Origin of the sequence: Streptomyces sp. NBC_01296 (assembly GCF_035984415.1) — a bacterium.
Taxonomy (GTDB): domain Bacteria; phylum Actinomycetota; class Actinomycetes; order Streptomycetales; family Streptomycetaceae; genus Streptomyces.
The window spans coordinates 3705145-3762815 of record NZ_CP130720.1 but is presented as its reverse complement, the minus strand read 5'-3'; the positions used below and the strand labels follow the sequence as shown (position 1 = coordinate 3762815).

49 protein-coding genes and 2 pseudogenes (2 of these 51 only partly in view) are annotated in these 57671 nt (G+C 72.2%); 31 read left to right on the top strand and 20 right to left on the bottom strand.

Annotated elements, in window-relative coordinates; genetic code table 11:
• The 3 genes from tsaD to OG299_RS16665 all read left to right on the top strand — a co-directional run.
• Window positions 1-492, top strand: partial view of a tRNA (adenosine(37)-N6)-threonylcarbamoyltransferase complex transferase subunit TsaD gene (tsaD, locus tag OG299_RS16675; RefSeq protein ID WP_327361894.1) — the 3' end only. The gene continues 627 nt to the left of window position 1, outside the view; the window shows 492 of its 1119 coding nt (coding positions 628-1119); the start codon falls outside the window, past its left edge; it ends in the stop codon at window positions 490-492.
• On the top strand, window positions 492-764 hold the full coding sequence (locus OG299_RS16670; protein ID WP_266626396.1) for a hypothetical protein: 273 nt from the start codon (window positions 492-494) through the stop codon (window positions 762-764). Before tsaD ends, OG299_RS16670 begins: the two co-directional genes overlap by 1 nt.
• Before the next feature lie 65 nt (window positions 765-829).
• Window positions 830-1462 (top strand): hypothetical protein, encoded by a 633-nt coding sequence (locus OG299_RS16665; protein WP_266626395.1) that lies wholly within the window; start codon window positions 830-832, stop codon window positions 1460-1462.
• Here OG299_RS16665 and OG299_RS16660 read toward each other — a convergent pair.
• Window positions 1446-2627: a THUMP-like domain-containing protein gene (locus OG299_RS16660; RefSeq protein ID WP_327361893.1), complete on the bottom strand. Its 1182-nt coding sequence runs from the start codon at window positions 2625-2627 to the stop codon at window positions 1446-1448. The genes OG299_RS16665 and OG299_RS16660 overlap by 17 nt on opposite strands.
• A 100-nt stretch (window positions 2628-2727) precedes the next feature.
• On the opposite strand from OG299_RS16660, the gene OG299_RS16655 reads away from it, so the two are divergent.
• The 3 genes and pseudogenes from OG299_RS16655 to OG299_RS16645 form a co-directional block, all read left to right on the top strand.
• Window positions 2728-3678 (top strand): polysaccharide deacetylase family protein, encoded by a 951-nt coding sequence (locus OG299_RS16655; RefSeq protein ID WP_389869225.1) that lies wholly within the window; start codon window positions 2728-2730, stop codon window positions 3676-3678.
• A gap of 14 nt (window positions 3679-3692) precedes the next feature.
• Window positions 3693-4544 carry a polysaccharide deacetylase family protein gene (locus tag OG299_RS16650; protein WP_266626392.1) on the top strand — a complete coding sequence of 284 codons (852 nt, stop codon included), beginning with the start codon at window positions 3693-3695 and terminating at the stop codon, window positions 4542-4544.
• An 18-nt stretch (window positions 4545-4562) separates the two neighbouring features.
• Window positions 4563-5304, top strand: a pseudogene (locus OG299_RS16645) (glycosyltransferase family 2 protein); the annotation flags it as partial.
• Between the two features lie 88 nt (window positions 5305-5392).
• On the opposite strand, the gene OG299_RS16640 reads toward OG299_RS16645, so the two are convergent.
• The 4 genes from OG299_RS16640 to OG299_RS16625 all read right to left on the bottom strand — a co-directional run bounded on the left by OG299_RS16640 (window position 5393) and on the right by OG299_RS16625 (window position 10348).
• The gene (locus tag OG299_RS16640) at window positions 5393-6826 is read right to left on the bottom strand and encodes an FtsW/RodA/SpoVE family cell cycle protein (protein ID WP_327361892.1); all 1434 of its coding nucleotides are present in this window, start codon (window positions 6824-6826) and stop codon (window positions 5393-5395) included.
• Window positions 6814-8037 carry an LCP family protein gene (locus OG299_RS16635; RefSeq protein WP_327361891.1) on the bottom strand — a complete coding sequence of 408 codons (1224 nt, stop codon included), beginning with the start codon at window positions 8035-8037 and terminating at the stop codon, window positions 6814-6816. Before OG299_RS16635 ends, OG299_RS16640 begins: the two co-directional genes overlap by 13 nt.
• A 75-nt stretch (window positions 8038-8112) precedes the next feature.
• On the bottom strand, window positions 8113-9522 hold the full coding sequence (locus OG299_RS16630) for a sensor histidine kinase (protein WP_327361890.1): 1410 nt from the start codon (window positions 9520-9522) through the stop codon (window positions 8113-8115).
• A 124-nt stretch (window positions 9523-9646) separates the two neighbouring features.
• On the bottom strand, window positions 9647-10348 hold the full coding sequence (locus OG299_RS16625) for a response regulator transcription factor (protein WP_327361889.1): 702 nt from the start codon (window positions 10346-10348) through the stop codon (window positions 9647-9649).
• Between the two features lie 271 nt (window positions 10349-10619).
• Here OG299_RS16625 and groES point away from each other — a divergent pair, with 271 nt between their 5' ends.
• Complete coding sequence (gene groES, locus OG299_RS16620; protein WP_030154760.1) at window positions 10620-10928, top strand: co-chaperone GroES; 309 nt, start codon at window positions 10620-10622, stop codon at window positions 10926-10928.
• 109 nt (window positions 10929-11037) lie between these two features.
• Window positions 11038-12666, top strand: coding sequence for a chaperonin GroEL (groL, locus tag OG299_RS16615; protein ID WP_266626385.1), 1629 nt, complete (start codon window positions 11038-11040; stop codon window positions 12664-12666).
• Between the two features lie 90 nt (window positions 12667-12756).
• Here the strand turns inward: groL and OG299_RS16610 are convergent, their stop codons facing one another.
• The 3 genes from OG299_RS16610 to OG299_RS16600 all read right to left on the bottom strand — a co-directional run bounded on the left by OG299_RS16610 (window position 12757) and on the right by OG299_RS16600 (window position 15199).
• The gene (locus OG299_RS16610; RefSeq protein WP_327361888.1) at window positions 12757-13446 is read right to left on the bottom strand and encodes an ester cyclase; all 690 of its coding nucleotides are present in this window, start codon (window positions 13444-13446) and stop codon (window positions 12757-12759) included.
• Between the two features lie 105 nt (window positions 13447-13551).
• The gene (locus OG299_RS16605) at window positions 13552-14325 is read right to left on the bottom strand and encodes an SDR family NAD(P)-dependent oxidoreductase (protein WP_327361887.1); all 774 of its coding nucleotides are present in this window, start codon (window positions 14323-14325) and stop codon (window positions 13552-13554) included.
• 115 nt (window positions 14326-14440) lie between these two features.
• Window positions 14441-15199 carry an MOSC domain-containing protein gene (locus tag OG299_RS16600; RefSeq protein ID WP_327364539.1) on the bottom strand — a complete coding sequence of 253 codons (759 nt, stop codon included), beginning with the start codon at window positions 15197-15199 and terminating at the stop codon, window positions 14441-14443.
• A 107-nt stretch (window positions 15200-15306) separates the two neighbouring features.
• On the opposite strand from OG299_RS16600, the gene OG299_RS16595 reads away from it, so the two are divergent.
• Window positions 15307-16206: a LysR family transcriptional regulator gene (locus OG299_RS16595; RefSeq protein ID WP_266626380.1), complete on the top strand. Its 900-nt coding sequence runs from the start codon at window positions 15307-15309 to the stop codon at window positions 16204-16206.
• Window positions 16207-16310: 104 nt separating this feature from the next.
• On the opposite strand, the gene OG299_RS16590 is transcribed toward OG299_RS16595, so the two are convergent.
• Window positions 16311-16637 carry a WhiB family transcriptional regulator gene (locus OG299_RS16590; RefSeq protein ID WP_053786417.1) on the bottom strand — a complete coding sequence of 109 codons (327 nt, stop codon included), beginning with the start codon at window positions 16635-16637 and terminating at the stop codon, window positions 16311-16313.
• Between the two features lie 379 nt (window positions 16638-17016).
• Between OG299_RS16590 and OG299_RS16585 the strand changes: the two genes are divergently transcribed.
• The 4 genes from OG299_RS16585 to OG299_RS16570 all read left to right on the top strand — a co-directional run bounded on the left by OG299_RS16585 (window position 17017) and on the right by OG299_RS16570 (window position 21632).
• Window positions 17017-17628 (top strand): response regulator transcription factor, encoded by a 612-nt coding sequence (locus OG299_RS16585; protein WP_003948568.1) that lies wholly within the window; start codon window positions 17017-17019, stop codon window positions 17626-17628.
• Window positions 17629-18061: 433 nt separating this feature from the next.
• A complete protein-coding gene (locus tag OG299_RS16580; protein WP_266626378.1) occupies window positions 18062-18691 on the top strand; it encodes a sigma-70 family RNA polymerase sigma factor in 630 nt (209 codons plus the stop codon).
• Between the two features lie 165 nt (window positions 18692-18856).
• Window positions 18857-20371, top strand: a complete 1515-nt coding sequence (guaB, locus tag OG299_RS16575) for an IMP dehydrogenase (protein ID WP_266626376.1) — start codon at window positions 18857-18859, stop codon at window positions 20369-20371.
• 136 nt (window positions 20372-20507) lie between these two features.
• Window positions 20508-21632, top strand: a complete 1125-nt coding sequence (locus OG299_RS16570) for a GuaB3 family IMP dehydrogenase-related protein (protein WP_266626374.1) — start codon at window positions 20508-20510, stop codon at window positions 21630-21632.
• A gap of 66 nt (window positions 21633-21698) precedes the next feature.
• Here OG299_RS16570 and OG299_RS16565 read toward each other — a convergent pair whose 3' ends face one another.
• From OG299_RS16565 to OG299_RS16555, 3 genes are all read right to left on the bottom strand, one after another.
• Window positions 21699-23414: a M16 family metallopeptidase gene (locus tag OG299_RS16565; protein ID WP_327361886.1), complete on the bottom strand. Its 1716-nt coding sequence runs from the start codon at window positions 23412-23414 to the stop codon at window positions 21699-21701.
• 10 nt (window positions 23415-23424) lie between these two features.
• Window positions 23425-24393, bottom strand: coding sequence for a hypothetical protein (locus OG299_RS16560; RefSeq protein ID WP_327361885.1), 969 nt, complete (start codon window positions 24391-24393; stop codon window positions 23425-23427).
• 112 nt (window positions 24394-24505) lie between these two features.
• Complete coding sequence (locus OG299_RS16555; RefSeq protein ID WP_266626368.1) at window positions 24506-25735, bottom strand: nucleotide sugar dehydrogenase; 1230 nt, start codon at window positions 25733-25735, stop codon at window positions 24506-24508.
• A gap of 262 nt (window positions 25736-25997) precedes the next feature.
• On the opposite strand from OG299_RS16555, the gene OG299_RS16550 reads away from it, so the two are divergent.
• From OG299_RS16550 to OG299_RS16520, 7 genes are all read left to right on the top strand, one after another.
• Window positions 25998-27704: a glycerol-3-phosphate dehydrogenase/oxidase gene (locus tag OG299_RS16550; protein WP_327361884.1), complete on the top strand. Its 1707-nt coding sequence runs from the start codon at window positions 25998-26000 to the stop codon at window positions 27702-27704.
• A 176-nt stretch (window positions 27705-27880) separates the two neighbouring features.
• Entirely contained in the window at window positions 27881-30313 is a 2433-nt protein-coding gene (locus OG299_RS16545; RefSeq protein ID WP_327361883.1) for a serine/threonine-protein kinase, read from the top strand.
• Between the two features lie 257 nt (window positions 30314-30570).
• The gene (locus OG299_RS16540) at window positions 30571-33450 is read left to right on the top strand and encodes a serine/threonine kinase C-terminal domain-containing protein (protein ID WP_327361882.1); all 2880 of its coding nucleotides are present in this window, start codon (window positions 30571-30573) and stop codon (window positions 33448-33450) included.
• A gap of 124 nt (window positions 33451-33574) precedes the next feature.
• Window positions 33575-35248 carry a serine/threonine-protein kinase gene (locus OG299_RS16535; RefSeq protein ID WP_327361881.1) on the top strand — a complete coding sequence of 558 codons (1674 nt, stop codon included), beginning with the start codon at window positions 33575-33577 and terminating at the stop codon, window positions 35246-35248.
• 128 nt (window positions 35249-35376) lie between these two features.
• Window positions 35377-37005 carry a succinic semialdehyde dehydrogenase gene (locus OG299_RS16530; protein WP_266626358.1) on the top strand — a complete coding sequence of 543 codons (1629 nt, stop codon included), beginning with the start codon at window positions 35377-35379 and terminating at the stop codon, window positions 37003-37005.
• A 2-nt stretch (window positions 37006-37007) separates the two neighbouring features.
• Entirely contained in the window at window positions 37008-38831 is a 1824-nt protein-coding gene (locus OG299_RS16525) for a GMC oxidoreductase (RefSeq protein WP_406512577.1), read from the top strand.
• Between the two features lie 192 nt (window positions 38832-39023).
• Window positions 39024-40676, top strand: a complete 1653-nt coding sequence (locus OG299_RS16520; RefSeq protein WP_327361880.1) for a hypothetical protein — start codon at window positions 39024-39026, stop codon at window positions 40674-40676.
• Between the two features lie 316 nt (window positions 40677-40992).
• Here OG299_RS16520 and OG299_RS16515 read toward each other — a convergent pair.
• From OG299_RS16515 to OG299_RS16505, 3 genes and pseudogenes are all read right to left on the bottom strand, one after another.
• Window positions 40993-41289: pseudogene (locus OG299_RS16515) on the bottom strand (chorismate mutase); the annotation flags it as partial.
• Window positions 41290-41434: 145 nt separating this feature from the next.
• Window positions 41435-41698, bottom strand: coding sequence for a DUF7848 domain-containing protein (locus OG299_RS16510; RefSeq protein ID WP_442817592.1), 264 nt, complete (start codon window positions 41696-41698; stop codon window positions 41435-41437).
• Between the two features lie 8 nt (window positions 41699-41706).
• A complete protein-coding gene (locus OG299_RS16505) occupies window positions 41707-41901 on the bottom strand; it encodes a hypothetical protein (protein ID WP_327361878.1) in 195 nt (64 codons plus the stop codon).
• Window positions 41902-42070: 169 nt separating this feature from the next.
• On the opposite strand from OG299_RS16505, the gene OG299_RS16500 reads away from it, so the two are divergent.
• The 6 genes from OG299_RS16500 (at window position 42071) to OG299_RS16475 (ending at window position 48218) form a co-directional block, all read left to right on the top strand.
• Window positions 42071-42811: a DUF6879 family protein gene (locus OG299_RS16500; RefSeq protein ID WP_327361877.1), complete on the top strand. Its 741-nt coding sequence runs from the start codon at window positions 42071-42073 to the stop codon at window positions 42809-42811.
• 19 nt (window positions 42812-42830) lie between these two features.
• Window positions 42831-43673: a helix-turn-helix domain-containing protein gene (locus OG299_RS16495; RefSeq protein WP_327361876.1), complete on the top strand. Its 843-nt coding sequence runs from the start codon at window positions 42831-42833 to the stop codon at window positions 43671-43673.
• 116 nt (window positions 43674-43789) lie between these two features.
• Window positions 43790-45382 carry a glutamine-hydrolyzing GMP synthase gene (gene guaA / locus OG299_RS16490; RefSeq protein ID WP_266626347.1) on the top strand — a complete coding sequence of 531 codons (1593 nt, stop codon included), beginning with the start codon at window positions 43790-43792 and terminating at the stop codon, window positions 45380-45382.
• A gap of 141 nt (window positions 45383-45523) precedes the next feature.
• Complete coding sequence (locus OG299_RS16485) at window positions 45524-46291, top strand: class II aldolase/adducin family protein (RefSeq protein WP_266626345.1); 768 nt, start codon at window positions 45524-45526, stop codon at window positions 46289-46291.
• A 153-nt stretch (window positions 46292-46444) separates the two neighbouring features.
• Window positions 46445-47695, top strand: a complete 1251-nt coding sequence (locus OG299_RS16480) for a hypothetical protein (protein ID WP_389869175.1) — start codon at window positions 46445-46447, stop codon at window positions 47693-47695.
• A gap of 19 nt (window positions 47696-47714) precedes the next feature.
• Window positions 47715-48218: a DoxX family membrane protein gene (locus OG299_RS16475; RefSeq protein ID WP_266996619.1), complete on the top strand. Its 504-nt coding sequence runs from the start codon at window positions 47715-47717 to the stop codon at window positions 48216-48218.
• On the opposite strand, the gene OG299_RS16470 is transcribed toward OG299_RS16475, so the two are convergent.
• Both OG299_RS16470 and OG299_RS16465 read right to left on the bottom strand, forming a co-directional pair.
• Complete coding sequence (locus tag OG299_RS16470) at window positions 48164-48388, bottom strand: hypothetical protein (protein ID WP_266626340.1); 225 nt, start codon at window positions 48386-48388, stop codon at window positions 48164-48166. The two genes, OG299_RS16475 and OG299_RS16470, sit on opposite strands and share 55 nt — an antisense overlap.
• Window positions 48375-49733, bottom strand: coding sequence for a PspC domain-containing protein (locus OG299_RS16465; protein ID WP_327361875.1), 1359 nt, complete (start codon window positions 49731-49733; stop codon window positions 48375-48377). Before OG299_RS16465 ends, OG299_RS16470 begins: the two co-directional genes overlap by 14 nt.
• A gap of 131 nt (window positions 49734-49864) precedes the next feature.
• Here OG299_RS16465 and OG299_RS16460 point away from each other — a divergent pair, with 131 nt between their 5' ends.
• The 3 genes from OG299_RS16460 (at window position 49865) to OG299_RS16450 (ending at window position 53032) form a co-directional block, all read left to right on the top strand.
• Complete coding sequence (locus OG299_RS16460) at window positions 49865-51160, top strand: ATP-binding protein (RefSeq protein WP_266626336.1); 1296 nt, start codon at window positions 49865-49867, stop codon at window positions 51158-51160.
• Window positions 51157-51849, top strand: coding sequence for a LuxR C-terminal-related transcriptional regulator (locus OG299_RS16455; protein WP_266626334.1), 693 nt, complete (start codon window positions 51157-51159; stop codon window positions 51847-51849). The genes OG299_RS16460 and OG299_RS16455 overlap by 4 nt, the downstream gene beginning before the upstream one ends.
• A gap of 70 nt (window positions 51850-51919) precedes the next feature.
• Complete coding sequence (locus OG299_RS16450; protein WP_266626332.1) at window positions 51920-53032, top strand: alpha/beta hydrolase; 1113 nt, start codon at window positions 51920-51922, stop codon at window positions 53030-53032.
• Between the two features lie 6 nt (window positions 53033-53038).
• Here the strand turns inward: OG299_RS16450 and OG299_RS16445 are convergent, their stop codons facing one another.
• Entirely contained in the window at window positions 53039-54082 is a 1044-nt protein-coding gene (locus OG299_RS16445; RefSeq protein ID WP_266626330.1) for a C40 family peptidase, read from the bottom strand.
• Between the two features lie 137 nt (window positions 54083-54219).
• Window positions 54220-54573, bottom strand: a complete 354-nt coding sequence (locus OG299_RS16440) for a hypothetical protein (protein ID WP_266626328.1) — start codon at window positions 54571-54573, stop codon at window positions 54220-54222.
• An 89-nt stretch (window positions 54574-54662) separates the two neighbouring features.
• Between OG299_RS16440 and OG299_RS16435 the strand changes: the two genes are divergently transcribed.
• Window positions 54663-55010 carry an ArsR/SmtB family transcription factor gene (locus tag OG299_RS16435; RefSeq protein ID WP_327361874.1) on the top strand — a complete coding sequence of 116 codons (348 nt, stop codon included), beginning with the start codon at window positions 54663-54665 and terminating at the stop codon, window positions 55008-55010.
• Complete coding sequence (pcrA, locus tag OG299_RS16430; RefSeq protein WP_266626324.1) at window positions 54994-57492, top strand: DNA helicase PcrA; 2499 nt, start codon at window positions 54994-54996, stop codon at window positions 57490-57492. The genes OG299_RS16435 and pcrA overlap by 17 nt, the downstream gene beginning before the upstream one ends.
• A 44-nt stretch (window positions 57493-57536) precedes the next feature.
• Here the strand turns inward: pcrA and OG299_RS16425 are convergent, their stop codons facing one another.
• On the bottom strand, window positions 57537-57671 hold the 3' end of the coding sequence (locus OG299_RS16425; RefSeq protein WP_327361873.1) for a M23 family metallopeptidase. 1431 nt of this gene lie beyond the right edge of the window; 135 of the gene's 1566 nt are visible here — the last part of the coding sequence; its start codon lies off the right edge, out of view; it ends in the stop codon at window positions 57537-57539.

Below are 57671 nucleotides of genomic sequence, written 5' to 3'. Positions count from 1 at the left end.
GACGCGGCGTACGACTTCTCCTTCTCCGGTCTCAAGACGGCGGTCGCCCGCTGGATCGAGGCGAAGCGGAACGCGGGCGAGGAGGTGCCGGTGCGCGATGTGGCGGCGTCCTTCCAGGAGGCCGTGGTGGACGTGCTGACCCGCAAGGCGATCCGCGCGTGCAAGGACGAGGGCGTCGACCACCTGATGATCGGCGGCGGTGTGGCGGCCAATTCCCGGCTGCGGTCGCTGGCGCAGGAGCGCTGCGACGACGCGGGGATCATCCTGCGCGTGCCGCGGCCCAAGCTGTGCACGGACAACGGCGCGATGGTGGCGGCGCTGGGCGCGGAGATGGTCAAGCGGAACCGGCCGGCCTCGGACTGGGACCTGTCGGCGGACTCCTCGCTGCCGGTGACGGACCCGCACGTTCCGGGCACCGCTCACACGCACTCCCCCGCGCACGGCCATGACCACGACCACGTGCACGAGTTGAGCAAGGACAACCTGTACTGATGGGCACCGTCACGCTGATGTGGGAGGCCCGGGCCGCCGCCGGGCGGGGCAACGAGCTGCTGGAGTGGGCCCGTTCGCAGGTGCTGGCGCGCGAGCCGGTGCGCCGCGAGCTGCTGCGGGCCCCGCAGGACCGGGTGCTGGTCGTCACCTGGTGGGAAGCCGCCGAAGGTCTGGCGGCGGAACTGCCCGAACTCCCGGAGCCCGCCGCCGATCTCATCACCCGGCCGGTGCACCGCTGGCGGTTCGAGTCCGTGGAGACCACCGGCAGTTGACACGCCGGGCCCTCTCGAGCAGCTCCGGACCGGACTTGTGGCCGGATGCCGATATCGTCATGTGCATGCCTCGCCGTGACCTGCCGCCTCCGCCGCCTCCCGCCCACCTGCGCGCCTGGCTGGACGAGGGCACCGTACGGGCCGACCGGGCGCGGTTCCTGCAGGACCTGCGCCGGCGCAGCCTGGGCCTGGGGCGGTTGCTGCTGCTCTGGGCCGTCGCCGCGGTCTTCGCGCTCGGCTGGTCCTTCGTCGGGATGGCCCTGATGTCCTTCGAGGTGCCCGGCGACCCGTTCGCGTACGTTTTCGGCCTCATCTTCGCCCTGCTCGGCGCGGGCGTGCTGATCCCTGCCGGGTTCTGGTTCGCCTGGGGCGCCAAGCGGGACCGGCGCGTACGCCAGCTGCTGTGCGCCTGGGCGGAGTCGGACCGGGATCCGGCCGCCGACGCCCGGCTCCGCGCCCCCGGGCTGAGCCTGACCTGGCTGCTGGCCTCCTTCGCGCTGGGCGCGTTCGGGCTGTACGTGACCTTCGGGTCGGCCGCATCGGCCCGCCCGGGCGAGTCGACGTACGGCGAGGTCACGTACTTCATCGGCCTCGGCATGATCCTGTGGATCACGGGCCTGCTGGGTCTCGGCAAGGCGGGCGCGCACTACCGGTGGGCGGTGCGCGCCTTCCGCGGCAGCGCTACCGCGGCGCGCTGACCGGCGAGCCGATCAGCATCGAGGGGGCGCCCGCGACCCGGGTCAGGAAGACGGTCGCGGAGTGCGGCCCCTGCGGCTTGACCTTCTTGCGCAGCTCCTCGGGCTCGATCGCCGAACCGCGCTTCTTCACGGTCAGGATGCCCACCCCGCGCTCGCGCAGCAGCGCCTTGAGCCTCTTGAGGCCGAAGGGCAGCACGTCGGTGATCTCGTACGCGGTGGCGTACGGCGTCGCGCGCAGCTCGTCGGCGGTGACGTACGCGATGGTCGGGTCGATGAGCCGGCCGGCCAGCTGCTCGGCGACCTCGGCGACGAGGTGGGCGCGGATCACGGCGCCGTCGGGCTCGTAGAGGTAGCGGCCGACCGGCCCCGCCTCGGGGTCGGGCAGCGGATCGACGGTGTGCAGGGTGCGCGGGCCGGGCAGCAGGGTGGCGCGGACGGTGCCGGGGGCGGTCCCGAACCACAGCACGGCCTCCTTCACGTCCCCCTGGTCCGAGATCCACTCGGCCTCGGCCTCCTGCGGCACGGCCTCGTGCGGGATCCCGGGGGCGATCTTGATGGCGGCGTACTTGGCCGTACGGGCAGCCTCGACGGCCCACGACAGCGGCGGCGAGTAGCTCTCCGGGTCGAAGATCCGGCCGCGGCCCCCACGCCGGGCGGGGTCGAGGAAGACGGCGTCGTACCCGGAGGTGTCCACGTCGGTCACGTCCGCCTCGCGGACCTCGATGAGCTCCGCCAGCCCCAGGGCCTCGGCGTTGGCGCGGGCGACGGCGACGGTCAGCGGGTCGCGGTCCACGGCGAGCACGCGGATGCCGAGCCGGGCCAGCGCCAGGGCGTCCCCGCCGATGCCGCAGCACAGGTCGGCGACGCTGCGCACGCCGAGTTCCGCGAGCCGCCCGGCGCGGTACGAGGCCACCGAGGCGCGGGTGGCCATCTCGCCGCCGCCGGGCGTGAAGTACATGCGGAACGCGTCCTCGTCACCGAACTTCGCCACCGCGCGCTGCCGCAGCCGGGCCTGGCCGAGTGCGGCGGAGACCAGTGCGGCGGGGTGCTCGCGGCGCAGCCGGGTGGCGATGGCGAGTTCCTGGGACGGGTCGTGGTCGCGCAGCGAGTCGAGGAGGGCGCGGCCCTCGGGGGTGAGGAGCGCGGCGAAGTCTTCGGGGGTCACCGGTTCATTGTCGGTCAGTGTGGGCCACTCGATGGAAGGTCGTCTTCCGTTCGCGGTGTCGGCGGGGCGGCGTGCATGTCGGATGCCAGGATGCGCTGCTATGCAGCTAGTCAGACAAAAGGAACATAAGACGCTCCATGGTCACCGGTCCGCGGCGGGTCCGCGCGGCCGAGTCGGGGTGGCACTGGCCGCACTGCTGGTCGCCGCCCTCGGAACCGGCTGCGGCTCCTCCGCGGACTCCGAAACGCCCGCCAAGACCAAGGCCGGCAAGGGCGCCGAGGCGGCGGGTGCGGCGGGCGCGGTCGCGGGCTCGGCCGAGCAGCTGAAGGCCGCCCAGCAGGCCCGGATCGCCGCGGCGAAGAAGTGGAAGCTGGCGAAGCCGCCGCTGATGGCGCCGGCCGCCCCGCAGGCGAAGCCGGAGATCACCACCCGCGAGGGCTTCGAGGTCGAGGGCCAGGAAGACCTCCCGCCCGTCTTCACCACCGTCCCCACGGAGGACAAGGTCGTCTTCCTGACGATCGACGACGGCGCGGAGAAGGACCCCGAGTTCCTGAAGATGATGAAGGAGCTGAAGATCCCGTACACGGCGTTCCTCAGCGACTACCTCGTCCGCGACAACTACCCCTACTTCAAGGAGATGCAGGCCGCCGGCGTCACCCTGAACAACCACACGCTCAACCACCGCTACATGCCGGCCCTCTCGTACGAGGAGCAGCACGAGGAGATCTGCGGCCAGCAGGACACGATCCAGAAGCAGTTCGGCAAACGGCCGACGCTCTTCCGGCCGCCGTACGGCAACTACAACCAGGACACGCTGCGCGCGGCGAAGTCCTGCGGCATCAAGGCGGTCCCGCTGTGGAACGCCGAGGCCTTCCCGAACCGCATGGACTGGCGGGAGTGGGACCGCGACCTCCACCCCGGCGACATCATCCTGACTCATTTCCGAGGGCGGGAGGACTGGAAGGGGTCCATGCCTGACATGATCCGTCATGTCATGAAGACCGTCACGGACAAGGGGTATGCCGTGGCTCGCCTGGAGGACTACTTGTGAGGTACGCGCGCCGGTTGACAGCCGGAACGCTGGCGGCCGGCGCGCTCGCGCTGTCCCTGACGGGGTGCGGGAACAGCGTGGACCCGATCGAAAGACTGGGCCGCAAAACCACGGAGGCGCAGCAGTCGCCGACGGCGACGCCGTCGCAGTCGGCGGCCACTGCCACGCCCGGGGACGAGGCCTACAAGAAGTGGGGCCTGAAGGCCCCCCTGGAGTTCGCCCCGAAGCCGGCCCAGAAGCCCTCCCTCGCGCCGGCCGCCCCGGGCAAGGCCCAGGTGGTGGACCGAATACCCGTCCCGCCCACGGACAAGGTCGTCTTCCTGACCTTCGACGACGGCGCGGAGAAGGACCCTGAGTTCCTGAAGATGGCGGCGGACCTCAAGCTGCCGATCAGCATGTTCCTGACGGACAACATCGCCTCGTCGGACTACGGGTACTTCGAGAAGCTCCGCGACAACGGCTCCGGCAGCACGATCAACAACCACACCCTGACGCACCCGAACCTCCGGACCCTGCCCTTCGCGGCGCAGAAGAAGGAGATCTGCGGCCAGCAGGAACGCCTGGAGAAGCGCTTCGGCACCAAGCCGGTCCGCTTCCGCCCGCCGTACGGCAACTACAACGACGACACCCTCAAGGCCGCCGCCGAATGCGGCATCTCGCAGGTGGTCCTGTGGCGGGTGTCGATGCAGATCAACAACTTCCAGTACGCCGAGGGCTCCGCCCTCAAACCGGGCGACATCATCCTGGCGCACTTCCGCGGCCCGTCGGAACTCAAGGGCTCGACGGAGATCCAGATGACGACCCGCATGCTCCAGCGCATCCAGGACCAGGGCTACCGCATAGGCCGCCTGGAGGACTACCTCTGACGGCGCCGATGGACCGAGCTGCTCGCCCTGCTCGACTCCGTACGCGCTCAGAACGGAGAGCCGGTCCGGATCGTCGTGGTGGGCAACGGGTGCCACCTCACCGGCCTCGGGCCTGATGTCGAGACGGCGGAACTACAGGAGAACCTCGGGGTGTCCGGCGGGCGGAACATCGCGCCCGAGCCCGACACCTTCGCCCGGCTGCGCAAGGCCATGACCGCCCCGGACGTCGGCATCGTGAGCTTCCGGATCGCGGACGAGACCGGCTTCACACAGCGGCGGCACGTTCCCCGGCTCCGGGCCTCGGATCCGATGCTGGCGGGTGAGGTCACCACGTTCCTGGGCGGCGGCCATGCCATCCGGGCGGAGGTCTTCGAACAAGTCGGGGCGTGGCCGACGGAGTTCTTCTTCGCGCACGAGGAGACCGATCTCGCCTGGCGCGCCATCGATGCCGGGTGGCGGGTCCGGTACGAGCCGGAGCTGCTGCTCCAGCACCCGCGGACGAGTCCGGCCCGCCACGAGGTCTACTTCCGGATGAACGCCCGCAACCGCGTGTGGCTGGCCAAGCGGCATCTGCCGGCCCTTCTGGTCCCGGTCTACCTCGTCGTCTGGACGGTGCTGATGCTCGTGCGCCGACCTCCGCTCGCCGGTCTGAAGGCGTGGCTCACCCGGCTTCGCGGAAGGCGTCCGCACCCCGTGCGGTCGGCGCAAGCCGATGCGCTGGCGCACGGTGGTCCGCCTGGCGCGCCTCGGGCAGCCCCCGGCGCCTCTCCCGACGCCGGTTCACTGCACCCCCGCCCTTGGTCGGCGGTATCCCGCCCCCTGCCGGAGTCGGCAGGGGAGGCGGACGGTCAACCGCGCTCAGGCCCGGCTCCGCTCGGGGGTGAAGCAGCAGCCGCCACCACCGGCGTGATCGTCGTTTCCGCCGGGCCCTGGGCGTCCGCCTCGCGTTGGCGTTCCGCGCTGTCGCTGATGCGGATGAGCAGGGCGATCATGATCCAGTTGGCCAGGAGGGACGAGCCGCCCTTCGCCAGGAACGGCAGCGCCTTGCCGGTCAGCGGGATCAGGCCCGTCACGCCGCCCGCCACCACGAAGACCTGCAGCGCCAACGCCGCCGACAGGCCCACCGCCAGCAGCTTCCCGAACGGGTCGCGGGCGCCCAGCGCCATCCGCAGCCCCCGCTGGACCAGCAGTGCGTACAGGATCAGCACCGCCATGACCCCGGCCAGCCCGAGCTCCTCGCCCACCGTGGTCAGGATGAAGTCGCTGCGCCCCGCGAAGCCGATCAGCTCCGGGTGGCCCTTCCCCAGCCCCGTGCCCGACATGCCGCCGGTCCCGAAGCTGAACAGCGCCTGCGCGGACTGGTCCGAGATGACCCCCGGCGGCCGCTCCTTCCAGTAGTACGACAGCGGCTCCAGCCAGGCGGCCACGCGCCCCTTGACGTGCGGTTCCGTCGAACCCACCACGAAGGCCCCGACGCCCGCCATCAACAGCCCCGTCACGATCCAGCTGGTGCGCTCGGTGGCGACGTACAGCATCACCACGAACACACCGAAGAAGATCAGCGACGTACCCAGGTCGCGCTCGAAGACCAGCACCAGCAGCGACACGATCCACACCGTGATGATCGGCCCGAGCTGCCGCATCGGGGGCAGCCGCATGCCCAGGAACTTCCGCCCCGTCAGGGCCAGCGAATCGCGGTGGATGACGAGATACCCCGCGAAGAAGACCGAGATCATGATCTTCACGAACTCGCCGGGCTGGAGCGAGAACCCGAACAGGATGATCCAGCGCTTCGCCCCGTACGTGTCCGCGCCGAAGAACGCCGGCGCGATCAGCAGCACCAGTGCGACCACCATCGTGATGTAGATGAACCGCTGCAGCAGCCGGTGGTCCCGCAGCAGCGCCACCACCGCCAGGCACGCGGCCACGCCGATGACCGTCCACTGCAACTGCCCCGGCGCGTTCGCCTCGCCGCCGTACCGCGCGATGTACGACTGGTCGAGCCGGTGCAGCAGCACCAGCCCCAGCCCCGACAGCAGCATCGCGAGCGGGAAGATCAGCGGGTCCGCGTACGCCGCGAACCGGCGCACGCCCAGGTGCCCCACCAGCGCCAGCAGGCTCATGCTGATCGTGAAACCGGTGAGGTTGGCGGGCAGCTCGCCGTTCATCGCCAGGCCGGCGCTCGCATGCCCGAAGACGGTGAGGGCAACGACGAAGACGAGGAGCAGCGCCTCGGTACGGCGGCGCGCGCCCGCCGTCGTGAGGGGTCTCAGTCCACGCACGGTATTCCGCCACCGTCGATGGCGGGACCGCCGCTCGCGGGCGGAGCCGGGGCGGCGCCGCCCGGTCCCGGAGGCGCCCCCGGTGCGTCGCTCGGGCTCGGAGCGGCCGCAGAGGCGGAAGCCTCCGGTCCGATCTGCTCGGCAATGAGGCGCTTTATCTTCATATCGTCTACGACGTTTATGTCCTCGCCATGGTTCCTTCCGAACCGCTCGACGGGCAGTGTCGTGAACGCCACTTTCCCGCCGGACAGGTTCTTCGCCTGCTTCACGAACGACAGCAGGTCCCAGCCCTCGTCCGTCACCACGTCCTGTTTCGCGGCGTCGATCAGCTTCATCAGCTTGACCGGATCGGTGAAGGTCCCGGCCGAGTTCAGCTTCTGCGTGGCGCCCGCCAGGAAGGCCTGCTGCCGCTTCGTCCGGTCCAGATCGCCCATGTCCAGGCCGTGCCGCTGGCGTACGAAGGCCAGGGACTGCTGACCGTTCAGGGTCTGGCGGCCGGCCGGGAAGTCGGCGCCCGAGTACTTGTCCTGCACCGGCTTCTTCAGGCACACCGGTACGCCGCCCAGCGCGTCCGCGAGGTGGTAGAAACCGGCCAGGTTCAGTTCGGCGAAGTGATCGATCGGGACGCCCAGGAAGTTCCGTACCGTCTCGATCTGAGCCTTGCGCCCGGCCTCCCGCCCCTTGCGCTCCAGTTGGCGCCGGTCCTTGACCCCCTGGCCCGAGAGCCGCTCCTCCTCCTTCGCCTTCGCCAGCCCGTACGCCTTCTTGATCTTGTCCTTGCCTTGCCCCGCCACGTCGACGAAGTCGTCGCGCGGGACCGAGAAGGCCTTCGCCCGGCTGCCGTCACCGGGCACGTGGAGCAGGATCAGGGTGTTCGCGTTGTAGCCGCCGATGTCGGAGCTGCCGGCGTGCAGTTTGTCGAGGACCTCCTCGGGGAGCTCCTCGCCGTTCTGGTCGCGACGGCTGTCGAGGCCCATCAGCAGGATGTTGGTGTCGCCGTACTTCGACTTCTCGGCGCCCTGGAGCGCCTTGGAACTGCCGATGCTGCCGACGAGGTCCCGGTACACGTACCAGGCGCCGGCGGCGGCCGTGACGGCCAGCGCGCAGGCGGTGACGAGCAGGGTGCGGGCGATGCGGCGGGGGCGGCGTCGTGCCGGTTGCCGACGGGGCCGGCGGGCGGGGTGGCTGGTCTTCCTCCGGTGCGCGCTCATGGCAGTCGATGGTGGGGGAGGGGCGCTGAAGGATTCCTGAGAGTCCTGAAGGGACGTTCAGGACGCTCGGCACTCTCAGGACCGGGACCGGGACCGGGACCGCGTCGCCGATCCGGGCCCGCCCGCCGGCAGGCGCAGGACCAGGCGGATGCCGGGGCCGCCCGCGCGCGACGGCAGGGCGTGCGCCACGCCGCCGTGGGCGCGGGCGATCTCGCGGACGATGGACAGGCCGAGGCCCGTACCGCCGCCGGCCCGGCCGCGGTCCGCGTCGAGCCGTACGAACCGCTCGAAGACCCGGTCCCGGTCCGCCTCCGGGATGCCCGGGCCGTCGTCCTCGACCTCCAGCACCGTCCAGCCGGCGCCGCCCGGGGACTCCGCGGACTCGGCGGCCTCGGCGGACTCGGTGGCCGCCCGTACGACGACCCCCGTACGGGCATGCCGCAGCGCGTTGTCCACCAGGTTGGCCAGCGCACGCTCGAGGCGCGCCGGGTCCCCGGCCGCCGGTACGGGCGCCGGCGCGTCCAGCCGGAGCGGAACCCGCGGGGACGGGCGGCGGGCCAGGTCCTCCGCGGCCAGCAGAGCCAGGTCCACCGGCTCGGTCCGAGGCGCCGGCACCGGGCCGCCGTCCAGGCGGGCCAGCAGCAACAGGTCCGAGGCGATGCGCTGGAGCCGCTCGGTATCGGCCAGTGCGGCCGCGACCGACTCCCGGTCGGGCCGGTCCAGCGCCACCTCCAGCCGGGACCGGACCGCGGCCAGCGGATTGCGCAGCTCGTGTGAGGCGTCGGCGGTGAACTGCCGCTGCCGGGCGTCGGACCGCTCCAGCCGATCGAGCGTGTCGTTGACGGTCCGGGCCAGCTGGGCGATCTCGTCCGCCCCGCCTGGATCCGGAACCCTTCGGCCCAGCTCGCTGGCGGTGACCGCCGCCAGCCCGGTCCGGATCGCGGTGACCGGCCGCAGCGCATGGCCCGTCACCCACCAGGCCAGGGCCGCCGCGAAGCCGATCAGCGGGGGCGCGCCGGCCAGCAGGCCGAGGGCGATGGCCCGGGTCGCGTCGTCCACGTCGCCGAGCACGGTGACGGCGTACACCTCGTGCGCGCCCGGCGCATCCACCACGACCACCGCGCGCCGTTCCGCGCCGGGGCGCGCGGGCGGGAGCACGGCCGACCGGGAGTCCTCGCCGGATGCACCGGACGCACCGGATGCGGGCGGGCGCAGGCCGCCGAGGTCGGGGGTGTCCCCGAGGTCCCCGGTGGAGGCGACGGTCCGCCCTTGCGCGTCCCGTACGAGGACCAGGTCCACCCCGCTCTCCGGCGCGGGCAGCCGGCCGCCGGGCGGGAGGGCGCGGCCGTCGAGCTGGGCGGCGACCTTGCGGGCGGCCAGCTCGGTGCGGTTGGTGGTGTTGTCGAGGAGGTTGGTCCGCAGCAGCGTGTACAGCCACAGCCCGCCGACGCCGAGGACCGCCGCCATGGCGAGGGCGGCGGCCACGGCGGCGCGCCGCCGGAGCGGCCCGGGGCCGGACGTGCGGACGAGGCCGGACCGGCGGCCGCTGCACGGCCCCTCTCCTCGGCCTTGCGACCGGACGGATCCAGCCGTTTTCGAACGGCCGGTCCTAGCCACCGTCCGCGGCCATCCGGTAGCCGGTGCCGTGGACGGTGCGGATCGAGCGGCGGCCGAAGGGGGCGTCGATCTTCTTGCGCAGCGAGGAGACGTACACCTCGACGATGTTCGGGTCGATGGTGTGCGGGGTGTCCCAGACCTGGTCCAGGATGTCCTGCTTGGCGACGGCCAGGCCGGGCTGCTCCATCAGGCAGGCGAGCACGCCGAGCTCGCGGGCGGTGAGCTCGATGTCCTGCGTACCGCGTCGGCAGCGGCGGCCGGCGGGGTCGAGGACGAGGTCGCCGGCCTGGAGCGTGCCGGCGCCTCCGGCGGTCGTGGCGGCGGCTGTTGCCGCGCCCGCGCGGCGGGCGAGGGCGCGGAGGCGGGCGGCCAGGACCACGAAGGAGAACGGCTTGGTGAGGTAGTCGTCGGCGCCGCAGTCGAGGCCTTCGGCCTCGTCGTACTCGCCGTCCTTGGCGGTCAGCATGAGCACGGGCGTGGGGTCGCCGTCGGCCCGGATGCGGGAGCAGATTTCGTAGCCGCTGAGGCCGGGCAGCATCAGGTCGAGCAGGACGGCGTCGTACGAGCCCGTGCGGGCGAGCTCCAGACCGCGGTGGCCGTCGTGGGCGACGTCGACCCAGTGGCCGTCGGCGCAGAGGCCGCGCCGCAGGGACTCGGCGAGGCCTTCTTCGTCTTCGACCACGAGAATCCGCACGCCCCAAGCGTCACATACCGCCCACCCCTCGGGGGGCCGGCCCCCGGGCCCCGGCGGGGCCCGGGGACCCCCCGGATCCGCATCGCCCGGCGGAGCGTGTTGGCACTCCGCTTGACCGAGTGCTAATCGCCGGAATAGTCTCGCACCTGGCACTCGCCACCGGTGAGTGCCAACACAGCGACGGGCAGGTCCGGCACCCGCGACGACGGATCCACCTGGTCGCCACCTAGACAGTTAGCCCCGTGAGATCTCCGAAGGGGGAGGTCGGATCGTGACGACCACCAGCTCCAAGGTTGCCATCAAGCCGCTCGAGGACCGCATCGTGGTCCAGCCGCTCGACGCCGAGCAGACCACGGCTTCCGGCCTGGTCATCCCGGACACCGCGAAGGAGAAGCCCCAGGAGGGCGTCGTCCTCGCCGTGGGCCCGGGTCGCTTCGAGGACGGCCAGCGTCTCCCGCTGGACGTCAGCGTCGGCGACATCGTGCTGTACAGCAAGTACGGCGGCACCGAAGTGAAGTACAGCGGCGAGGAGTACCTCGTCCTCTCGGCTCGCGACGTGCTCGCGATCATCGAGAAGTAATTCACCGAAGCATTGCTTTGAGCTGCGCCCCTGGTCACCCCGCTGATTGCCGGGCGGCAAGGGGCGTAGTTCGTTAAACCCGAGTTTTCGAGAGGGCTGAACCGCTCCCATGGCGAAGATCCTGAAGTTCGACGAGGACGCCCGTCGCGCCCTCGAGCGCGGCGTCAACAAGCTTGCCGACACGGTCAAGGTGACGATCGGCCCCAAGGGCCGCAACGTCGTCATCGACAAGAAGTTCGGCGCCCCCACCATCACCAACGACGGTGTCACCATCGCCCGCGAGGTCGAGCTGGACGACCCGTACGAGAACCTGGGCGCGCAGCTCGTGAAGGAGGTGGCGACCAAGACCAACGACATCGCGGGTGACGGCACCACCACCGCCACCGTGCTGGCCCAGGCGCTGGTCCGCGAGGGTCTGCGCAACGTCGCCGCGGGCGCTTCCCCGGCCGCCCTGAAGAAGGGCATCGACGCCGCGGTCAAGGCCGTGTCCGAGGAGCTCCTCGCGACTGCCCGCCCGATCGAGGACAAGTCCGACATCGCTGCCGTGGCCGCGCTCTCCGCGCAGGACCAGCAGGTCGGCGAGCTCATCGCCGAGGCGATGGACAAGGTCGGCAAGGACGGTGTCATCACCGTCGAGGAGTCCAACGCCTTCGGCCTGGAGCTGGAGTTCACCGAGGGCATGGCCTTCGACAAGGGCTACCTCTCGCCGTACATGGTCACCGACCAGGAGCGTATGGAGGCCGTCCTCGACGACCCGTACATCCTGATCAACCAGGGCAAGGTCTCGTCCATCCAGGACCTCCTGCCCCTGCTCGAGAAGGTCATCCAGGCCGGCGGCTCCCGCCCGCTGCTGATCATCGCCGAGGACGTCGAGGGCGAGGCGCTCTCCACCCTCGTCGTCAACAAGATCCGCGGCACCTTCAACGCGGTCGCCGTCAAGGCCCCCGGCTTCGGTGACCGCCGCAAGGCGATGCTCCAGGACATGGCCACCCTCACCGGTGCCACCGTCATCGCCGAGGAGGTCGGCCTCAAGCTCGACCAGGCCGGTCTGGACGTCCTCGGTTCCGCGCGCCGCGTGACCATCTCCAAGGACGACACCACCATCGTCGACGGTGGCGGCAGCCACGAAGAGGTCGTCGGCCGCGTCAACCAGATCAAGGCCGAGATCGAGTCCACCGACTCGGACTGGGACCGCGAGAAGCTGCAGGAGCGCCTGGCGAAGCTCGCCGGCGGCGTCTGCGTCATCAAGGTCGGCGCCGCCACCGAGGTGGAGCTCAAGGAGAAGAAGCACCGCCTCGAGGACGCCATCTCGGCGACCCGCGCCGCGGTCGAGGAGGGCATCGTCTCCGGCGGTGGCTCCGCGCTCGTCCACGCCGTCAAGGTCCTCGAGGGCAACCTCGGCCTGACCGGCGACGAGGGCACGGGTGTCGCGGTCGTCCGCCGCGCCGCCGTCGAGCCGCTGCGCTGGATCGCCGAGAACGCCGGCCTCGAGGGCTACGTCATCACCTCGAAGGTCGCCGAGCTCGACAAGGGCCAGGGCTTCAACGCCGCCACCGGCGAGTACGGCGACCTGGTCAAGGCCGGCGTCATCGACCCGGTCAAGGTCACCCGCTCCGCGCTGGAGAACGCCGCTTCCATCGCCTCCCTGCTGCTCACGACCGAGACCCTGGTCGTCGAGAAGCCGGCCGATGACGAGGGCGACGCCGGTCACGGGCACGGCCACGGCCACAGCCACTGACCCGTCAGTAGCTGAACGGGCCCCGGTCGCCACCGTCAACGCGGTGGTGACCGGGGCCTTTTCCGTGGGCGGGGCGTGCGAGAGGGGCGACTACATCGCGCCGAGTTCCTTCATCAGGCGCATGGCGTCGTAGTGCCACCAGCCTTCCTTGATCTTTCCGCCCTCGCAGCGGAAGACCGTCGTGCCGGTCATCGTGCAGGTCTTGCCGGTCGGGGCGATCCCCATGAACTCGCCCTTGTGCTCGCCGGTCCAGGTCCACAGGGTGGTGATGTAGTCCTCCTGCGCCATCTGGGCGTCCCGCGTGAAGGTGAAGTCGAAGGCGCTGCGCCACATCTGCACGTCCTCGCGCATGCCCTCGGGGCCCATCTGGTCCTTGGAGTTGCCGATGTCGTGGTCGCGGTAGTCCGACGCGAAGATCTCGTCGGCGGTGGACATGTCGCCCTTCATCGCGAGCTCGTCGAACATCCGGTTCGCGAGCAGCGTGTTGAGGTGCTCGTCGCGGATGACGTCCAGGTTGGTGAACCGGGGCATCCCGTCGCAGAGGGCCACCATCTCCTGGAACATCTTGTCCGTCTCCGCGAGATGAGAGTTCTTCATGGCGTCTTCGTACGACGGGAATTCGACGACGTCGACGAAGTGCGTGTCGGATTCGCGGTCCCTGCCCACCATGGTGTGGGACACGGTGCGCTTGCCCTGCGTCTGCGCCAGGTACCGGTCGAAGACCTCGTTGACGGCCTCGGGCCTGCTGGTCTCGTAATCGACTATTTGTACGAATGTCATGGCGTCTCCCGGGCTGGATCGGACACGTCCAGTTTAGGGAGATTTCACCCGGTCGGCCGGTTTTCGGGACCGGCCTACCCGTAGGTCACTTGGCGGTCACTCGGACTACTGGGGGCCGTACTTGCGGCCCGTACGCGAGGACACCCCGCCCAGCAGCCCGCGCGGCGTCAGCTTCACCACGCCCATCAGCGCCTTGTACCGCGGATCCGGGATCGAGACCGTCTTGCCGCGCGCCAGGTCGTCCAGGGCCGCGGCCACCAGTTTGTCCGCGTCCAGCCACATCCAGTTGGGGATGTTGTCGGTGCCCATGCCGGCGCGCTCGTGGAACTCCGTCCGTACGAAGCCGGGGCACAGCGCCATCAGCCGTACGCCGGATCCCGCCAGGTCCTTCGCCGCGCCCTGGGTGAACTGCACGACCCAGGCCTTGCTCGCCCCGTACGTGCCGCGCGGCAGGAAGGCCGCCACCGAGGCCACGTTGACGACGCCGCCGCGGCCGCGCGAGCGCATCGATGCGGTGGCCGCCGAGGTCAGCCGCAGGACGGCCTCGATGTGCACCTTCAGCATGGTCAGCTCGTCGGCCATGGAGACCTCGAGGTAGCGGCCCTTGTTGCCGAAGCCCGCGTTGTTGACCAGCAGGTCCACCGGGTGCGTACGGTCGCCGAGGCGCTGCTCGACCGCCGCGATGCCCTCGTCGGTGGACAGGTCGGCGGTCAGCACCTCGGCCTCGATGCCGTGCCGGTCGTGCAGCTCGGTGGCCTGCTCGCCGAGCCGCTTCGTGTCGCGGGCCACCAGTACGAGGTTGTGGCCCTGGGCGGCGAGCCGCCGGGCGAATGCGGCGCCGATGCCCGCCGTGGATCCCGTAATCAACGCAGTCGTCATAGGCGCAACCTAGCCGTCCTGGGTGACAGCTCAAGGGGAGCCCGCCGGGCGGTACCCCTTCGTGACGGTTCCTGCCGCCCGCCGTCGCTTCCCGCTGCGGAACCGCTACTTCCGGCTACATTCGCCCTGCTCGCGAGCCACTTGCGGGTCGCTCCCGCGTCGCTCCCGCATCGCTCCCGCGTCGCGCGCCGGGCTGCTTTCCGTACTGCGTCCCGTACTTCTCCATGTGCGCGCGGACCGTGTCGTGCGCCTGCGGCTCCATCGCCCCGCCCGCCGCCAGCGTGCGCGGGAGCAGCGACCGGTCCGTGGTGAAGGCCCGGAACCAGAGCTCCACCGTCACGTCGTGGTCCGGACGGTGGACGACCTCGATGGCGTCGCCGGGGGCGACCGTGCCCTCCTGGATCACGCGCAGGTACGCACCCGGCCGCGCGGCCTGCGTGTACCGCTTGACCCAGGCCGTCTCGTCGAGGGCGCCCTGGAAGGTCCGGCACGGGATGCGGGCCGAAGCCACCTCGAGGACGAGGCCCGCGCCGATCCGCCAGCGCTCCCCGAGCAGCGCTCCGGTCACGTCGATGCCGCGGGTGGTGAGGTTCTCGCCGAAGCGCCCGGCGGGCAGCTCGCGGTCCAGCTCGCCCTCCCACCAGTCCAGGTCCTCGCGCGCGTAGGCGTAGACGGCCTGGTGGTCCCCGCCGTGGTGGCGCAGGTCGCAGACGGCGTCGCCCTCGAGGCCGCTGCCGCCGGTGCCCTTGGGCCCGGGGGCGGACACCCGGACCGGGCCGGGGGCGGGGCGCTTGCCGATGCCGGTGACTCCGGCCGCCGCGTCGGTGTAGTCGACGGCCGTCGCGCGGCCGAGGTTCACGGAGAGGACGCGCAGGGGGGCAAGGGGGGTGGTGGAGTCCATGGGAACCACGGTAGACCAGCTTCCTCAAAGGGGCGCGGGAGTATTCGCGCCGCGCTCAAAGCTGGGCTTATGCTCGGAGGATGATCGAGGCACGTCATCTCCGGGTGCTGCGCGCCGTGGCCGGCACCGGGTCCTTCTCCGCCGCCGCCCGCGAGCTCGGGTGCACCCAGCCCGCCGTCTCCCAGCAGATGAAGGCGCTGGAACAGTCGGCCGGCACCCCGCTGCTCATCCGGGCCGGCCGCGAGATGCGGCTGACCCAGGCCGGTACGGCCCTGGTGCGGCACGCCGCCGGGATCCTCGCCGGGCTGACCGCCGCCGAGGAGGAGGTCGCGGCGATCGCGGGGCTGCGCGCGGGCCGGGTCCGGCTCGTGTCCTTCCCCAGCGGGAGCTCCACGCTGGTGCCGACCGCGCTGGCCGCGATGCGCGCCGAGCATCCCGGTACGCGGATCTCGCTGGTCGAGGCGGAGCCGCCGCGGTCGGTGGAGATGCTCCGCGAGGGCGACTGCGACCTGGCACTGGCCTTCCGGTACGGCGGGGCCGCCGGATCGGCGGCCGAGTGGGAGGACCTCGTGGTGCGGCCGCTGCTGACGGACCGGCTCGTCGGGCTGGTGCCGGACGGGCACCGGCTGGCCGGGGCGGAGCGGGTGGGCATGGCGGAACTCGCCGACGAGCCCTGGATCGCGGGCTGTCCGCGCTGCCGCCGCCACCTGGTGGAGGTGTGCGAGGCGGTGGGCTTCACCCCGCGCATCGACTTCGCGACCGACGACTACCCGGCCGTGGTCGGCCTGGTCGGCGCCGGACTGGGCGTCGCGGTGCTGCCGGAGCTCGCGGTGGAGTCCGTACGGGCCAAGGGCGTGAGCACGGTGGCCGTGGAACCCGCCGTGGAGCGGGAGGTCGTGGCGCTGACCCTGCCCGACCTGGCGCGGGTGCCTGCCGTGGCGGCGACCCTGGCCGAACTGGAGCGGGCCGCCACGCGCTGACCGTGACCGTACGGCGGTACGGCGATACGGCCGAACGCGTGGCGTTCCGGTCCGCGTACGGGTCGAAGAAACGTTCCTTCGTACGTTTCGGCGAAACTTGTGGATCAGTGCGGGGGGATGGGGCCGATCGTGCTCGACGCGGGGATCAGGCGATGGCGTGCGCGCCCCATGAGCTCTTCGCGTTCGTCTTCGGTGAGCCCGCCCCACACCCCGTAGGGCTCGCGGACGGCCAGTGCGTGCGCGGCGCATTCCGAGCGCACCGGGCATCTCATGCAGACCTCTTTAGCCGAGGCCTCGCGCGCGCTCCTCGCCGCGCCCCGCTCGCCTTCCGGGTGGAAGAAGAGGGAGCTGTCGACCCCTCGGCAGGCGGCCAGCAGCTGCCAGTCCCAGAGGTCGGCGTTCGGTCCGGGGAGGCGGGAGAAATCTGCCATGGGTAGTCCTCTTGGTGCCGGTACTGAGACGGATACGGTCCAAGTCTCCACACCTACTGTCGGAGTAGATGTAAATATGACTCATTGGGAATCTAGCCTCAGACACGTGCCAAACGGAAGAAAAGCCGCCAAATAGGGCATAGCTCCAGATGGAGGACGCGCGGAGAGTGGCACCCGCGTCGTGATCGCTTCCTCACGTAGAGTGCCGAAGGTGTCCGTCCGACCCGTAACTCTTTCGAGTGACCATCGTTGAGAGTGCGAAGGCGGTTGAACCAAGAAGTTCCCGGACAGGTGTCCGAGGGCATCGACCGCACAGGTGACGATACGTACCAGCCTGGAGGCTCAAGGTGACGCGCATCAGCAGCTGCGGAGGGCGGTCATGACTTCCGTCCTCGTCTGCGACGACTCCCCGCTTGCCCGAGAGGCGCTCCGTCGCGCGGTTGCCACCGTGCCCGGCGTCGAGCGTGTGACGACGGCTGCCAACGGCGAGGAAGTCCTCCGCCGCTGGGGTGCCGACCGCTCCGACCTGATTCTGATGGATGTACGGATGCCCGGGCTCGGCGGTGTGGAGACGGTGCGCCGGCTGCTCTCGGCCGATCCGGGCGCCCGGATCATCATGCTGACGGTCGCCGAGGACCTGGACGGCGTGGCCCTCGCGGTCGCCGCCGGCGCCCGGGGCTATCTGCACAAGGACGCCTCGCGCGCCGAACTGCGGGCCACGGTCACCCAGGCACTCGCCGACCCGACCTGGCGACTGGCCCCGCGCCGGCTCCGCTCGGCCGAGATGGGCGCCGCGCCCACGCTCACCGCGCGCGAGATCCAGGTCCTGGAGGGCATGAGCCACGGCCGGTCCAACGCGGAGATCGGGCGCGAGCTCTTCCTCTCCGAGGACACGGTCAAGACGCACGCCCGCCGGCTCTTCAAGAAGCTGGGCGCCTCGGACCGGGCGCACGCCGTGGCGCTCGGGTTCCGCTGGGGCCTGGTCCGCTGACCGCGAGCCCGCAGGCCGGACGCTGAGAGCAGTCCCGTCCGCCACCGGCGGGCGGGGCGGCGCGCCGCGTACCGCCGATCGGGGGCGTGCCCGCCGATCGGCCCGACCCGCGGCCGGTCTCGTCCGGTCCGGTCCTGTCCGGTCCCGTGTCCCGTACGGTCCGTCCGGAGGGCCGTCCCGCCTGTTTCCGTCCCGTCGCACCCGGTGCGCACCCGGGTATCGGCGGGGCACAATCCGGGGGACGTGTCGCTTCGCGCGCGATGCCGCATGCTTGAGGTGTGGCGCATTTTCTGGGATGGGGCCTCGGGGACTACTCGGTCGAGCGGGAGGGGAGGGCGCAGTGATGGGTTCAGGCGCACCCGCTCATAACGCTTCGACGCACAACACGGGCCGTGGCGGCGCGAATGCTCCGGCGCCAAGGCACCATGGATTGATGCGCGACGACGAGGTCCCGGGGTCACCCGCGGCCACAGGCTCCACCGGCGCCGCCAAGGGCGGCAGCGTCGGGGCTGTCAGCGCGCTCGTACGCCGTGCGGTGGAGGGTGACGAGCAGGCGACGCACGACCTGCTCGCCTTCGTGCACCCGCTGGCCATCCGCTACTGCCGGGCCCGGCTCTCGCGCCTTCCCGGCGATGCCCGCCACTTCGTGGAGGACCTGGCGCAGGAGGTGTGCGTCGCCGTCCTGATGGCGCTCCCGCGGTACCGGGACACCGGCCGCCCCTTCGAGGCCTTCGTCTTCGCCATCGCCGCGCACAAGGTCGCCGACCTGCAGCGGGCCGCCATGCGGCACCCGGGCAGCACGGCCGTGCCCTCCGACGAGATGCCCGAGCGGCCGGACGACTCGCTGGGCCCGGAGGAGCGGGCGCTGCTGAGCAGCGACGCCGCCTGGGCCAAGAAACTGCTGGCCAACCTTCCGGAGAACCAGCGCGAGCTCCTCGTACTGCGGGTGGCGGTCGGGCTGACGGCCGAGGAGACCGGGCAGATGCTCGGGATGTCCCCGGGTGCGGTGCGGGTGGCCCAGCACCGTGCGCTCAGCCGGCTGCGCGCACTCGCCGAGCAGTAGGCGGGCGACCGCCGGACGGCGGCCGAATCCTGTCGACGGTCGATACGTCGTCGATCAATAGGAGGAAGCCACGAAACTTGGGCTTGACCCCGCTCGTGGAATGAGACGCGTCGCGATCCCGTTAGCATGGAGATCCGCGCTGAGCAAGACCATTGGGAAGGTGTCATGACTGTGAACGGCAGTGACGCGTCTGGAGCGCCCGACAAATTCGCCACACTCGGCCTCACGTATGACGACGTCCTGCTGCTGCCGGGCGCGTCCGACATGGCGCCGGACGAGATCGACACCTCTTCCCTGATCTCCCGGAACGTGCGCGTCAACGTTCCGCTGCTGTCCGCCGCCATGGACAAGGTCACCGAGGCCCGCATGGCCATCGCGATGGCCCGTCAGGGCGGCGTCGGCGTACTGCACCGCAACCTGTCGATCGCCGACCAGGCGAACCAGGTGGACCTGGTCAAGCGCTCCGAGTCCGGCATGGTCACCGACCCGATCACGGTGCACCCGGACGCGACGCTGCGCGAGGCCGACGAGCTCTGCGCGAAGTTCCGCATCTCCGGTGTCCCGGTCACCGACCCGGCGGGCAAGCTGCTCGGCATCGTCACCAACCGCGACATGGCCTTCGAGTCGGACCGCAGCCGCCAGGTGCGCGAGGTCATGACCCCGATGCCGCTGGTCACGGGCAAGGTCGGCATCTCCGGCGTCGACGCCATGGAGCTGCTGCGCCGCCACAAGATCGAGAAGCTTCCGCTGGTCGACGAGGCGGGCATCCTCAAGGGCCTCATCACGGTCAAGGACTTCGTCAAGGCCGAGAAGTACCCGAACGCCGCCAAGGACAAGGGCGGCCGCCTCCTGGTCGGCGCCGCGGTCGGCGTCGCCGGCGACGCGTACGAGCGCGCCCAGGCCCTGATCGAGGCGGGCGCCGACTTCATCGTCGTCGACACCGCCCACGGCCACTCCCGCCTGGTCGGCGACATGGTCTCCAAGATCAAGTCGAACTCCTCGGTCGACGTCATCGGCGGCAACATCGCCACCCGTGACGGCGCCCAGGCGCTGATCGACGCCGGCTGCGACGGCATCAAGGTCGGCGTCGGCCCCGGCTCCATCTGCACCACCCGCGTCGTCGCCGGCATCGGCGTCCCGCAGGTCACCGCCATCTACGAGGCCTCGCTCGCCGCCAAGGCGGCCGGTGTCCCGGTCATCGGCGACGGCGGCCTGCAGTACTCCGGCGACATCGCCAAGGCGCTCGTCGCCGGCGCCGACACGGTGATGCTCGGCTCGCTGCTCGCGGGCTGCGAGGAGTCCCCGGGCGAGCTGCTCTTCATCAACGGCAAGCAGTTCAAGTCGTACCGCGGCATGGGCTCGCTCGGCGCGATGCAGTCCCGCGGCGACCAGCGCTCCTTCTCCAAGGACCGCTACTTCCAGGAGGGCGTGGGCGGCGACGACAAGCTCATCCCCGAGGGCATCGAGGGCCAGGTCCCGTACCGCGGCCCGCTCTCCGCGGTCGTGCACCAGCTCGTCGGCGGCCTGCGCCAGTCGATGTTCTACGTCGGCGGCCGTACGGTGCCGGAGCTGCAGGACCGCGGCCGCTTCGTCCGCATCACCTCGGCGGGCCTCAAGGAGAGCCACCCGCACGACATCCAGATGACGGTCGAGGCACCGAACTACAGCCGCAAGGGCTGAACCGACAGCGCATGAAGGGGGCGGGTCCATCCGGACCCGCCCCCTTCGCCGTGCGTCCGTACAGCGGTCACCGGAACGCGGGGCGCCGGGGTTCGGGGATACTGGACGGGCAGACCCAGAGGAAAGGCCACCACACGTGACTGAGATCGAGATCGGGCGCGGCAAGCGCGGCCGCAGGGCGTACGCGTTCGACGACATCGCCATCGTCCCGAGCCGGCGTACGCGGGACCCGAAGGAGGTCTCGATCGCCTGGCAGATCGACGCCTACCGCTTCGAGCTCCCCTTCCTCGCAGCCCCCATGGACTCGGTCGTCTCCCCGCAGACCGCCATCCGCATCGGCGAGCTCGGCGGCCTCGGCGTGCTGAACCTCGAAGGCCTGTGGACCCGGTACGAGGACCCGCAGCCGCTGCTCGACGAGATCACGGAGCTGGACGAGGAGTCCGCCACCCGTCGTCTCCAGGAGATCTACTCCGCCCCGATCCAGGCGGACCTGATCCGGCAGCGCATCAAGGAGGTCCGCGACTCCGGTGTCGTCACCGCCGCCGCGCTCTCCCCGCAGCGCACCGCCGAGTTCTCCAAGGCCGTCGTCGACGCAGGCGTGGACATCTTCGTGATCCGCGGTACCACCGTGTCGGCGGAGCACGTCTCCGGCGCCGCCGAGCCGCTGAACCTCAAGCAGTTCATCTACGAGCTCGACGTCCCGGTCATCGTCGGCGGCTGCGCCACGTACACCGCGGCCCTGCACCTGATGCGCACCGGCGCCGCGGGCGTCCTGGTCGGCTTCGGCGGCGGCGCCGCGCACACCACGCGCAACGTGCTCGGCATCCAGGTCCCGATGGCCACCGCCGTCGCGGACGTGGCCGCGGCCCGCCGCGACTACATGGACGAGTCCGGCGGCCGCTACGTGCACGTCATCGCCGACGGCGGCGTGGGCTGGTCCGGCGACATCCCGAAGGCCGTCGCCTGCGGCGCCGACGCCGTGATGATGGGCTCCCCGCTGGCCCGTGCCACCGACGCGCCCGGCAAGGGCCACCACTGGGGCATGGAGGCCGTCCACGAGGACGTGCCGCGCGGCAAGAAGGTCGACCTGGGCACGGTCGGCACCACCGAGGAGATCCTCACCGGCCCGTCGCACATCTCGGACGGCTCGATGAACATCTTCGGTGCGCTGCGCCGCTCGATGGCCACCACCGGCTACAGCGAGCTCAAGGAGTTCCAGCGGGTCGAGGTCACGGTCGCGGACTCGCAGCACCGCCGCTGACCCCCGCGCACGCACGCGAAGGGCCGGCTCCCCGCAGGGGGAGCCGGCCCTTCGGCGTTCCGCCGGTCAGTTCTTGCCCTTGAGCCGGCGATCCAGGCAGACGCCCCACGGGATCAGGAAGACGCCCGCGAACATCAGCCACATGAGCAGGTCCTGCGCGGTGTCCTGGGGTATCCGGTCGTGATCGTCACCCAGGGCGAGGCCCAGCAGGAGCGCCGACCCCCCGATGAGCAGCCCGGGCACACCGAGCACCCACAGCAGCACGGTGAACCAGACGGAGCGTGCGGCGGGCGCGGGCGCCGGTCCGGGTCCGGCCGGCCGCGGGATCCGCGACGGGTGGCGGGGCGGCATCGCGACCACCGCCGAGGGCGGGACGGCCGCGTCGATCACCGCCAGTTCGGCAGGGGTGATCCGGTGGTGGAGGGTCGGCTCGACGGTGACGGTGAAGCCGTCGTGGCCGACCAGGTGGCGGGCGCCGTCCGGGTAGACCTGCATCAGGGAGCACGCGGCGTACCGGACGGTGACCCGCTGGCCCGGCGAGACCCGGCTGACGCCGTCGTCCGCCAGGCGCAGGAAGACGGCCGGGTCCGCCACTGCCGGGTGGTGGGTGCCGCTGACGATGTCCGGGGAGTCGGTGGGCGCGGCCGCCAGCCCCGCCCAGTCCACGCCCCGGCCCGGCACCTGCACCAGGGCGTCGTCCCACACGGCGCGGGCGACCCGGTGGAGGTCGGCGACGGTGACCGCCTCGATCTCGGCCTTCGCCTCGGCGACGGTGAGGTTGCGGTGGCCCAGCAGCAGGTTCATGGCATGCCCGGGGAGCAGGCGGCCGGAGAGCTCCGGAGTGTCGAACTGCGCCAGCGCGGATGCTCGTACGGAGTCCAGGTCGGCCTGTTCGATCCGGCCGGCCCGGAGCTTCGCGAAGACGTCGACGAAGGCGCCGACCAGGGCGTCCTGCTTCTGCGGGAGGGCGTCGGCGTACGCGGTGACGGTCGCGGAGTCGGCGTCGCGCGGGGAGTAGTCGCCGATCGCGGTGTACGAGTAGCCGCCCTTCTGGCGCAGCTCGCGGAACAGCTCCTTGCCCAGGACCTCGGCGAACAGGTCCGCTTCGGTGGAACGGGGCACGACCGCGGTCAGGACGACGCCGGGATCGTCGCCCGGGAAGTAGGCGGGGGTGGCGGGCAGCGCGGAAGTGGCCGCGGGGGCCGGGTGCCACTCGCCCCGCGGGAGCGTGAGGTCGAGGCCCTCGGGGACGCTGTCGCCGGTGATCCACAGGACGGCGTTCTCGGCGGTGAACCGGGTCTGCGCCCAGGCGCGGACGTCGTCCGCGGTCAGGCGGTACAGGCCCGTCTCGGCGTAGCCGGTGAGTCCGTACGAGCGGGAGCCGTAGCGCCACAGGGTGGCGGCGTGGGCCGGGCCGTGGCCCTTGCCGGCGGCCTCGGTGCGCAGGATCCCCTTCTCGGTCTCCAGCCGGTCCGTCGGGAGGTCGCGCAGCGCCGCGCACACGCCGTTGAGGTACTCGACCACGTCGGCGGGAGTGCCGGTGGCGTGGAAGTGGGTGTACGCGGCGGCGGTGGCGCCGTTGTGGTGCAGGTCGCCGAGGCCGTGCCGGTGCAGGGCCAGGTGCTCGACCAGATGGGTGATGCCGCTGGTGGCGAGGGTTTCGTCGGCGCGTCCGACGCGGAAGAGGAGCCCGGCGGTGAGGAGCCCCGAGCGGGGGGCGAGGACGGTGCGGATGCCGTCCACGGTGGTCGTGGTGATGCCGTCGGTCTCGGTCGTCTCCATGGTGTCCCCCTCAGCCCTTGGCCAGGGCGGTCTTGCGGTGGCGGGTGAACTCGGCCTCGTGGTCGGAGCCGCCGATGTAGCCCCACGGGAACTCGCTCGCGCGGTCGCCGAGGGCGCGGAAGTGCGCAGCCGCCTCGGCGTGCCGGCCGGCGGCGCAGTGTGCGGCGGCGAAGGCGCTGTGCGCGCCGACGAGCTGGTACGCCCCGGCGCGGGCCGCGGGGTGCAGGACCGACCGCGCGGCGGCGTCGAGGAGGGCCTGACGGGTGTCCGCGCCGCGCAGATACGTTTCTGCAGCCCGGTCGCCCGCCCGCTCCCGCAGCTCCAGGTACTGCTCCATCTGTGCGATCGCGACCAGGGCGCCGTTCGGGCTCCCGGGCGGCGCGGTCTTCGCGCACTCCTCGGCGAAGCCGTGGGCGGACTCCCACGTTCCGCCCCACTTGGGGCAGAGCTGCTGGAGCAGCTGCTGCTGGCCGGGGTAGTGGTGCGGGTGGTGCTCGGCGAGCCGGTCGTAGCGGCGGCGGGTCTCGCCCGGGCCGAGTTCGAGGCCGCGCGAGGTGATGACGCGCAGGTACCAGGCGAGCGCGTACTGCGGGTGCTCGGCGCAGACGTCGATGAGCAGCACCTCCGCGCGCCGCAGGTGGGCGTGGAACTCGTCGAACTGCTGCCGCGTCACGTGCTGGGCGCGGTACCCGGACCGGATGGCCCAGCCCGCCTGGATCAGCCGGTCGGCGAGGAGGGACCGGGCCAGCGGGCCTGGCGGATCACGGTCCACGGCCTGCCGCAGGAACCCGTCGTAGTCGGGGATCTCGGCGACGACCCGGCAGGCGAGGGCGCGGTCGTCCTCGTCGGGGTGCGCCTCGAAGGCGGCGGACACGGCGTCCCAGTCGTGGCGCAGGACGGCGTCGCGCAGGGCGCCGAGGGCGGGGACGCGGTCGGCGGGCTCGAAGACGGGCCGACCGGGCGGGGGGTGAGCAGGCACGCGCGGATCATATGGCCGCCGGACGGGCCGTCAACAGGGATTTCTGTCGAACGTGCCTGCTCAGAGCTGCCCTTGGGGCAGTCGCCGGTCTTCTTGGCGGGTCGCGGCGTGGTCAGAGCCGGTGCGCCGCGCCCGCCGGGCTGGCGCCGCGGGTGTCCAGCAGCAACTGCGCCTTCACCGCCAGACCTTGGAGGTCGTACGTGCGGTGGTGCTGGAGCAGGATCGTCAGATCGGCGTTCGCGGCGGCCTCGTACAGCGATTCGGCGCGGGGGACGGGCTGGTCCCTGACGCGCCATCCGGCGATGTACGGGTCGTGGTAGCTGATCAGCGCGCCGAGGTCGAGCAGGCGGCTGGCGATCTCGCGGGCCGGCGAGCCCTCCTGGTCGCCCAGGTCGGGCTTGTACGTGACGCCGAGCAGCAGGACCCGGGCCCCGCGGGCCGATTTCCCGTGCTCGTTCAGCAGGGTGGCGGAACGCTGGATGACGTACTGGGGCATCCGGCTGTTGATCTCCTGCGCCAGCCCGACCATGCGCAGGGGGTGGCCCGGGGTGCGGGTGGTGTGCGGGAGGTAGTTGGGGTCGAGGGCCACGCTGTGGCCGCCGACTCCCGGGCCGGGCCGGAAGGCCTGGAACCCGTACGGCTTGGTCTCGGCGCAGCGGATGACGTCCCACAGGTCGACGCCGAGGTCGTGGCAGAGCACCGCCATCTCGTTCATGAGGGCGATGTTGACGTGCCGGTAGTTGGTCTCCAGCAGCTGTACGGTCTCGGCCTCGCGCAGGCCGCGCGCTCGGACCACCTTCTCGGTGAGCCGGGCGTAGAAGGCGTGCGCGGACTCGGTGCAGGCGGGGGTGAGGCCGCCGATCACCTTGGGGGTGTTGGCCACTCCGTGGGTGCGGTTGCCCGGGTCGAGGCGGCTGGGGGAGTAGGCCAGGTGGAAGTCCCGGCCGGCGCGCAGTCCGGAGCCGGCCTCGAGGATCGGGCGCAGGTACTCCTCGGTGACGCCCGGGTGGGCGGCGGACTCGAGGATGACGGTCGTGTGCGGGCGCAGCCGGGCGGCGAGGGTGCGGCCCGCCTCGCCGACGGCGGAGAGGTCGAGCGCGCGGTCGGCGCCGAGCTGGGTGGGGGCGCAGATGACGGCGGTGCGGACCCTGCCGAGTTCGGCGGGGTTGGTGGTGACCCGGAAGCCGGCGGCCGACATGCGGCGGACCTCGGCGGCGGTGAGGGTGGAGTCCGTGACCGGACCGCTGTCGTAGCCGACCGTCTCGATTCCGGCGGCGACGGCCGCCTGGGCCAGCGGGAGGCCGAGGTGGCCGAGTCCGATGACGGCGAGATCTGCGGGCATGGGGTGCCGTCCCTTCCCTGGCATGCATGAGGGGGCTGGGTGCGCAAGCCCTGTGGACCGTGCGGGTCCAGGTGCGGAGCTGGCGCGATGTCAGACTAGGCGTATATATGACCGATGTGTCGTATTACGGGGTGATGGTCGCCGTTGTGTTGTCCACAGGCGGTGGCTGATGTGGGTGTGGCGGGTCAGAATCAAGGGCGGGGGATGTGAGCGGGATCACCCGCACCGAGCGGGGAACACCCGCACCGAACGGGAGGCAGCCGTGAGGACAGCGACACTGGGGCCGGTCCAGCGCGAAGAGGCGCTCGCCCGGATGGCCGAGCGGGAACTGGACGTGCTGGTGGTGGGCGCGGGCGTGGTGGGCGCCGGCACCGCCCTCGACGCCGCGACCAGAGGCCTCTCGACGGGGCTGGTGGAGGCCCGGGACTGGGCGTCCGGCACCTCCAGCCGGTCGAGCAAGCTGATCCACGGCGGTCTGCGGTACCTGGAGATGCTGGACTTCGGCCTCGTACGGGAGGCCCTGAAGGAGCGCGGGCTGCTGCTGGAGCGGCTGGCCCCGCACCTGGTGAAGCCCGTACCGTTCCTGTACCCGCTGCAGCACAAGGGCTGGGAGCGGTTCTACGCCGGATCGGGCGTCGCGCTGTACGACGCGATGTCGGTGTCCAGCGGGCACGGGCGGGGGCTGCCGGTGCACCGGCACCTGTCGCGCAGGCGCGCGCTGCGGGTCGCGCCGGCGCTGCGCAAGGACGCGCTGGTGGGGGCCCTGCAGTACTACGACGCCCAGATGGACGATGCGCGGTACGTGGCCACGCTGGTGCGGACGGCCGCGGCGTACGGGGCGCAGTGCGCCAACCGGGCGAGGGTGGTCGGCTTCCTGCGGGAGGGCGAGCGGGTCGTCGGGGCGCGGGTGCAGGACGTGGAGGGCGGCGGCGAGTACGAGATCCGCGCGCGGCAGATCGTGAACGCGACGGGGGTGTGGACGGACGACACGCAGGCGCTGATCGGGGAGCGGGGGCAGTTCCACGTCCGGGCGTCGAAGGGCATCCACCTGGTCGTCCCCAAGGACCGGATCCACTCCTCGACGGGCCTGATCCTGCGGACGGAGAAGTCCGTGCTCTTCGTGATCCCGTGGGGGCGGAGCTGGATCGTGGGGACGACGGACACGGACTGGGACCTGGACAAGGCCCATCCGGCGGCGTCCAGCGCGGACATCGACTACCTGCTGGAGCACGTGAACTCGGTGCTGGCGGTGCCGCTGACGCGGGACGACGTGCAGGGGGTGTACGCGGGCCTGCGGCCGCTGCTGGCCGGGGAGTCGGACGCGACGAGCAAGCTCTCGCGCGAGCACACGGTGGCGCATCCCGTGCCGGGGCTGGTGGTGGTCGCGGGCGGCAAGTACACGACGTACCGGGTCATGGCGAAGGACGCGGTCGACGAGGCGGTGCACGGGCTGGACCAGCGGGTCGCGGAGTGCGTGACGGAGGACGTCCCGCTGGTGGGGGCGGAGGGGTACCGGGCGCTGTGGAACGGGCGGGCCCGGATGGCGGCCCGGACGGGCCTCCATGTGGTGCGGGTGGAGCACCTGTTGAACCGGTACGGCTCGATGACGGACGAACTGCTGGACCTGATCGCGGCGGACCCCGGGCTGGGGCAGCCGCTGGGCGGGGCGGACGACTACCTGCGGGCGGAGGTGGTGTACGCGGCCTCGCACGAGGGGGCGCGGCACCTGGACGACGTGCTGACGCGGCGGACGCGGATCTCGATCGAGACGTTCGACCGGGGGGCGCGGTCGGCGAGGGAGTGCGCGGAGCTGATGGCTCCGGTCCTGGGGTGGGACAAGCAGCAGATCGAGAAGGAAGTGGAACACTACGAGAAGCGGGTACAGGCGGAACGGGAATCGCAACGTCAGCCGGACGACCAGACGGCGGATGCGGCGCGGTTGGGGGCTCCCGACATCGTTCCGTTGTAACTCCGGGATGCGGAGGGGGGAACCGCGGACCCGGGGCGCCCGTCCGTTGCGGAGTGAGGAACAATGAGGGTTCTGCCGGGGCGGGTTACCGCACGGGTTCTCCCGGTCCGGGCCACCGGGGACCCCGGAGGCTGCCGGAGCAGCCGGAGCAGGCGGCACGATCGCAGAGGGGACGCATGTCGAAGCCGGAGCACACCGAGTCGCCCGCCGAGTCGCCTGCGGCGAAGCAGGACCGGGCGAAGCCTGTGTCGGCGGAGCCGGAGTCGCCTACGGCGAACCAGGACGGCCCCCCGACCCCTGCCACGCCGCCTGCGGCGAAGCCTGACCTGGGCAAGCCTGCTGCGGTGTCTGCCGAGTCGGCGGAGCCGGAGGACAAGAAGCCCGCTGCGGCGAAGCCTGACCTGGGCAAGCCTGCGGCTGCCGCCGGGTCGGTGAAGGCTGCCGCCGAGGCCGGGAAGTCGGCCCCGGGCGGGGCCGAGGGCGCGAAGGCTGCCGACGCGCCTGCGGTGAAGGCCGACCTGAGCAAGCCCGCCGAGTCGGCGAAGGCGGCGGGCGCGGTGGCCGAGCCCGAGGACAGGAAGCCTGCCGCGGCGAAGCCCGTGGCCGCGGGGAATTCCGTCGTCGAGAAGGCCGATGCCGTCGCGGCCGCCGTCAAGGCGGCTGCCGCCAAGGCCGCCGAGGCCGCGGGAGCCGAGGGGCGGCTGCTCGCGCGGCGCTACCGGCTGCGCGAAGTCCTCGGCAAGGGCGGCATGGGCACCGTCTGGCGCGCCGAGGACGAGACCCTCGGCCGGACGGTCGCCGTCAAGGAACTCCGCTTCAGCACCGGCGTCGACGAGGACGAGAAGCGCCGCCTCATCACCCGCACCCTGCGCGAAGCCAAGGCGATTGCCCGGATCCGCAGCGGCGGCGCCGTCACCGTCTTCGACGTCGTCGACGAGGACGGCCGCCCGTGGATCGTCATGGAGCTCATCGAGGGCCCCTCGCTCGCCGAGTTCATCCGTGAACAGGGCCCCCTGACACCCCATCGCGCCGCCGAGGTCGGCCTCGCCGTGCTCGACGTGCTCCGCGCCGCGCACGGCCAGGGCATCCTGCACCGGGACGTGAAGCCGTCCAACGTGCTCATCGCCCGCACCGGCCGCGTCGTGCTGACCGACTTCGGCATCGCCCAGGTCGAGGGCGACCCCTCCGTCACCTCCACCGGCATGCTCGTCGGCGCCCCCTCGTACATCTCCCCCGAGCGCGCCCGCGGCCAGAAGCCCGGCCCGCCCGCCGACATGTGGTCCCTCGGCGGACTGCTCTACGCCGCCGTCGAGGGCGTGCCCCCGTACGACAAGGGGTCCGCGCTCGCCACCCTCACCGCCGTGATGACCGAGCCGGTGGATCCGCCCAAGAACGCGGGTCCGCTGACCGAGGTCATCTACGGCCTGCTCGCCAAGGACCCGGCCCACCGGCTCGACGAAGCCCGCACCCGGGCGATGCTCACCGCCGTCGTCAACGCGCCGGAGCCGGCCCCCGCACCGGTCCTCGCCCCGGCCGTCGAGGAGACCCGGCAGATCTCGCTGGCCGACGCCAAGGAGGCCGCGGCCAAGGCCACCGCCGAAAAGGCCGCCGAGAAGGCGGAGAAGAAGGAGCGCGAGCGGCTCGAGCGCGAGCAGCGCGAACGGGCCCGCGCTGCGCTGAAGGCGACCCGCAAGGCCGCGGCAGCCGCTGCGGCGACGACGGCGGCCTCGGCGGCCGAGCCCCCGGCGACGGGCAAGCGCTCGCCGGTCGCTGCGCCCCTCACCGACGTCATGTCCCGCCGTACCATCGCCCTCGCGATAGCGGGCGTGGTCGTCGCGCTCGCCGTCATCGGGTCCCTGATCGCGTACGCGTTCAGCGGTGACGATTCGTCCGGCAAGAAGGAAGAGGGCAAGGGCGGTCCGGGTCCGACGGCTTCCGGCACGCCGAACCCCGGCGCGTCCGCCAAGACCGGCGAGACCAACGCCACCGCAGGCAAGGGCGGCACCGCCGGCACCGGCACCGGCACGGGCGGCACCGAGCCCAGCCAGGGGCAGTCCCCGGGCGGGCAGCAGGGCCAGGGGCAGAGCCAGAGTCAGGGCCAGGGGCAGAGCCAGGGTCAGGGCGCCTCACCGGGCGGTCCCGGAGGCGGACTCCCCGAGGGCTACGCCAAGGTGACGGACCCCGGGTTCCACTTCTCCATGGTGATGCCGTCGGGCTTCAAGGTGTTCGGCATAGCCGGTGAGAACTCCGGCGCGATATACAGCCGCGACGGCGGCTTCCCGCGCATCCAGGTCGACTACACCGCCAGCCCCGGCAACGACGCCCGCGCCGCGTGGGCGGAAGCCGTCGCGGGAACGGCGAGCTCCAGCACGAACTACCGGACGATCCGGATCGACGCGACCGAGTACAACGGCTACCCGACCGTCGCCGACTGGGAGTTCGAGCGGGAGCAGAAGGGCATCAAGGTCCGGGTGCTCAACCGCGGTTTCAAGGTGGACGCGAAGCACGGCTACGCGATCATGATCAGCTGCGCGGCGGACCAGTGGGACGGCCCGGAGTGCACCACGATGCGCAACACGGCGTTCGCGACCTTCCAGCCTCTCGGCTAGGCCGTCTCTTCCGGATCTCGCTCCCCCAGCTACCGCTGGGAGGTGCCCCCAGACCCGCGCCGCCCGGCACCGTGCCTCTCCGCCTTGCGATGCACGGCACCGGACGACGCGGGCTTGACCGGCAAGATCCGAAAGAGACGACCTAGCAGCCCCTCGCCGACGAGCCTTCCCAGGCCCGGGACGCGGGCGCCCTGCGCGACGTATCGTGGCAGCGGGGCCATGGGACACGTGCGCCCCCAGCACTCGGGGGAGGCGAGGTGGAGGACTACGCGGGCCGGATCCTGGCCGACCGCTACCGTCTGCCGCTGCCGCCGTCGGACGAGTACGAACTGGTCGAGACCCGCGCCTTCGACACGCGCAGCGGGCAGGAAGTCCTGGTACGGCAGGTGCCGTTGCCGGAGCTCGTGGACGCCGAGCTGCTGGACGGGGACGCGGCGGCCGGGGCCGGGGCGCGGGCCCCGATGGCGCCCGGCCGCCGGGCGGCGGGGGATCTCCCGGCCGTGCGCAGGGCGATTGCCGCTGCGCAGGCGGCCGCGTCCGTGCCGGACCATCCGCGGCTGGACCAGGTCTTCGACGTGTTCGCCGAAGGCGGGTCGCTGTGGATAGTGAGCGAGTTGGTGCCGGCGCGTCCGCTGGCCGCGCTCATCGCCGATGAGCCGCTGAGCCCGTACCGGGCGGCGGAGGTCGCTGCGGACGTGCTGACTGCGCTGCGGGTGCTGCACGCGCATGGCTGGACGCACCGGAACATCACGGTCCGGACCGTGTTGATATGCGAGGACGGGAGGGTCGTGCTGACGGGGCTGGCGGCGGGCGCCGCCGAGGACGCCCTGTGCGGCTACGACCCGGTCCCGCCGAACCCCGGCGGATCCGACGGCTGGGCCCCGCCCGCCGCGACGCCGGCGCCCGCCCCGCCCCGGGGCTGGGCCAAGCCGCCCACGGCCTCCCCGAACCCCCCGGCCCAGGCCCGGAGTACACCGCCCCCGGCGCCGTCGGAGCCGGGTACGGACGCCTTAGCCGCCGGCCCGGGCCGGGCCGCGGCGCCGAACCCCGGCGGGGAGCAGGGCCGGGGGACGCCGCCGGGTGCGGGGCTCGCCGTACGGGGGTCCCGGGGCGGGGACCCGGACGGGTCGGCGGGCGGGGGCGGGCGGGATGCCGGTCCGGGCGCGGGCGGTTACGCGCCCCTCGTGGCGCCCGGGTACGACACCGGACCGCGGTACTCCGACCACATCACCCCCGGGGCGACCGAGGAGCGGCCCGACCTCAAGGCGGCCGCGCGCGCCGGGGCCATCGCCGCCTACCGGGCGGGGGCACAGGCCGCCGCCGCGCGGGTCACCGAGCAGCGCAGGGGCGGATCCGAGCCCGCGCCGGAGCCGAGGCCGCAGGGGTCGAACCTCCCGCAGGGGTACTCGTATCCGTACGGCGGCCCGGAGACCGGTACGGGCGCGCCGTGGCACGGGGCCACCCCGCGCCGGCAGGCCGCCCTTCCGCCCGTCGAGCAGCCCGAGCCGGAGCCCGGGCCCGAGTCGGCGCCCGAGCCCGAGCCGCAGCCCGAGCCTGAGTCGCCGCCCGAGCCCGAGCCGCAGCCCGACCCGGCACCGCCCCGTCCCGCGCTGCCCGCCCAACTCGCCCTGCCCCAGGGCTACCACCAGGCCGACCCCCCGCCCCCGGCCTCGCCGCAGGGCGCCGGGGGCCCGAACATGGCCTCGTACCTGCCCCCGGGCGAGCCCGACCCCGTTCGGCAGAACGGTTCCCAGGGCCCGGACACGGGCTCGTACGTGCTCCCGAGCCGGTCGGGCCGGCCGGCGGATCAGCCCGGCGAGGCCCCGCGGCAGGGGGCCGGAGGCCCGTATTCGGCCCCGTACGTGCTTCCCGGTGAGCCGGAGGCCGGCTCGTATCCGCACCCCGGCCGGTCGGCGGGCGGCGGGCTTCCGCCCGGCCACGGCGGGGGTTGGGGCGGCGGGGGGATTCGCAGTGGCCTGGATGCCGAGCGGGCGCGGCAGACGCGGATGGCCGTCGTCGGGGCCGTCACCGAGCGGTGGGCCCCCGAGCAGGCCGGGTCCGTCTCGGGGCCCTGGCAGCTGGCCGCCCCCGTCGGGCCCGCCACCGACCTCTGGGCGCTCGGCGCGCTGCTGTACCGCGCCGTCCAGGGCCACGCCCCGTACCCCGAGGACAGCGTCACCGAGCTCGTCGAGATGGTCTGCGCCGAGTCCCCCGCCTTCGCCGAGGAGTGCGGCCCGCTGCGCCCGGTCGTGGAGTCGCTGCTGCGCCAGGACCCCACCGAGCGCCCCGACTTCGAGGAGCTCCGCGGCTGGCTGCGCTCGCTCGTACGGTCCGCCCCCGAGCCGGACGGCGGCCTCGGCGCGCTCCCGATGCCGGAGCCGGATCCCGCGCGGCTGCCCGTCGTACGCCGGCGGGGCGACCTGCACGGCCGGCACCGCAATCCCGCCCCCTCCCGGGGGCCGCGCTCCCTCGGGCGGATCCTGCTGGTCGGCATCCTCGCCCTGCTCGCCGGGGCCGTGGCCTACGCCATGCTCTTCCTGCCCGGGGGCGGGGAGAGGGACCGGCGGGATGCCGACGACAAGACCCCGGTGGCGCAGCAGTCCCCGTCGCCGTCCCCCTCCGCTGCGCCCTCGGCGAAGCAAGGCCAGACGCCCCAGACCCCCCAGACCGCAGCCCCCGCCCCCGCGCCGCCCGGCTACACCACCCAGCAGGACCCGGAGCACTTCGAGATCGCCGTCCCGGCCGGCTGGGAGCGGCGCGGCATGAACGAGGCCGGGCAGGTCCGCTACACCGACGGGGAGTACGTCCTGACGGTCGTCCCCGGCCGGGACAAGGTCGACGGCAATCCGGACCCGGCGACGTACCAGAAGGACAAGGAGCCGGAGCTGGCCCCGTACCGGTCCTCCACCTGGGCCAGCGGGGGCGACGTCAAGACCACGAAGGTCGGCAACCAGCTGCGGGTCACCGGCCGGTACACCTGGATCGACGGCAACGGCCGCAGTGTCGTTGCCCGGAATTTCGTCGTGGCGCTCGGCGGCAGCTACCACGTCGTCATGGTCGCCGGTCCGCAGGACGGAGAGGGCAAGGTCACCGAGGTCTTCGAAAAGGCCACGGGGAGTTATAAATCGGGTGGCTGAGGCCGACTGACGGTGACTCAGTACGGCGATTGCGTCACAGTGCGGCCGGAACCGCGCCTTCACGGTTCCGGCAGCCCCGAGGGCTCCGTAATCTGGCCCGAAGTGCACAGAGTGGCGGGGTTTCGTGGAACAGCAGACAGGTGCGGGCGCGGTGCTCGCTGGCCGGTACCGGCTCGTGGAGCCCATCGGCAGCGGCGGCATGGGCAAGGTGTGGCGCGCGCATGACGAGCTGCTGCACAGGACCGTCGCCGTCAAGGAACTGACGGCGGGTCTGTACGTCGCCCAGGCCGACCGGGAGGTCCTGCACGCCCGGACGCAGAAGGAGGCCCGGGCCGCGGCCCGGATCCAGCACCCGGCGGTCGTCGTCGTCCACGACGTGCTGGAGCACGACGACCGGCCGTGGATCGTCATGGAGTACATCGACGGCCCCTCCCTCGCGGACGCGGCCAAGGCGGCCGGCCGGATCGAGCCCAACGAGGCGGCCCGGATCGGGCTGCACGTACTGGGTGCGCTGCGCGCCGCGCACGCGGTCGGCGTCCTGCACCGGGACGTGAAGCCCGGCAACGTGCTGCTCGCCAAGGACGGGCGGGTCCTGCTCACGGACTTCGGGATCGCCGCGATCGAGGGCGACTCCTCCATCACGCGGACCGGAGAGATCGTCGGCTCCATCGACTACCTGGCCCCGGAGCGGGTCACCGGCGGCACCCCCGGTACGGCCTCCGACCTGTGGTCGCTGGGCGCGACCCTGTACACGGCCGTCGAGGCCCGTTCGCCCTTCCGCCGCACCTCGCCCATCTCCAGCCTGCAGGCCGTGGTCAACGACGAGCCGCCGGCGCTGCGGCAGTCGGGGGCCCTGGGGCCGGTCATCACCGCCCTGCTGCGCAAGGATCCGGCCGAGCGGCCCTCGGCCCAGGAGACCGAGCGGATGCTGATCGAGGCGATGGAGGGCCGGGAGCCGAAGGCGGCGCACGCGTACGTGCCCACCCGCGCGGTGACTCCGGAGGAACTCACCGACGCCCAGGAGCCCGACAGCGGCACCGGAGCCGGCACCGGAGCCGGCACAGGTACCGGCACCGCGACCGAGCCCGTCCCGCCCGCCGGCCCGGCGCCCGATCAGGCGCGCACGGCGGCCCTGCCCGAACAGGCCGGACCCGCGCCCGCAGCGGGGAGCCCGGCCACGGGCCGGATCAAGCGGGCCGCGGCCGTCGCCCTGGTGGCGGCGTTGGTCGGCGGCGGCGCCGTGTTCGGCGTGCTGAGGTTCACCGGCGACACGGAGGCGGGCGGCGGCTCCGACAAGAACGCGAGCGCCCCCGACCAGCAGGACGGCGACGGCGAGGACGCCCCTCCGGCGGGCTTCAGCGAGGTCACCGACCCGACGGGCTTCACGCTGTTCGTGCCGGACGGCTGGAAGCGCCAGATGAACGGCGACCAGATCGACTACACCCCGGACAACGGAAAGCACTTCATCCGGATCGCCGCCGACCCCACGCCGGACTACGAGAACCCGTACGCGCACCTGCTCGACCTGGAGAAGCAGGTGCAGAAGCGGACGGACTACAAGAAGCAGAAGCTGAACCAGAACACCTTCCGGGACAGCACCCGGGCCGCGCTGTGGGACTTCGCGTGGACCGAAAAGGTGAGCTTCCCGGGCCCGCGTCGCGCCATCGAACAGATGTACATCGCTCCGGACGGCACCGAGTACGCGATCTACATGTCGAGTCCCATCGCCGACTGGGACACCATCCGCCAGCAGTTCGACGTCGTCCTCAGCGGCTGGGAGCCGCCCAAGAAGGGCTGAGCCCGGGCGGTCGCGGGAGGGTCATCCGGTCATCATCCGGTCACCGCGCCAGCAATCGCTGGCGGAAATGGCAAAATCCGGTTACCGACGGGTACCCAAAGCTGCGCAGGCGGAATACGCTCACCGCCATGACGGACTCGCAGGCCCCGGCCCCCCTCCGCAGCGCACCGCAGCCCACCAACCCGGTCGCCCCCGCCCCGGCCGGTGCCCGTACCGCCGCCGACGTGGTGACCCCCGACCTGGTCACCCGGCTCACCCGCGGAGTGATCGGTTCCGGCCGGACCGCCAACCACACCCCGTTCACCGGGGCCAAGCTGGCGGACCTGCCCGAGGCCACCCCCGAGGACGTGGCCGAGGCCTTCGACCGGGCCCGCGCCGCCCAGAGCGCCTGGGCCGCGGTCCCCGTACGCAAGCGGGCCGCCGTACTGCTGCGCTTCCACGACCTGGTCCTGGCCCGCCAGGCCGAGGTGCTCGACCTCATCCAGCTGGAGACCGGCAAGGCGCGCCTGCACGCCCACGAGGAGGTGCAGGCCGTCGCCATCGCCGCCCGGCACTACGGCCGCAAGGCCCCCGCGTACCTGCGCCCCAAGGGCCACACGGGCGCCATGCCGACCCTCACCAAGGTCACCGAGCTGCGCCAGCCGCGCGGGGTCGTCGGTCAGATCGCCCCCTGGAACTACCCCCTCGAACTGTCCGTCGGCGACGCGCTGCCCGCGTTCGTCTCCGGCAACGCCGTCGTCATGAAGCCCGACACCGAGACCGCGCTCACCGCGCTGTGGGCCCGTGACCTGCTGATCGAGGCCGGACTGCCCGCCGAGGTCTTCCAGATCGTCCTCGGGGACGGGCCCGTCGTCGGCCCCGAGGTGGTCCGCCACGCCGACTACGTCTCCTTCACCGGCTCCACCCGCACCGGCCGCGAGGTCGCCCAGGGCGCGGCCGCCCGCCTCGTCGGGGTCTCGCTCGAGCTCGGCGGCAAGAACGCCATGCTCGTGCTGCACGACGCCGACATCGAGAAGGCCGCCGCGGGCGCCGTCCGGGCCTGCTTCTCCTCCGCCGGCCAGCTCTGCATCTCCATCGAGCGGCTGTACGTCCACGCCTCGATCGCCGACGCGTTCGTCGAGCGCTTCGGCGCCCGTACGAAGGCCATGCGGCTCGGCGCCTCCCTCGCGTACGGCGCGGACATGGGCTCGCTGGTCGGCGAGCGCCAGCTGGAGACCGTGCAGCGGCACGTCGACGAGGCCGTCGCCAAGGGCGCCACCCTCGTCGCGGGCGGCACCGCCCGCCCCGACATCGGCCCGCTCTTCTACGAGCCCACCATCCTCGACGGCGTCGAGGCGCCGATGGCGGTCTGCGGCGAGGAGACGTTCGGCCCGGTCGTCTCGATCTACCGGTTCACCGACGAGGACGAGGCGGTCGCGCAGGCCAACTCCACCGCGTACGGGCTCAACTCCAGCGTCTGGACCAAGGACGCCCGCCGCGGCCACGCCGTCGCCGCCCGCCTGCGCACGGGCACGGTCAACATCAACGAGGGCTACGCCCCCGCCTACGGCAGCGCCCAGGCGCCCATGGGCGGCATGAAGGACTCCGGCCTCGGCCGCCGCCACGGATCCGAGGGCATCCTCAAGTACACCGAGGCCCAGACCGTCGCCCACCAGCGGCTGCTCCCGATGGCGCCCTCACTGGGCATGGACGACGAGAAGTACGCGGCGTTCATGACCCGCAGCCTCAAGGTCATGAAGGCTCTCCGTCTGCGCTAGGCATGCCAGGACCCAACCGGGAGGCACAAGCAGTGTCGTACGACCACGATTACGACTACGACGTCATCGTCATCGGATCGGGCTTCGGAGGGTCGGTCTCGGCGCTGCGGCTGACCGAGAAGGGCTACCGGGTCGGCGTCCTGGAGGCGGGACGCCGGTTCACCCGCGAGAGCCTGCCCCGCAACAGCTGGGACCTGCGGAACTACCTGTGGGCCCCGGCCCTCGGGCTGTACGGGATCCAGCGGATCCATCTGCTCGGCAACGTGATGGTGCTCGCGGGCGCCGGGGTGGGCGGCGGCTCGCTCAACTACGCCAACACCCTGTACGTGCCGCCGACCGCCTTCTTCGAGGACCGGCAGTGGGCGTCCATCACCGACTGGCGCGAGGAACTCGCCCCGTACTACGACCAGGCCAAGCGGATGCTGGGCGTACGCCTCAACCCGACGCTGACCCCCTCCGACGTCCACCTGAAGGCCGCCGCCGAGAAGATGGGCGTCGGGGACTCCTTCCACATGGCCCCGGTCGGCGTCTTCTTCGGCGACGGCGCGGACGCGGAGGGCGGCTCCGAGGCCCGCCCCGGCCAGGAGGTCCCCGATCCCTACTTCGGCGGCGCCGGCCCCGCCCGCAAGGCCTGCACCGAATGCGGTGAGTGCATGACCGGCTGCCGGCACGGCGCGAAGAACACCCTGAACGAGAACTACCTGCACCTCGCCGAGCGCGCCGGCGCCGTCATCCACCCGATGACCACCGTCACCGCGCTCGCCGAGCACCCCGACGGCGGCCACCGGATCCGCACCGTCCCCACCGACGCCCGCCGCCGGGGTATCGCCAAGGAGCTGCGCGCCCGGTACGTGGTCGTGGCGGCGGGCACGTACGGCACCCAGACCCTGCTGCACACCATGAAGGACAACGGGCTGCTCCCGCGGATCTCGGACCGGCTCGGCGAGCTGACCCGGACCAACTCGGAGGGCCTGGTCGGCGCGCAGACCGACGACCGCCGCTACCGCCGCCGGCGCGGCGCGGGCCCCGGCGAGGAGCAGCGCGCGGACTTCACCCGGGGCGTGGCGATCACCTCGTCCGTGCACCCCGACGCCGACACCCACATCGAGCCCGTCCGCTACGGCAAGGGCTCCAACGCCATGGGGTTCATGACCGTCCTGCAGGTGCCGTTCAGCAGGCACCGGGTCCGGGCCTGGTTCGCCCGGACCGCGAAGCACCCGGTGCAGCTGGCGCGCTCGCTGTCCAACCGGCGCTGGTCGGAGCGGACGATCATCGGGCTGGTCATGCAGTCGCTGGACAACTCGCTGACGACGTACCGCAAGCCCGGCGGCCTCGGGAAGGGCCTGCTCACCGCCCGCCAGGGGCACGGTGCGCCGAACCCGGTGCAGATCAAGGAGGCCACCGAGGCGGCCACCCTGCTGGCCGAGGAGATCAACGGTTTCCCGGGCAGCAACATCGGCGAGCTGATGGGCACCCCGCTGACGGCGCACTTCCTCGGCGGCTGCCCGATCGGCGCCAGTGCCGAGGAGGGCGTGGTGGACCCGTACCACCGGCTGTACGGGCACCCGGGCATCTCGGTGGTGGACGGCTCGGCGGTCTCGGCGAACCTCGGGGTCAACCCGTCGCTGACGATCACGGCGCAGGCGGAGCGGGCGATGTCGTACTGGCCGAACCACGGCGAGCAGGACCCGCGGCCGGAGCAGGGCGGGGCCTACACCCGGCTGGCGGCGGTGGAACCGGCCCGTCCGGCGGTCCCGGAGGAGGCGTTCGGCGCGTTGCGGCTGCCTTTGCTGCTGCCGGTGCCGGAGGTTCCGAAGAAGGCGTGACACGTGTAGCGGCGGCAGGGTCTGCGCTCCCCCTCCGAGCGCAGAACCCGCCGCCGCGTACATAAGTGACAGGTGATCAGTCCGGATGGTTGCATGTGATGCCCGTCACCCCGCAAAGTGTGCAACTGTGACCCGGCCTCGGCGGTCTCGGTCTTCATGGACAAGCGCATCTCCCTATTGGCAGCTACGGGGTTGGCGACGCTGAGCCTCGGCGTGGCCGCCCCCGCGCTCGCCGCGGAACCCGCCTTCCCGCTCGGCGGCCCCTCCGCCCAGGTGCTCCAGCCGTACCCGGACTCGGGCACCTCGAAGGAGCGGAGCCTTCGCTACCACCTCGACTACGTGGGCCCCGGCAACAGCTTCCCGGGCGAGTTCACCGTCACCGTCGACCTGACCAAGGTCGCCGGGATGGCGTCGGTCCGGCTCGACCCGGCCAAGCCCAGGGCGAACTGCACGACGAGCGCCACCAAGATCATCTGCACGCAGCAGGGCCTCTCGGTCGGGAACGCCGGGAACGCCGGGAACGGCAACAGCTTCGACCTGCTCGTCTCCGCCGCCAAGGACAGCAAGAACGGCGCGAGCGGTGAGATCACCGTCACCGGCAAGGTGACGGGCGCGAGCGTCACGCCGGTCACCACCAAGCTGACCGTCGGCGGCCCCGACCTGCACCTGGGCGAGCTGAAGCCCAAGGCCGAGGTGGTGGCCGGCGAGCAGCAGGACCTGCCGCTGGCCTTCGCGAACCGGGGCACGCTGCCCGCCGGGTCGGTGGCGCTGGAGCTGGACACCTCGGCCGGCCTGGAGCCGGCGGAGACGTACGACAACTGCCGGCGGCAGGACCACGGCGGTATGGGCGCCACCACGGTGTGCCTCGTCGAGGGCGAGTTCCTGCCCGGCGAGTCCTACGGGCTCGCCCCCGACTCCCCGCTGCACCTCAAGACGACCGAGCGCGCCTACCAGGACCGGCTGCGGTACGGGGTCGTCCCCGACCCGGCGCCGAGCAAGGACGCGCCCGAGGACAAGCCGGCCACCGGCAAGAAGCTGAAGCTGGTCAAGGCGTCGGCCGCGGTGCCGGTCACGAACTCCAACCTGGACCCGCGGGACGCCGGGCACGCCGAGAACACCGACCTCGACCCCGGTGACAACGAGCGCAGCTTCGAGTTCACCGCCAAGGGCGCCCGGGCCGACTTCGAGGCGGTCACCGCCTCGCCCTCCGGCAAGGTGGGCGACACGGTCGTGGCCGAGCTCGGCTTCCGCAACAAGGGCCCGGCCGTGATCAGCCTGCGCTCGGGCGAGAGCGTGGCCCGTACGGACATCGTGATGCCGGCCGGCGTGCAGGTCACGGACGTGCCCCGGAACTGCCGCGCGGTCAACGCCGACGGGAGCGACCGGGCGGAGCGGCTGGGCGCGCCGCGCTACTTCTGTGACGGCGGGTCGTTCGCGGACGTCCCCGGTACGTATGCCGACCGGTTCGCGATGAAGATCGAGAAGGCCGTGGCGAACGCCAAGGGCTACGTCACCGTCGGCGAGCCGGTCGCGGGCGGCACCAAGCCGCTCGCCTTCGACCCGGTCGCGGGCAATGCCCAGGCCGCGTTCGTGGTCGAGGTCAAGGGCGCCGCGAGCCCGAGCGCGAGCACCTCGGCCTCCGCCTCGCCGTCGCCGTCCGCGTCCGCCTCGGCGTCGGCCACGCCGACCGCTTCGTCCTCCACCACCGCTGCCGGCGGCACGGGCGGCAACCTGGCCTCGACCGGCAGCTCCGTCGGCCCGGTCGCGCTGGGCGCGCTGGCCGCCGTGGCCGTCGGCGGTGCGCTGTACGTGGGGGTGCGCCGCCGCTCCGGCGGGCACGCGTAGGCGCAGGAACGGAGAACGGCCGGCCCGGGGCGTCCCCTGGGCCGGCCGTCCCCTTTTGGGGTGACCGGGCTGCTGTCCCCTGCCGTCCGGTCATGCGAAGGAGCGAGGTCCCACGACGCACGTCCCCGACGGGCCGTGCGTCTCATCGCTCCGGCGGTGCCACGCGTGGTGCTCGGTCCCGCGCCTGGCTGACGCGGCCATCCACACCAACGAAGCCCGTCGGGGCCGGTCACGGTCCGGACGAGTGACGAACAGGCGTAAGGGGTACGCGGGGCGCACGGGGCGCGTGCGCGGGAGGCGGGGCGGGCGGGCGGCGTCAGACGCGGCCTCGGCACAGCTCCAGCAGGGTCATGGCGAGCGTGGTCCCGGGCTTCCCGAGGGCGTCGCGCCAGTGCTCGAGCACCTCCATCTCGCGCGAGAGGTTCACCCGGCGGCCGCCCGAGGAGATCCGGGCCTCCTGGATGACGGTCGAGACGGCCATCCGCTCCTGGATCAGGCCGATGATCCGGTCGTCGATGGCGTCGATGCGTCCGCGGGACTCGGCGATCAGCTGCGCGGGGGTGGTGGTCACGGTCATGTTCTTACTCCTGTGGGTAGTTCCGGCAGGAGCGGAAACGCCAGAGCGCCCCGGTCCTGTCGGACCGGGGCGCTCTGGGAAGTCAGCGGCTCAAGCGAGCATCACGAGGACCCATGGCGACCGGACCGGCCGGTGCCATAGGTAAAGAGGAAGCTCAGCTGCTTGCGCATGGAGTGGATTATTACCCTCCTCCCCCGTCCCGGCCAACCGGGTTCGGATCGTGAGACGGCTCGGCCGTCCGCGTGACCCGGGCGTGGTCGGTGAACACCCGGCGGAACAGGTCGTGGCCGGTCCGCCCGGTGTGCCGCAGGGCCCAGTCCTGCGCGGCCTCCTGCTCGTCCTGCGGGCCCGACTCCGCTCCGCACCGGTACGCGGCGCAGATGACCTCGTAGGTGATCCCGCCCTCCGGCGCGTGCCGGATGGTGTGCGCCACGTACCGGAACACGGCGCGGCTCAGCACCGACCCCGCTCGCGGTGCGCGACGATCTCGACGTTGCAGTCCGACACCGCCGAGCGGTCCCCCCGCCGGTACGCCTCCGACCGCTGCCCGGCCAGCGCCGCACACACGTCGCAGCCGACGGCCGGTCTCGGGGCGTCGGTGGGCAGGGAGAGGTGGACGGGCGGGCTCATGGTGGTCCGAGTTCCCATGAAATCAACGCTAGGCAAGGGGAGTTGAGGGCGCGAGGAGTCATTCGCGATTATTCGCGCACACTCGGAAGCTATATCCGGAAATTCTCGCGCAGTGTCCTTGAAGCCATGGCGGAAGCGGCGAGCCACCCCCGATGCTGGGCCGACCGGCTACGAGAGGGGCAATGCCATGGCGCGTCGACTGCGGTTCAACGGCACGGGCAGCGGGGTCAACGGGTGCCCGGCGGTCCACGAGGACCTGGACAGCGGTGAGGTCATCGTTCACGGACCGCCGCTCACCGACCCCGAGGACATCGCCCGGCTCCGGCACCTGTCGCCCGGAGAAGTGCCCGTCGTGGTTCCCCGTGAACTGCTGGTCGATTTCGGCCCGAAGGAGGCCAACCGCGTGCCGCACATCATCGACTTGGACGCGTTCGACCGGCTGTTCACGCGGTTCGAGCACGTGACGTGGCGCCTGGAGACCCGGCGCCGCTACGCGTCGGACGAGGCCACCGAGACCTACGCGCAGTTCACCCGGGGCGAGCCCGTGAACTGGGACGGGTCGAATCCGGAGTGGTGCGCCGAGCGCCGTGAACAAGTCGCCCTCGGCAAGCGGTTCGAGCGCGTGCGCATCGTCGACGCCCCGGCGACACCCGGGCAGCTCTACCTGCTCGACAACGCGCGCCGCAACAGCGCCCTCGGCGAGGACATCCGGATCCTGCGGCGCGGCGACGCCGAGCGGCTGGATCTTCCCGAGGAGGACTTCTGGATCCTCGACTCACGGACGGTCGCCCTGCTGAACTTCGACGAGGACGACAACTTCGTGGACGTCGAGCTCATCACGGAGCCGGCCGAGGTGCTCCGTTACGCCCAAGTGCGCGACGCGGCTTCGCACTACGCTGTCCCGTACGAGGTGTTCGAGGCCAAGTGACGGCAATGAGCGGGTACCGGTGAGCACGGACTATCAGCAGGCGCGGGAAGCGCTTGGCATACGGCTGCGCGAACTCCGTCTCGCGGCTGCTGGTGGCCGGCTCACCGGTGCGGCGCTGGCCCGGCGGCTCGGTTGGCCCCAGCCCAAGGTGAGCAAGCTGGAGAACGGCAGGCAGACCGCGACCCCCGAGGACCTGCGCGCCTGGTCCGACGGGACCGGTCAGCCGGAGGCGTACGACGAACTGCTGGCCCGGCTCCGGGGTTTCGAGAGCCACATCCGCTCATGGCGGCGCCAGTTGAGCTCGGGCCACAAACGCGTGCAGGACACGCACCTCGCCGCGCACGGCGACGCCACCGTGCTCCGGGGATGGGAGACGTCCATGGTCATGGGGATCTTGCAGACGCCCGACTATGCGCGGTCCGTCTTCACCCGCTACGCCGAGCTTCAGCAGTCTCCCCGGGACACGGAAGAGGCCGTCCGCTCGCGCATGCGCCGACAAGAGGCGCTGTACGACCCGACCAAGCGCTTCCACCTCCTGATGTGGGAGGCCGCGCTCCACGCCCGGATCTGCCCGCCCGCCGTGCTCGGCGCTCAGCTCGACCGTCTGCTGGGGGTGATCGGCCTCGACACCGTGGAGCTCGGGATCGTTCCCCTCGGTGCGGCGCTCCAGATCCCCCCGGCCACGGGGTTCTGGATGTACGACGACCGTCAGGTCATCGTCGAGACCTGGCACGCCGAGCTGTGGCTGGACGATGCCGACAGTGTCGCCACCCACCTCCGGGTCTGGAACACCCTGCGGGAATCCGCCGTCTACGGGGCCGACGCCCAGCGCGTGATCGGGGAGGCGCGGCGGGCGCTGTGACGGACGTGTCGCGGGACGTCACCGTGACGTGGGCCTCGGATGGTGCGACAAAGTGGCGGCCGGCGCCACCGGTAGAATCGACAAAACAGCCACCTCTTCCGCCGGAAGGCCGCCCCGTGCCAGAAGCACCCTCCGCCGCCCACGACAGCGCCCCGGACACGGTTCTCGTCGTCGACTTCGGCGCCCAGTACGCCCAGCTCATCGCCCGCCGCGTCCGCGAGGCTCGGGTCTACAGCGAGATCGTGCCCAGCACGATGCCCGTGGCCGAGATGCTCGCCAAGGACCCGAAGGCGATCATCCTCTCCGGCGGCCCGTCCTCCGTGTACGAGGAGGGCGCTCCGCGCCTGGACGACGCCGACGCCCTCTTCGGGGCCGGCGTTCCCGTCTTCGGCATGTGCTACGGCTTCCAGCTGATGGCGACCACCCTCGGCGGCACCGTCGACAACACCGGCGCGCGCGAGTACGGCCGCACCCCGCTGGCCGTCTCCAAGGCCGGCTCCACCCTCTTCGAGGGCACCCCCGAGAACCAGTCGGTGTGGATGTCCCACGGCGACGCCTGCTCCGCCGCCCCCGAGGGCTTCAGCGTCACCGCGTCGACGAACGTCGTCCCCGTCGCCGCCTTCGAGAACGACGAGAAGAAGCTGTACGGGGTCCAGTACCACCCCGAGGTCATGCACTCCACGCACGGCCAGCAGGTGCTGGAGCACTTCCTCTACCGCGGCGCCGGCCTCGAGCCCAGCTGGACCACCGGCAACATCGTCGAGGAGCAGATCGCGGCCATCCGCGAGCAGGTCGGCGACAAGCGCGCCATCTGCGGCCTCTCCGGCGGCGTGGACTCCGCGGTCGCCGCGGCCCTCGTCCAGAAGGCCATCGGCTCCCAGCTGACCTGCGTGTACGTCGACCACGGCCTGATGCGCAAGGGCGAGACCGAGCAGGTCGAGAAGGACTTCGTCGCCGCCACCGGCGTGCAGCTGAAGGTCGTCGACGCGCAGGAGCGCTTCCTGAGCGCGCTCGCCGGCGTCTCCGACCCGGAGACCAAGCGGAAGATCATCGGCCGCGAGTTCATCCGCGTCTTCGAGCAGGCCCAGCTGGAGATCCTCCAGGAGGACGGCCCCGCGGTCGCCTTCCTGGTCCAGGGCACCCTGTACCCGGACGTCGTCGAGTCCGGCGGCGGCACCGGCACCGCGAACATCAAGTCGCACCACAACGTGGGCGGCCTGCCCGACGACATCGAGTTCGAGCTCGTCGAGCCGCTGCGCCAGCTGTTCAAGGACGAGGTCCGGATGGTCGGCCAGGAGCTCGGCCTGCCCGACGAGATCGTCCAGCGCCAGCCCTTCCCGGGCCCCGGCCTCGGCATCCGCATCGTCGGCGAGGTCACCAAGGACCGTCTGGACCTGCTCCGCGAGGCCGACGCCATCGCCCGCCACGAGCTGACCGCGGCCGGCCTGGACCGCGAGATCTGGCAGTGCCCGGTCGTCCTGCTCGCGGACGTCCGCAGCGTCGGCGTCCAGGGCGACGGCCGCACGTACGGCCACCCGATCGTGCTGCGCCCCGTCTCCTCCGAGGACGCGATGACCGCGGACTGGACGCGCATGCCGTACGAGGTGCTCGCCCGGATCTCCACCCGCATCACCAACGAGGTGCCGGACGTGAACCGCGTGGTCCTCGACTGCACGAGCAAGCCCCCGGGCACCATCGAGTGGGAGTAGTCCCCACCCGCCGCCCGTGACGAAGCCGCCGTTCCCTCCGGGGAGCGGCGGCTTCGCCGTTGGTATGGCCTGTTGGGGGAGCCGCCGGTACCTTGCGCCGCGAGCCGAGCCGAGCCGAGCCGAGCCGTCGAAGGAGCGCCCATGGCCCAGGAGCCCGCACTCGCACCCCCACCCGTCCCCGTGGACCGGCTGCGGTTCTCGATGCCGCCCGTGCACACCGGGCCGGCCGAGGAGCGCGCGTACCGCAAGGAGCGGCTCGCCGGGGCGCTGCGGCTGTTCGGCCGGCTCGGGTACGAGGAAGGGGTCGCCGGCCATGCCAGCGCGCGGGACCCGGAGTTCCGGGACTGCTACTGGGTGAACCCCTTCGGGCAGGCCCTGTCCGCACTCACCGCCGACGACCTGCTCCTCGTCGACGGGGACGGGCGCGTACGACAGGGGGACCGGCGGGTCAACGAACTGGCCTTCGCCGTGCACGCGGCCGTGCACCGGGCCCGCCCCGAGGCGGTCGCCGTGGTGCACACGCACGCCCCGTACGGCAGGGCGCTGGCCGCGCTGGGGGAGCTGCTCGCCCCGATCAGCGAGGAGGCCTGCGCCTTCTACGAGGACCACGCACTCCTGGACGGGTTCGCCGGTCCGCAGGACGCGGGGAGGATCGCCCGCGCCCTGGGCCCGTACAAGGCGCTGGTCCTGCGCAACCGCGGGCTGCTGACGGTCGGCGACTCCGTGGACGCGGCGGCCTGGTGGTTCGTCGCGGCGGAGCGCGCGGCGCAGGTGCAGCTGATCGCGCGGGCCGCCGGGAAGCCGGCGGCGATCGACCACCGCGCCGCCCTCGCCGCGCGGGAGCGTTTCGGCTCGGATCTCGCCGCGTGGGTCAGCTACCAGCCGCTCCGGCAGACCGTCGCGCCTTGAAAACACTGGGCCGGGCGGGTGACGTCAACATCATGAACGGTTAATCACCTGCTCTGACATCGTGCGCAATCCGGAGCACTGCCGCAGTGGTGCACAATTCGCTGGCATTGCACCGTAGTTCAGAGAGGCGGCACGCACGTGGCTGTCCAAGAGATGTCCCGAAGCACCCACGGCGGCACCTGCACCTGCGACGACTGCCCGCACGGCGCGCAGGAGGGGCACCGGCGCGCGGTCGCCGCCTTCACGGAGAAGAGGGACGAGTTCGCCGCGGGCCAGGGACTGCCGGCGGCGGTGGCCCGCTCGGCCGGGGCCTCCCGGCAGTGGGTCTCCGACGAGCTGACCCTGTCGGCCCGTACGGTCGCCGACCGCGGGCGGGAGGCCGGCAACTCCTGGCTGTACCTGTTCTCGCGGCGGGCCGTGCTCGCCGTGTGGATCGCCGCCGGGGTGCTGCTGCTGGTGCAGGTCGGCACCGCGCTCGGCACCGGCTGGTCCACGGCTCGCACCGCGGGGCTGCTCGCGGCGGTGGTCCTGGCCGGGCTGCTCACGGTCGCCGCCCGCGCCCAGTCGCTGCGCGGCGGCCTGCTCGCCCCGCTGGTCGGCGAGGACAACCGGCTGTCCACCTCGAAGGCGGTGCCGAGCGCGTGGGTGGTGCTGACGGCGTTCGCCGCGCTGCTGCCCGCGCTGCGGCTGGCGGCCTCCTCGCCCGGGCCGGAGCGGCAGGCGCTGTACGCGGGCCTGGCGCTGGGGCGGGCGCTGCCGCTGCTGGCGGTGGTCGCGCTGACCTCGGCCGTGGCGGTGCTGGTGCGCCGGGTGGTCACCGTACGGATCATGGGCCAGCGGATGCAGAAGCTGCCGGCGGACCGGCCGCGCGGCGTGGACCTGCTGACGGACGACGCGGGCCGCGGGAGCTTCCCGGACGCGCAGTACGTGCTGGTCTCCACGGTGGTGCTGGCCTTCGCGGCGGTGTCGATGGCCCGGTTCCCGGACCGGCTGCCGCGGCTGCCGTGGGCGCTGGCCGTGCTGGTGGCCCTGTCGGCGGCGGTGTACCTCGCGGCGAAGTACGCGGAGGTGACCCGTCCGCTGGTGCTGTCGGTGGTCCGCAGACGGGAGCCCGGCGACCTCGACGCGGCCATCCGGCCGGGCGACGACATCGAGATCCGCGGCGTGGGCTTCGTACCGCCGGGGGCGCAGACGCCGGAGATGCTGGCCCGGCTGGTCGTACGGGTCGGGGCGGTCCACGTGCACGTACCGCTGGTGCCGGTCGCGGGCGGGTTCACCAACCCCTCGGACTCGGTCCTGACGGTGCCGGTCCCGGCGGAAGTGGAACCCGGGCGCATCGAGGTTCAGGTGGTCACGGCCGCCGGAGTGGAATCCAACCGTTGCACCATCGACGTGGCCGAGTGAACGGGGTACACATGGGGGCGTGACCCGAACTGATGTCCCTTCCGCCGCCCCGGCCGGACTGCGGGAACAGGCCGCCCGGTACGCCCTGCTGCCGCTGCGGATCTTCCTCGGCGTGACCTTCGTCTACGCGGGCCTGGACAAGCTGACCGACTCCGCGTTCCTGTCCGCCTCCGGCCCCGGCTCCATCGGCGAGCTGATGCACGGCGTGCGCGACACCTCCGCGATCCCCGCCCTGGTGGACTGGGCCCTGCTGTCGCCCGTCGGCTTCGCCGTGGTGCTCGCCATCGGAGAGCTCCTGGTGGGCCTCGGCGTCCTGGCCGGCCTGCTGACCCGGATCGCGGCCACCGGCGGAGCGCTGATCTCGCTCAGCCTGTGGCTCACGGTGTCCTGGCAGGTGTCCCCGTACTACTACGGCAACGACCTGATCTACCTGATGGCCTGGATCCCGATGATCCTGGCCGGTGCGCCCTACCTGTCGCTGGACTCGGTGATCCGGTCGCGCCGGTCCCGGCGTACGGCGTAGGTCACCACCCCGACCAGCGCGGCCAGGCAGAGCCCGCCCATGGTCATCGGGATGACCAGGAACCAGGGCAGGTCGGCCTCGCCGGTCGCGTCGAGCAGGTACAGCACGCCCGCGGCCACCAGGACCAGGCCGGCCAGCAGCCGTCCGGGCTGGAACTCATGACGCCGCACGGGCCACCTCCACCTGTCCCACACCCGCGTTCAGGTGCAGCTCGATCGTTCCCCCGGCCTCGGTGCCGGCGGGCGGCTTGAGGGTCGCCTGCTGGGTTTCGCCGCCGCTCTTGATGCGTACGTCCTGGCTGGTGTCCCCGGGCAGCCTGATGTCGCCCAGCTTCACCGAGACATCGGCCTGCGCGGTGACCTCGCGGGGCACGATCACCTTGAGCCGGCCCGCCTCGACGCCGGCGCGGACGGTCAGGGTGGTGCCCTTCGGCACGTCCAGCCGGCTCAGGTCCAGCGTGGCCAGCCCGGTGCCCGCCGTGTACAGGGGTTTGACGTCGGCCACGGCGGCCGGCCGCCATGCCACGGCCTTCCAGTCGGTGCCGATCTCGCGGGGCAGCGCGGAGGCCCCGGCCAGCAGCCCGGCGGTGATCATCGCGAGGAGCACGGTGCCGAACCCGGTGCGGCCCTTGACCGAGCTGACCGCGAGGCCGAGGCCGAAGACCGCCAAGGCCGAGGCGAGCCCGATCTGCAGGGCGTGCGAGAGGGTGCTGCCCTGCCAGACCGAGGCGGTGGCGGCGCCCCCGGCCAGCAGGGCCAGTACGAACACCCGGCCGCCGATGCCGCCGCGCGGCACCTTCGGGGCGGCGGGCCGCTCGGGCGCAGCCGCGGCCTTGCCGCCCGCGGTGTCCGCCGCCGCCTCGGCCGAGTCGTCCGGACCCCACAGGTATCCCGTGGTCCCGACGGGACCGGTGGTGCCGTCCTTGACCAGCGGGTCCCGCCACCAGGACGGGGCGCCGGGCACGGGCGGAGCCTGGGTCTCCGGCGGGCCCGGGCGGTGCGCCGCCTGGGGCTCCGCCTCGGGGGCGGCGGCGGCGCGGCGGCGCTGCGACCAGTACGAAGCCCCGCCGAGGGCCAGGATGACCAGCACGGAGAACACGGCCAGTCCGCCGTTGTCCAGCATCGACAGGAACAGCGCGCAGCCGACCAGGGCCGCGAACACCGCGGCCAGGGTGGCGCCCTCGACCCGGCCCGTCAGCAGCTTCTTCGCCTCGCTGTCGTCCTCGCCCTCCACGGGCAGCAGCAGCCAGGCGAAGCCGTAGAAGATCAGGCCGACGCCACCGGTGACCGCGAGGACGCCGAGCACGATCCGGAAGATCGCCGGGTCCAGGTCGAAATACCGGCCGAGGCCGCCGCACACGCCGGCGAGGACCTTGTCGCGCTTGCTGCGGCGCAGGGGCGGCCGGTCGGCGGCGCGGTCGGCGGGCCGGTCCGCGGACCCGTCTGCGGCGCGGTCGCCCGGCGGCGGTGCCGCGTCGGCACCGGCCGGCGACGGCGGGGAGTCGTGCTTGGTCATGGATCCATGGTGACGGGCCGCCGCGCCCCGCGGCACCGGGCCCGACCCTGGCACAACCCTGATATCCCCCCTACAGAACTGGGGGGATGCCCTGATGCCCCGCGCGCCGCGCGCGTGTGACCATCAGGAACATGCCCGTTTCCGCCGCCCCCCGTCCCCCGCACGCAGCAGAAGCCGACGAACCGCCGCAGCGCAGGCTCTACCGCAGCGCCGACGGCCGGATGCTCGGCGGTGTCGCGCGCGGTCTCGCCGGGCACCTCGGGCTGCCCGTCATCTGGGTCCGGCTCGCCTTCCTCGGCCTGTTCATGTGGGGCGACGGCCTGGGCGTGCTGCTGTACGCCGCGTTCTGGGTCTTCGTACCGCTGGGCGTCGGCGGGCGCACCGGCCACCGCTCCTTCTTCGAGACCCTCCCCGACGGCACCCGGCGCCTGCGCAAGCCCGACAAGGGGCAGATCACCGCGCTCATCGCACTGTGCATCGGCGCCGGGATCTTCATCTCCAAGGTCCAGGTCGGCGGCGCGTCCGGACGCTACGTGTGGCCGACGCTGCTGGTCGGCGCCGGCGTGGTCCTCGTATGGCGGCAGGCCGACAATGCCCGCCGCGCCCACTGGGGTGCCGCCGCCGGGCGCAACGCCCGCCTCCTGCAGATGGCCCGCGGGTTCGCCGGGGTCGCGCTGGTCGGCGTGGGCCTGACCGTGTTCATCGTCGTACGCGGCTCCGCGGCGCAGCTCGGCAACGTGCTGACCGCAGCCCTCGCCGTCCTCGTCGGCATCGCGCTGCTCGCCGGGCCCTGGCTGATCCGGATGACCCAGGACCTCTCCGAGGAGCGCCTGATGCGCATCCGCGCCCAGGAGCGCGCCGAGGTCGCCGCCCACGTGCACGACTCGGTGCTGCACACGCTCACCCTGATCCAGCGCAACGCGGAGGACGTGGGCGAGGTGCGCCGCCTCGCCCGCGCCCAGGAGCGGGAGCTGCGGAACTGGCTGTACAAGCCGGAGGGCACCGGCAAGGACGAGGCCGAGGAGCCGGCCACCCTCGCGGAAGCCGTCAAGAAGACGGCCGCCGAGGTGGAGGACCACCACGGGGTCCCGATCGAGGTCGTCGTGGTCGGCGACTGCCCGCTGGACGAGAAGCTCGCCGCACAGGTCCAGGCCGCGCGCGAGGCGATGGTCAACGCCGCCAAGTACGGTGGCGAGGGAGGGCCGGTGCAGGTGTACGCCGAGGTGGAGGGGCAGACGGTCTTCGTGTCCGTACGGGACCGGGGACCGGGCTTCGACATCGACGCGGTACCGGACGACCGCATGGGCGTACGAGAATCGATCATCGGCCGGATGCAGCGCAACGGCGGGACCGCACGGCTGCGGTCCGCGCCCGACGGCGGCACGGAAGTCGAGCTGGAGATGGAGAGGGCGGCGAACGCAGCATGACCGAAGAGACCGGCAGCGGGGGAGTGGCCAGGAGCGTTCGGGTGGTGCTCGTCGACGACCACCGGATGTTCCGTACGGGCGTGCAGGCCGAGATCGGCGAGACCGCCCGGACCGGCGTCGAGGTCGTCGGCGAGGCGGCCGACGTCGACCAGGCCGTCACCGTCATCACCGCCACCCGGCCCGAGGTGGTCCTGCTCGACGTGCACCTGCCCGGCGGCGGCGGCGTCGAGGTGCTGCGGCGCTGCGCCCCGCTGATGTCGGCGGCCGAGGACCCGGTGCGGTTCCTGGCCCTGTCGGTGTCGGACGCGGCCGAGGACGTCATCGGGGTCATCCGGGGCGGCGCACGCGGGTACGTCACCAAGACCATCACCGGGACCGACCTGGTCGACTCGGTCTTCCGGGTGCAGGAGGGCGACGCGGTGTTCTCGCCGCGGCTCGCGGGCTTCGTGCTCGACGCTTTCGCCTCGACGGACGCGCCGCCGGTCGACGAGGACCTGGACCGCCTCACGCAGCGCGAGCGCGAGGTGCTGCGGCTGATCGCGCGCGGTTACGCGTACAAGGAGATCGCCAAGCAGCTGTTCATCTCGGTGAAGACCGTCGAATCGCACGTCTCGGCGGTGCTCAGGAAGCTCCAGCTCTCCAACCGGCACGAGCTGACCCGCTGGGCGACGGCGCGCCGCCTGGTCTGATCGCGTGTGACCCACGCCGCAGGGGGCGGGGGCAACCGCCCGGTGCCACGCTGCACTCTTGGGTGGCGTGATGAGCTTGACCGGGATCCCCCTCTTCGCGACGGCGATCGCCCTCACGGCGATCGCCGTCGTCCTGCCTCTGGCCGTGTGGAGCAAGGTGCGCGGCCCCGCCGTCGTACGCGTGTCGACCCGTGCCCTGATGGTGGTGTTCGCCCAGGTCACCGCCGTTGCGGTGGTGTTCATCGCGGTGAACCGGCAGGAGACCTTCTACAACTCCTGGGGCGATCTGCTCGGCACCGGAAAGTACGTCACCGCCGCCCCCGACCTGGGCCCGGACGGGCTCGGCGGGAAGAAGGCCACGGAGGTCAAGGCGGAGCCGAAGGTGCTCCAGGAGTTCCAGCCGGTCGACGGCCTCGGCGGCCGGGTCAAGAAGACCGAGCTCAACGGCAAGATCTCCGGGGTCAAGGGCGAGGTCATGGTGTGGCTCCCGCCGCAGTACGACGACCCGGCGTTCAAGAACAAGAAGTTCCCCGTCGTCGAGCTGATCCCGGGCATACCGGGGACGGGCAAGTCCTGGTTCCAGGGGCTCAAGGCGCACGAGGTGCTGGAGCCGCTGATGAAGAGCGGCAAGGTGCAGCCGTTCATCCTGGTCTCGCCGCGCGCCATGCTGCTGGGCAACGGCGACACCGGCTGCGCGAACATCCCCGGCAAGGTCAACGCGGACAGCTGGTTCAGCGTCGACGTCCGCAAGATGGTCGTCGACAACTTCCGGGCGTCGGACGAGGCCCGCACCTGGGGCGTCGCCGGGTACTCGGCGGGCGCGTACTGCGCCGCCAAGCTGGGCATCCTCCACCCCGACCGCTACAGCGCGGCCGTCTCCCTGTCCGGCTACAACGACCCGGGCCAGGAGCCCACCTCGCTGGTCGCCCAGGACCCGGAGATGCGGCGCACCCACAACCTGAAGGCCCTGCTCAAGGCCGCGCCCACGCCGCCGGCGGTCGCGCTGTGGATGTCGGGGGCCGAGCAGGACGGCTACCTGTCCGGCACGGACCTCAAGTCCATCGCGCAGAACCCGACCACGGTGCACGCGGAGAAGGTGGTCGGCGGCCACAACCTCGACTCGTGGTCGAAGCAGATCCCGCAGACCTTCGGCTGGCTGAACACGCAGGTCAAGGCGCCGTAGGGCCCCTCACGCCGGGCGGGAGGCGCCGGCCCAGGGCATCGAGTCGATGGGGGCCACGCGGACCGTCGAGCCGGGGCGGGGGGCGTGAACCATCTGGCCGTTGCCGATGTACAGGCCGACGTGCGTGACCCCGGAGTAGAAGAACACCAGGTCGCCGGGGGCCAGCTGGTCGCGCGAGACGCGCTGTCCGGCGTTGATCTGGGTGTAGGTGGTGCGCGGGAGGGAGACCCCGGCCGAGCGCCAGGCCGCCTGGGTCAGCCCGGAGCAGTCGAACGAGCCCGGTCCCGTCGCGCCCCACACGTACGGCTTGCCGATCGCCCCGTACGCGAAGGCCACCGCGCGGGCGGCGCGCGTACCGTCCGCAACCGGCGCCGGAGCGGTCGCGGCGCGCGGACCGGCCGGGGCCGCGCCGGCCGACTGGGCCTCGTACGCCGCCCGCTCCTCGGCGGTGAGCTTGGCCAGCAGCCGCTTGGCGGTGGCGAGCTTGCCCTCGACGGTGGCCTTGTACTCGGCGAGCTCGCCCTCGCGGGAGCGCAGGTCGGCGAGCCGGCCGGCGGCCTGGTCCCTCAGCTGTCCGACCTCGTCGAGCTGGCGCCGTACGGAGGAGATCTCGGCGGCGCTGCGGTCGCCGGTCCGGGTGAGGAACGAGGCCCGGTCCAGGTACTCCTGCGGGTCCGCGGCCAGCGCCAGCTGCATGGCGGGGCCCAGGCCGCCGCTGCGGTACTGGCCGGCGGCCAGGGAGCCGAGCGCCCTGCGGGCGGTGTTGAGCCGGTCGGTCTTGCGGGCGGACTCGTCGCGCAGCCCGTCGAGCGCGCGCTGGGCCTCGTCGGCCTTCTCCTTCGCCCCGTTGTACCGCTCGGTCGTCGCCTCGGCCTCCTCGTAGAGCCGGTCCACCTCCGCCTTCACCTGGGAGGGCGTCTGCTGGGGGTCGGCCTGCGAGGTGCCTTCGAAGGCGGTGGCGGTGGCAGCGCCCGCGAGGGCGAGTGTGGCGGCGGTCCGTACGGTGCCGCGGGAGAGCGGGCGCTGCCTGGGCTTTCGGTGACTGGCCACGAGGGCCTCACGTCCTTCCTCGCTCGGGAGCTCGGTGCTTGGAGGAGGACGCTAGACCTGAAGGTAACGGCCGGATGACGAGATGATCGCAAGTGGCCTGACGTGACCCGACGTGACCGGGACGTGGCGCTTGCGGATCAGCGCCAGAGGACGGCGATGAAGATATTGACCACGGTCAGTCCGCCGACCGCGCCGAACAGCGCCTTCTCCACCCGCTCCTCGTCCCGCTTCACGTAGACGAGGGCGAGGACCACGAACAGGACGGCGAGCTTCACGCCGATCTTGATGTTGTTGACGTGGCCGCCGTCCATCTCGCGGAAGCCGACCAGCAGGACGCCGGTGACGAGCATCGTCAGCGCGCCGTGCAGCATCGCGGGCACGAAACGGGCGGTGCCGGCGTTCATCGCCTTCATCTGGGTCAGGAAGCCGCCCAGGAGGGCGGCGATACCGATGATGTGCAGGCCCACGAAGACATTGATGAGTACGTCCATGGCGCCGAGCGTACGGGGGCTCCCGGCCGGCCCGGGAAGCAGGTCGGCTCATCGGAAACGTCCGTACGAGATCTGCGTACAGTGACGGCATGCCTGCCGCCGCCGAGCCGACCCACCCCCGCGCCGAGGATCTCGACCTGGCCGAGGTGCTCGCGGCCCTCGGGCACCCGGCCCGCCTCGAGATCGTCCGCAAGCTCGCCTCCGGCGAGGAGACGTTCTGTGGCGAGGTGGTGCCCGACCTGCCCCGGTCGAGCGTCACGCACCACCTCAAGACGCTGCGCGAGGGCGGGGTGATCCGCCAGAGCCCGCAGGGCCGCAGGCTCTGCCTCACGCTGCGCCGGGACGACCTGGAGGTGCGTTTCCCCGGTCTGCTGGAACTCGTACTGGCGTGTCGGTCCCGCCCTCTAGACTCGGAAAGCGATGAGCAGCCTCTTTGACGACAGTTTCCTGGCGGACCTCACCCCCTCCGACGAGGTCCCTCCGCCGCCCGAGGACCACGCCGCCCCGGAGCCGGGTGCGGACGATCTCTTCGGGGGCCGATTCGACATGGCCGGCGGCAGTGAGGGGAGCGGGGATGCGTACTACCGGGACGGCTCCCCGAAGCCCGTCATCGACCCCGCGACCCTCCTGGACGGGCTGAACGAGCAGCAGGCCGCGGCCGTGGTGCACGCGGGCTCCCCGCTGCTCATCGTGGCCGGCGCCGGCTCCGGCAAGACCCGGGTGCTGACCCACCGCATCGGCCACCTGCTGGCCGCGCGGAACGTCCACCCCGGCCAGATCCTGGCGATCACCTTCACCAACAAGGCCGCCGGCGAGATGAAGGAGCGCGTCGAGGGCCTGGTCGGCCCGCGCGCCAACGCCATGTGGGTGTCCACCTTCCACAGCGCGTGCGTGCGCATCCTGCGCCGCGAGTCGAAGCGGCTCGGCTTCACCTCGTCCTTCTCGATCTACGACGCGGCCGACTCGAAGCGCCTGATGGCGCTCGTCTGCCGCGACCTGGACCTGGACCCGAAGAAGTTCCCGCCCAAGGCCTTCAACGCCAAGATCTCGAACCTGAAGAACGAGCTGATCGACGAGGACGCCTTCGCCGGGCAGGCCGCCGACGGTTTCGAGAAGACGCTCGCCCAGGCGTACGCGATGTACCAGGGGCGGCTGCGCGAGGCCAACGCGCTCGACTTCGACGACATCATCATGACCACGGTGCACCTGCTCCAGGCGTTCCCGGACGTCGCCGAGCACTACCGGCGCCGCTTCCGGCACGTCCTGGTGGACGAGTACCAGGACACCAACCACGCCCAGTACACGCTGGTGCGCGAGCTCGTCGGCACCGGCTACCCGGACCTGCCGCCGGCCGAGCTGTGCGTGGTGGGTGACGCCGACCAGTCGATCTACGCCTTCCGCGGCGCGACCATCCGCAACATCCTCCGGTTCGAGGAGGACTACAAGGACGCGACGACGATCCTGCTGGAGCAGAACTACCGCTCCACGCAGACGATCCTCTCCGCGGCCAACGCGGTCATCGAGCGCAACGAGAACCGCCGCGCCAAGAACCTGTGGACCCAGGCCGGCACCGGCGCCGTCATCACCGGCTACGTCGCGGACACCGAGCACGACGAGGCGCAGTTCATCGCCGACGAGATCGACCGGCTGACGGACGCCGGGGACGCCAGGGCGGGCGACGTCGCGATCTTCTACCGGACGAACGCGCAGTCGCGTGTGTTCGAGGAGATCTTCATCCGCGTCGGACTCCCGTACAAGGTCGTCGGCGGCGTCCGCTTCTACGAGCGCAAGGAGGTCCGCGACGTCCTCGCGTACCTGCGCGTCCTCGCGAACCCGGAGGACAACGTCCCGCTGCGCCGGATCCTGAACGTGCCCAAGCGCGGCATCGGCGAGCGCGCGGAAGCGATGGTCGACGCGCTCGCGATGCGCGAGAAGATCACCTTCCCGCAGGCGCTGCGGCGCGTGGACGAGGCGTTCGGCATGGCCGCGCGCTCGACGAACGCGGTGAAGCGGTTCAACGTGCTGATGGAGGAGCTCCGCACGATCGTCGACTCGGGCGCGGGCCCGGCGGTGGTGCTGGAGGCGGTGCTGGAGCGTACGGGCTACCTCGCCGAGCTCCAGGCCTCGACCGACCCGCAGGACGAGACGCGGATCGAGAACCTCCAGGAACTCGCGGCGGTGGCGCTGGAGTTCGAGCAGGCCCGCGGCGAGGACAACCCGGGCACGCTCGCGGAGTTCCTGGAGCAGGTCGCGCTCGTCGCCGACTCCGACCAGATCCCGGACGAGGACGAGGACGGCTCGGGCGTCATCACGCTGATGACCCTGCACACCGCCAAGGGCCTCGAGTTCCCGGTGGTCTTCCTGACCGGCATGGAGGACGGGGTCTTCCCGCACATGCGGGCGCTGGGCCAGACCAAGGAACTGGAGGAGGAGCGCCGCCTCGCGTACGTGGGCATCACGCGGGCGCGCGAGCGGCTGTACCTGACCCGCTCCAGCATGCGCAGCGCCTGGGGCACCCCCTCGTACAACCCGCCGTCGCGGTTCCTCGAGGAGATCCCGGCGGAGTACCTGCAGTGGAAGCGCACGGGCGCCGCGCAGAAGCCGGCGGGCCCGATGCGGAGTTCGGGGTACGGATCGTCCGGCTCGGGCGGCGGGAAGGCCACGTTCGGCACCTCGCCGGAGGCGTTCCTGTCCTCGTCCCGTACGAAGTCGGGGCCGTCCGGGTTCGCGACGCGCCGGGCCGCCGACAAGCCGGTCATCGCGCTGGCGGTCGGGGACCGGGTCACGCACGACCAGTTCGGGCTGGGCACGGTCATGGAGGTCAGGGGCGCCGGGGCGGACGCGCAGGCCACCGTCGACTTCGGGGACGACAAGCCGAAGCGCCTGCTGCTGCGCTACGCGCCGGTGCAGAAGCTGTAACCAGGGGGCCGGGGCCGGGGGATCGGTTCCCCGGCCTGTCGGGCTTAGGTCGGGTCCAGGCCGTGGCTGCGCAGCCACGGCAGGGGGTCGATCGCCGAGCCGCCGCCGGGCCGTACCTCGAAGTGGAGGTGCGGGCCCGTGGAGTTGCCGGAGTTGCCGGAGTAGGCGATGACGTCGCC

What these genes read in the sequence shown, in the direction of transcription:
- OG299_RS16525 (WP_406512577.1), top strand. Translation starts at nt 37,008, where the DNA reads ATGCCAGGACCCAACCGGGAGGCACAAGCAGTGTCGTACGACCACGAT.
- OG299_RS16530 (WP_266626358.1), top strand. Translation starts at nt 35,377, where the DNA reads ATGACGGACTCGCAGGCCCCGGCCCCCCTCCGCAGCGCACCGCAGCCC.
- OG299_RS16545 (WP_327361883.1), top strand. Translation starts at nt 27,881, where the DNA reads ATGTCGAAGCCGGAGCACACCGAGTCGCCCGCCGAGTCGCCTGCGGCG.
- OG299_RS16455 (WP_266626334.1), top strand. Translation starts at nt 51,157, where the DNA reads ATGACCGAAGAGACCGGCAGCGGGGGAGTGGCCAGGAGCGTTCGGGTG.
- OG299_RS16555 (WP_266626368.1), bottom strand. Translation starts at nt 25,735, where the DNA reads ATGCCCGCAGATCTCGCCGTCATCGGACTCGGCCACCTCGGCCTCCCG.
- OG299_RS16635 (WP_327361891.1), bottom strand. Translation starts at nt 8,037, where the DNA reads ATGAGCGCGCACCGGAGGAAGACCAGCCACCCCGCCCGCCGGCCCCGT.
- guaB (WP_266626376.1), top strand. Translation starts at nt 18,857, where the DNA reads ATGACTGTGAACGGCAGTGACGCGTCTGGAGCGCCCGACAAATTCGCC.
- OG299_RS16460 (WP_266626336.1), top strand. Translation starts at nt 49,865, where the DNA reads ATGCCCGTTTCCGCCGCCCCCCGTCCCCCGCACGCAGCAGAAGCCGAC.
- OG299_RS16480 (WP_389869175.1), top strand. Translation starts at nt 46,445, where the DNA reads ATGTCCCGAAGCACCCACGGCGGCACCTGCACCTGCGACGACTGCCCG.
- OG299_RS16595 (WP_266626380.1), top strand. Translation starts at nt 15,307, where the DNA reads ATGATCGAGGCACGTCATCTCCGGGTGCTGCGCGCCGTGGCCGGCACC.
- OG299_RS16580 (WP_266626378.1), top strand. Translation starts at nt 18,062, where the DNA reads ATGCGCGACGACGAGGTCCCGGGGTCACCCGCGGCCACAGGCTCCACC.
- OG299_RS16440 (WP_266626328.1), bottom strand. Translation starts at nt 54,573, where the DNA reads ATGGACGTACTCATCAATGTCTTCGTGGGCCTGCACATCATCGGTATC.
- OG299_RS16500 (WP_327361877.1), top strand. Translation starts at nt 42,071, where the DNA reads ATGGCGCGTCGACTGCGGTTCAACGGCACGGGCAGCGGGGTCAACGGG.
- pcrA (WP_266626324.1), top strand. Translation starts at nt 54,994, where the DNA reads ATGAGCAGCCTCTTTGACGACAGTTTCCTGGCGGACCTCACCCCCTCC.
- OG299_RS16655 (WP_389869225.1), top strand. Translation starts at nt 2,728, where the DNA reads ATGCAGCTAGTCAGACAAAAGGAACATAAGACGCTCCATGGTCACCGG.
- OG299_RS16565 (WP_327361886.1), bottom strand. Translation starts at nt 23,414, where the DNA reads ATGGAGACGACCGAGACCGACGGCATCACCACGACCACCGTGGACGGC.
- OG299_RS16505 (WP_327361878.1), bottom strand. Translation starts at nt 41,901, where the DNA reads ATGGGAACTCGGACCACCATGAGCCCGCCCGTCCACCTCTCCCTGCCC.
- OG299_RS16450 (WP_266626332.1), top strand. Translation starts at nt 51,920, where the DNA reads ATGAGCTTGACCGGGATCCCCCTCTTCGCGACGGCGATCGCCCTCACG.
- OG299_RS16610 (WP_327361888.1), bottom strand. Translation starts at nt 13,446, where the DNA reads ATGACATTCGTACAAATAGTCGATTACGAGACCAGCAGGCCCGAGGCC.
- OG299_RS16465 (WP_327361875.1), bottom strand. Translation starts at nt 49,733, where the DNA reads ATGACCAAGCACGACTCCCCGCCGTCGCCGGCCGGTGCCGACGCGGCA.
- OG299_RS16605 (WP_327361887.1), bottom strand. Translation starts at nt 14,325, where the DNA reads ATGACGACTGCGTTGATTACGGGATCCACGGCGGGCATCGGCGCCGCA.
- OG299_RS16590 (WP_053786417.1), bottom strand. Translation starts at nt 16,637, where the DNA reads ATGGCAGATTTCTCCCGCCTCCCCGGACCGAACGCCGACCTCTGGGAC.
- OG299_RS16585 (WP_003948568.1), top strand. Translation starts at nt 17,017, where the DNA reads ATGACTTCCGTCCTCGTCTGCGACGACTCCCCGCTTGCCCGAGAGGCG.
- OG299_RS16485 (WP_266626345.1), top strand. Translation starts at nt 45,524, where the DNA reads ATGGCCCAGGAGCCCGCACTCGCACCCCCACCCGTCCCCGTGGACCGG.
- OG299_RS16665 (WP_266626395.1), top strand. Translation starts at nt 830, where the DNA reads ATGCCTCGCCGTGACCTGCCGCCTCCGCCGCCTCCCGCCCACCTGCGC.
- groL (WP_266626385.1), top strand. Translation starts at nt 11,038, where the DNA reads ATGGCGAAGATCCTGAAGTTCGACGAGGACGCCCGTCGCGCCCTCGAG.
- OG299_RS16670 (WP_266626396.1), top strand. Translation starts at nt 492, where the DNA reads ATGGGCACCGTCACGCTGATGTGGGAGGCCCGGGCCGCCGCCGGGCGG.
- OG299_RS16435 (WP_327361874.1), top strand. Translation starts at nt 54,663, where the DNA reads ATGCCTGCCGCCGCCGAGCCGACCCACCCCCGCGCCGAGGATCTCGAC.